This is a genomic window from Streptomyces sp. NPDC029014 (assembly GCF_055564695.1).
Genome location: NZ_JBVHVT010000040.1, coordinates 1 through 56,503, shown reverse-complemented (window position 1 = coordinate 56,503; position 56,503 = coordinate 1). Strand labels below are relative to the sequence as shown.

48 protein-coding genes and 1 pseudogene (1 of these 49 cut by a window edge) are annotated in these 56,503 nt (G+C 74.6%); 31 read left to right on the top strand and 18 right to left on the bottom strand.

Features of this window, described 5'->3' with window-relative positions; genetic code table 11:
• A protein-coding gene (locus ACZ4VL_RS22460) for a hypothetical protein (protein WP_468202651.1) crosses the window boundary here: on the bottom strand, positions 1-742 show its 5' end (the start). Its footprint begins 800 nt before the window's first position; 742 of the gene's 1,542 nt are visible here — the first part of the coding sequence; it begins with the start codon at positions 740-742; its stop codon lies off the left edge, out of view.
• 201 nt (positions 743-943) lie between these two features.
• Here ACZ4VL_RS22460 and ACZ4VL_RS22455 point away from each other — a divergent pair, with 201 nt between their 5' ends.
• Together ACZ4VL_RS22455 and ACZ4VL_RS22450 are read left to right on the top strand one after the other, a co-directional pair.
• Positions 944-1,099, top strand: a complete 156-nt coding sequence (locus ACZ4VL_RS22455) for a DUF6131 family protein (RefSeq protein WP_468202648.1) — start codon at positions 944-946, stop codon at positions 1,097-1,099.
• Between the two features lie 155 nt (positions 1,100-1,254).
• Entirely contained in the window at positions 1,255-1,623 is a 369-nt protein-coding gene (locus ACZ4VL_RS22450) for an SH3 domain-containing protein (protein WP_468202645.1), read from the top strand.
• 59 nt (positions 1,624-1,682) lie between these two features.
• On the opposite strand, the gene ACZ4VL_RS22445 is transcribed toward ACZ4VL_RS22450, so the two are convergent.
• Positions 1,683-2,108, bottom strand: a complete 426-nt coding sequence (locus ACZ4VL_RS22445; protein ID WP_385804023.1) for a subtilase-type protease inhibitor — start codon at positions 2,106-2,108, stop codon at positions 1,683-1,685.
• A 452-nt stretch (positions 2,109-2,560) separates the two neighbouring features.
• On the opposite strand from ACZ4VL_RS22445, the gene ACZ4VL_RS22440 reads away from it, so the two are divergent.
• A complete protein-coding gene (locus ACZ4VL_RS22440) occupies positions 2,561-3,055 on the top strand; it encodes a hypothetical protein (protein ID WP_468202641.1) in 495 nt (164 codons plus the stop codon).
• Positions 3,056-3,065: 10 nt separating this feature from the next.
• Here ACZ4VL_RS22440 and ACZ4VL_RS22435 read toward each other — a convergent pair whose 3' ends face one another.
• Positions 3,066-4,757: a serine/threonine-protein kinase gene (locus tag ACZ4VL_RS22435; protein ID WP_468202639.1), complete on the bottom strand. Its 1,692-nt coding sequence runs from the start codon at positions 4,755-4,757 to the stop codon at positions 3,066-3,068.
• Between the two features lie 188 nt (positions 4,758-4,945).
• Here ACZ4VL_RS22435 and ACZ4VL_RS22430 point away from each other — a divergent pair, with 188 nt between their 5' ends.
• The 4 genes from ACZ4VL_RS22430 to ACZ4VL_RS22415 all read left to right on the top strand — a co-directional run bounded on the left by ACZ4VL_RS22430 (position 4,946) and on the right by ACZ4VL_RS22415 (position 8,563).
• A complete protein-coding gene (locus ACZ4VL_RS22430) occupies positions 4,946-5,608 on the top strand; it encodes a hypothetical protein (RefSeq protein WP_468202636.1) in 663 nt (220 codons plus the stop codon).
• 71 nt (positions 5,609-5,679) lie between these two features.
• A complete protein-coding gene (locus ACZ4VL_RS22425; RefSeq protein WP_219667234.1) occupies positions 5,680-5,886 on the top strand; it encodes a ferredoxin in 207 nt (68 codons plus the stop codon).
• Positions 5,879-7,270, top strand: coding sequence for an NAD(P)/FAD-dependent oxidoreductase (locus ACZ4VL_RS22420; protein ID WP_468202633.1), 1,392 nt, complete (start codon positions 5,879-5,881; stop codon positions 7,268-7,270). The genes ACZ4VL_RS22425 and ACZ4VL_RS22420 overlap by 8 nt, the downstream gene beginning before the upstream one ends.
• A gap of 30 nt (positions 7,271-7,300) precedes the next feature.
• Positions 7,301-8,563 carry a cytochrome P450 gene (locus ACZ4VL_RS22415; RefSeq protein WP_468202631.1) on the top strand — a complete coding sequence of 421 codons (1,263 nt, stop codon included), beginning with the start codon at positions 7,301-7,303 and terminating at the stop codon, positions 8,561-8,563.
• A 41-nt stretch (positions 8,564-8,604) separates the two neighbouring features.
• On the opposite strand, the gene ACZ4VL_RS22410 is transcribed toward ACZ4VL_RS22415, so the two are convergent.
• Together ACZ4VL_RS22410 and ACZ4VL_RS22405 are read right to left on the bottom strand one after the other, a co-directional pair.
• Positions 8,605-9,720: an oxygenase MpaB family protein gene (locus ACZ4VL_RS22410; RefSeq protein WP_468202629.1), complete on the bottom strand. Its 1,116-nt coding sequence runs from the start codon at positions 9,718-9,720 to the stop codon at positions 8,605-8,607.
• A 200-nt stretch (positions 9,721-9,920) separates the two neighbouring features.
• Positions 9,921-10,763, bottom strand: a complete 843-nt coding sequence (locus tag ACZ4VL_RS22405) for an alpha/beta fold hydrolase (protein ID WP_468202628.1) — start codon at positions 10,761-10,763, stop codon at positions 9,921-9,923.
• 271 nt (positions 10,764-11,034) lie between these two features.
• Here ACZ4VL_RS22405 and ACZ4VL_RS22400 point away from each other — a divergent pair, with 271 nt between their 5' ends.
• From ACZ4VL_RS22400 to ACZ4VL_RS22385, 4 genes are all read left to right on the top strand, one after another.
• Positions 11,035-11,493: a GNAT family N-acetyltransferase gene (locus tag ACZ4VL_RS22400; protein WP_468202626.1), complete on the top strand. Its 459-nt coding sequence runs from the start codon at positions 11,035-11,037 to the stop codon at positions 11,491-11,493.
• Positions 11,494-12,421: 928 nt separating this feature from the next.
• Positions 12,422-12,604, top strand: coding sequence for a hypothetical protein (locus ACZ4VL_RS22395; RefSeq protein WP_468202624.1), 183 nt, complete (start codon positions 12,422-12,424; stop codon positions 12,602-12,604).
• Positions 12,605-12,658: 54 nt separating this feature from the next.
• Positions 12,659-12,940 (top strand): DUF6400 family protein, encoded by a 282-nt coding sequence (locus ACZ4VL_RS22390; protein WP_468202621.1) that lies wholly within the window; start codon positions 12,659-12,661, stop codon positions 12,938-12,940.
• Positions 12,927-13,169, top strand: a complete 243-nt coding sequence (locus tag ACZ4VL_RS22385) for a hypothetical protein (protein ID WP_468202618.1) — start codon at positions 12,927-12,929, stop codon at positions 13,167-13,169. Before ACZ4VL_RS22390 ends, ACZ4VL_RS22385 begins: the two co-directional genes overlap by 14 nt.
• Before the next feature lie 14 nt (positions 13,170-13,183).
• Here the strand turns inward: ACZ4VL_RS22385 and hemC are convergent, their stop codons facing one another.
• A complete protein-coding gene (gene hemC, locus ACZ4VL_RS22380) occupies positions 13,184-14,122 on the bottom strand; it encodes a hydroxymethylbilane synthase (protein ID WP_468202615.1) in 939 nt (312 codons plus the stop codon).
• Positions 14,123-14,293: 171 nt separating this feature from the next.
• Here hemC and ACZ4VL_RS22375 point away from each other — a divergent pair, with 171 nt between their 5' ends.
• The 6 genes and pseudogenes from ACZ4VL_RS22375 to ACZ4VL_RS22350 form a co-directional block, all read left to right on the top strand.
• Positions 14,294-15,736 (top strand): hypothetical protein, encoded by a 1,443-nt coding sequence (locus tag ACZ4VL_RS22375; protein ID WP_468202613.1) that lies wholly within the window; start codon positions 14,294-14,296, stop codon positions 15,734-15,736.
• Between the two features lie 149 nt (positions 15,737-15,885).
• Positions 15,886-17,160 carry an AAA family ATPase gene (locus tag ACZ4VL_RS22370; RefSeq protein ID WP_468202610.1) on the top strand — a complete coding sequence of 425 codons (1,275 nt, stop codon included), beginning with the start codon at positions 15,886-15,888 and terminating at the stop codon, positions 17,158-17,160.
• The gene (locus ACZ4VL_RS22365; protein WP_468202608.1) at positions 17,157-18,434 is read left to right on the top strand and encodes a vWA domain-containing protein; all 1,278 of its coding nucleotides are present in this window, start codon (positions 17,157-17,159) and stop codon (positions 18,432-18,434) included. The genes ACZ4VL_RS22370 and ACZ4VL_RS22365 overlap by 4 nt, the downstream gene beginning before the upstream one ends.
• Positions 18,435-18,560: 126 nt before the next feature.
• The gene (locus ACZ4VL_RS22360; protein ID WP_468202605.1) at positions 18,561-18,974 is read left to right on the top strand and encodes a rodlin; all 414 of its coding nucleotides are present in this window, start codon (positions 18,561-18,563) and stop codon (positions 18,972-18,974) included.
• A gap of 122 nt (positions 18,975-19,096) precedes the next feature.
• Positions 19,097-20,851, top strand: a complete 1,755-nt coding sequence (locus ACZ4VL_RS22355; RefSeq protein WP_468202602.1) for an FAD-dependent monooxygenase — start codon at positions 19,097-19,099, stop codon at positions 20,849-20,851.
• Between the two features lie 21 nt (positions 20,852-20,872).
• Positions 20,873-21,290 (top strand): annotated as a pseudogene (locus tag ACZ4VL_RS22350) (SDR family oxidoreductase); the annotation flags it as partial.
• Positions 21,291-21,297: 7 nt separating this feature from the next.
• On the opposite strand, the gene ACZ4VL_RS22345 reads toward ACZ4VL_RS22350, so the two are convergent.
• Together ACZ4VL_RS22345 and ACZ4VL_RS22340 are read right to left on the bottom strand one after the other, a co-directional pair.
• Entirely contained in the window at positions 21,298-22,200 is a 903-nt protein-coding gene (locus ACZ4VL_RS22345; RefSeq protein WP_468202700.1) for an aminoglycoside phosphotransferase family protein, read from the bottom strand.
• 147 nt (positions 22,201-22,347) lie between these two features.
• The gene (locus ACZ4VL_RS22340) at positions 22,348-22,662 is read right to left on the bottom strand and encodes a hypothetical protein (protein WP_468202599.1); all 315 of its coding nucleotides are present in this window, start codon (positions 22,660-22,662) and stop codon (positions 22,348-22,350) included.
• 623 nt (positions 22,663-23,285) lie between these two features.
• On the opposite strand from ACZ4VL_RS22340, the gene ACZ4VL_RS22335 reads away from it, so the two are divergent.
• From ACZ4VL_RS22335 to ACZ4VL_RS22295, 9 genes are all read left to right on the top strand, one after another.
• On the top strand, positions 23,286-23,903 hold the full coding sequence (locus tag ACZ4VL_RS22335; protein WP_468202596.1) for an acyltransferase: 618 nt from the start codon (positions 23,286-23,288) through the stop codon (positions 23,901-23,903).
• Between the two features lie 543 nt (positions 23,904-24,446).
• Positions 24,447-25,619 (top strand): hypothetical protein, encoded by a 1,173-nt coding sequence (locus ACZ4VL_RS22330; RefSeq protein ID WP_468202593.1) that lies wholly within the window; start codon positions 24,447-24,449, stop codon positions 25,617-25,619.
• Positions 25,616-26,389: a WecB/TagA/CpsF family glycosyltransferase gene (locus tag ACZ4VL_RS22325; protein ID WP_468202591.1), complete on the top strand. Its 774-nt coding sequence runs from the start codon at positions 25,616-25,618 to the stop codon at positions 26,387-26,389. Before ACZ4VL_RS22330 ends, ACZ4VL_RS22325 begins: the two co-directional genes overlap by 4 nt.
• Positions 26,389-27,645, top strand: coding sequence for a nucleotide sugar dehydrogenase (locus ACZ4VL_RS22320; RefSeq protein ID WP_468202588.1), 1,257 nt, complete (start codon positions 26,389-26,391; stop codon positions 27,643-27,645). The genes ACZ4VL_RS22325 and ACZ4VL_RS22320 overlap by 1 nt, the downstream gene beginning before the upstream one ends.
• 4 nt (positions 27,646-27,649) lie before the next feature.
• Positions 27,650-28,786 carry a non-hydrolyzing UDP-N-acetylglucosamine 2-epimerase gene (wecB, locus tag ACZ4VL_RS22315; RefSeq protein ID WP_468202586.1) on the top strand — a complete coding sequence of 379 codons (1,137 nt, stop codon included), beginning with the start codon at positions 27,650-27,652 and terminating at the stop codon, positions 28,784-28,786.
• 108 nt (positions 28,787-28,894) lie between these two features.
• Positions 28,895-29,746 (top strand): YveK family protein, encoded by an 852-nt coding sequence (locus ACZ4VL_RS22310; RefSeq protein WP_468202583.1) that lies wholly within the window; start codon positions 28,895-28,897, stop codon positions 29,744-29,746.
• On the top strand, positions 29,743-31,245 hold the full coding sequence (locus tag ACZ4VL_RS22305; protein ID WP_468202580.1) for an oligosaccharide flippase family protein: 1,503 nt from the start codon (positions 29,743-29,745) through the stop codon (positions 31,243-31,245). The genes ACZ4VL_RS22310 and ACZ4VL_RS22305 overlap by 4 nt, the downstream gene beginning before the upstream one ends.
• Before the next feature lie 5 nt (positions 31,246-31,250).
• On the top strand, positions 31,251-32,360 hold the full coding sequence (locus ACZ4VL_RS22300; RefSeq protein ID WP_468202577.1) for a right-handed parallel beta-helix repeat-containing protein: 1,110 nt from the start codon (positions 31,251-31,253) through the stop codon (positions 32,358-32,360).
• 15 nt (positions 32,361-32,375) lie between these two features.
• Positions 32,376-33,182, top strand: a complete 807-nt coding sequence (locus tag ACZ4VL_RS22295; RefSeq protein WP_468202574.1) for a glycosyltransferase family 2 protein — start codon at positions 32,376-32,378, stop codon at positions 33,180-33,182.
• Between the two features lie 10 nt (positions 33,183-33,192).
• Here ACZ4VL_RS22295 and ACZ4VL_RS22290 read toward each other — a convergent pair whose 3' ends face one another.
• Positions 33,193-34,152, bottom strand: coding sequence for a glycosyltransferase (locus ACZ4VL_RS22290; RefSeq protein ID WP_468202571.1), 960 nt, complete (start codon positions 34,150-34,152; stop codon positions 33,193-33,195).
• Positions 34,107-36,179 carry an O-antigen ligase family protein gene (locus ACZ4VL_RS22285; protein ID WP_468202568.1) on the bottom strand — a complete coding sequence of 691 codons (2,073 nt, stop codon included), beginning with the start codon at positions 36,177-36,179 and terminating at the stop codon, positions 34,107-34,109. Before ACZ4VL_RS22285 ends, ACZ4VL_RS22290 begins: the two co-directional genes overlap by 46 nt.
• An 80-nt stretch (positions 36,180-36,259) precedes the next feature.
• Between ACZ4VL_RS22285 and ACZ4VL_RS22280 the strand changes: the two genes are divergently transcribed.
• A complete protein-coding gene (locus tag ACZ4VL_RS22280) occupies positions 36,260-36,985 on the top strand; it encodes a hypothetical protein (protein ID WP_468202565.1) in 726 nt (241 codons plus the stop codon).
• 119 nt (positions 36,986-37,104) lie between these two features.
• Here ACZ4VL_RS22280 and ACZ4VL_RS22275 read toward each other — a convergent pair whose 3' ends face one another.
• The 7 genes from ACZ4VL_RS22275 to ACZ4VL_RS22245 all read right to left on the bottom strand — a co-directional run bounded on the left by ACZ4VL_RS22275 (position 37,105) and on the right by ACZ4VL_RS22245 (position 46,715).
• Positions 37,105-38,151, bottom strand: coding sequence for a glycosyltransferase family 2 protein (locus ACZ4VL_RS22275; RefSeq protein ID WP_468202563.1), 1,047 nt, complete (start codon positions 38,149-38,151; stop codon positions 37,105-37,107).
• The gene (locus tag ACZ4VL_RS22270; RefSeq protein ID WP_468202560.1) at positions 38,148-41,447 is read right to left on the bottom strand and encodes a DUF4082 domain-containing protein; all 3,300 of its coding nucleotides are present in this window, start codon (positions 41,445-41,447) and stop codon (positions 38,148-38,150) included. The genes ACZ4VL_RS22275 and ACZ4VL_RS22270 overlap by 4 nt, the downstream gene beginning before the upstream one ends.
• A 16-nt stretch (positions 41,448-41,463) precedes the next feature.
• Entirely contained in the window at positions 41,464-42,579 is a 1,116-nt protein-coding gene (locus tag ACZ4VL_RS22265) for a DegT/DnrJ/EryC1/StrS family aminotransferase (protein ID WP_468202557.1), read from the bottom strand.
• Complete coding sequence (locus tag ACZ4VL_RS22260) at positions 42,576-43,373, bottom strand: acetyltransferase (protein ID WP_468202554.1); 798 nt, start codon at positions 43,371-43,373, stop codon at positions 42,576-42,578. Before ACZ4VL_RS22260 ends, ACZ4VL_RS22265 begins: the two co-directional genes overlap by 4 nt.
• Entirely contained in the window at positions 43,370-44,521 is a 1,152-nt protein-coding gene (locus ACZ4VL_RS22255) for a DegT/DnrJ/EryC1/StrS family aminotransferase (protein ID WP_468202551.1), read from the bottom strand. The genes ACZ4VL_RS22260 and ACZ4VL_RS22255 overlap by 4 nt, the downstream gene beginning before the upstream one ends.
• Positions 44,518-45,516, bottom strand: a complete 999-nt coding sequence (locus ACZ4VL_RS22250; RefSeq protein ID WP_468202548.1) for an NAD-dependent epimerase/dehydratase family protein — start codon at positions 45,514-45,516, stop codon at positions 44,518-44,520. Before ACZ4VL_RS22250 ends, ACZ4VL_RS22255 begins: the two co-directional genes overlap by 4 nt.
• A gap of 98 nt (positions 45,517-45,614) precedes the next feature.
• Positions 45,615-46,715 carry a Gfo/Idh/MocA family protein gene (locus ACZ4VL_RS22245; protein ID WP_361085220.1) on the bottom strand — a complete coding sequence of 367 codons (1,101 nt, stop codon included), beginning with the start codon at positions 46,713-46,715 and terminating at the stop codon, positions 45,615-45,617.
• 415 nt (positions 46,716-47,130) lie between these two features.
• Between ACZ4VL_RS22245 and ACZ4VL_RS22240 the strand changes: the two genes are divergently transcribed.
• From ACZ4VL_RS22240 to ACZ4VL_RS22225, 4 genes are all read left to right on the top strand, one after another.
• Entirely contained in the window at positions 47,131-48,060 is a 930-nt protein-coding gene (locus ACZ4VL_RS22240; protein WP_468202545.1) for a glycosyltransferase family 2 protein, read from the top strand.
• 153 nt (positions 48,061-48,213) lie between these two features.
• Positions 48,214-49,572 carry an MFS transporter gene (locus tag ACZ4VL_RS22235; RefSeq protein ID WP_468202542.1) on the top strand — a complete coding sequence of 453 codons (1,359 nt, stop codon included), beginning with the start codon at positions 48,214-48,216 and terminating at the stop codon, positions 49,570-49,572.
• Between the two features lie 8 nt (positions 49,573-49,580).
• Entirely contained in the window at positions 49,581-50,594 is a 1,014-nt protein-coding gene (locus ACZ4VL_RS22230) for a TolB family protein (protein ID WP_468202540.1), read from the top strand.
• A 91-nt stretch (positions 50,595-50,685) separates the two neighbouring features.
• The gene (locus ACZ4VL_RS22225) at positions 50,686-51,234 is read left to right on the top strand and encodes a hypothetical protein (protein ID WP_468202537.1); all 549 of its coding nucleotides are present in this window, start codon (positions 50,686-50,688) and stop codon (positions 51,232-51,234) included.
• Between the two features lie 33 nt (positions 51,235-51,267).
• Here ACZ4VL_RS22225 and ACZ4VL_RS22220 read toward each other — a convergent pair whose 3' ends face one another.
• Positions 51,268-56,259, bottom strand: a complete 4,992-nt coding sequence (locus ACZ4VL_RS22220; protein WP_468202535.1) for a DNA-binding protein — start codon at positions 56,257-56,259, stop codon at positions 51,268-51,270.
• Positions 56,260-56,503 lie beyond the last annotated feature (244 nt).

Below are 56,503 nucleotides of genomic sequence, written 5' to 3'. Positions count from 1 at the left end.
TCAGGAGCCCCGTCTGCCGTTTGAGGGGGACGACCACGACGGGGGTGTCCCCCGAGCACGTGACGTAGGCGTCGGAGGCCTCGAAGCGCAGCCACCGCTTCTGCGCGGATATCTTCCGGCCGAGGTTGTGGCCGAACCAGCCGCCGATGCGGGCGTCGGCCACGTCCACGTCGAACGTGCAGCGCTGCTGGGAGCGGCCGCCCCCGCCGAGCGGGACCTCCTGGACGAGGCCGACCTCGTATCCGGTCAGCCAGCCGCGCCGCTCGACCAGGGTGGCGAACCGGTCCGCATCGGGCAGATACGTGATGTCCGCTATCTCACCGGTGACATCGCCCAGGTGCGGGGCGGCCTGCGCCTTGCCGACCACGTACGGGGACCGGGCCGCGAGGTCGGGCACCGCGTCGGTCACGATCTGCGTGCCCGCCATGTAGGCGCGGTCCTGCAGGTACGACCCGTAGACCAGCCACCCCACACCGAAGGCCAGTCCCGCGATGACGCCCAGGCACCCGAGGATCTTGACCCCCTCGCCCGCCGGGACGCCCCGGTTGTCCCGGCGCACGAGGCTGACCAGCCACGGCAGCAGGGCGAGCGCCACGACGGCCGCCACGGCCGGCGCCAGCCAGGCGAACGCCTTCCGTAGCTCCCACACCATGATCGTGCTGAAGTACGGGGCGTACAGCGGTGCGAGCACCACCAGCAGCCCGAGTACGGCAAGCATCGTGAAACGCACGGCCCGACCCATCAGCGCCCTCCCCAGCCTTCCCCCGACCCGGCCGTCACCATTGTGTCCCGCAGAACGGCCCGTGTCCCCTCCCCGCCCGAACGAATCTCCGGTGCGCGGACAAGCGGGACAGGACCCGGATATTCCGCGTCACGCAGGCATGCCCGGGCGGATCGGTGGTAGACGCAGGGCGTCCCGTTCGTAGGCCGCGAGGAGGTTCTCGTGATTGTGCTCGGAGTGATTCTGCTGATCATCGGCTTCGTCTTCGGGATATCGATCCTGTGGACGATCGGCCTGATCCTCGTACTGATTGGCGTGGTGCTGTGGGTGCTCGGCGCGGCCGGACATGCTGTGGCGGGCCGTAAACACTATTGGTGAGCCGCCCTGCCGCTGCCGCCCCTCCGCGGTGCGGCGCGCGGTCCTCCGTGCGGGTGGGTCCGGGCGTGTCCCGGGCCCACCCGCAGCCGTGGCGCGGATAGTCGGGGCAGGCGGGCGTCGCGGTCCGGTGTCCACGCGCGGGGCAGGAGTACGGGATGGGGAAGAACGCGGCAGCGGTGTCCGCACTGGTGGCGGGTGCGGTGCTGGGGGCCGGCGGCTGGACGGCGGCAGGCCCGGCGACTGCGGACGGGACGTCCGCTCCGGCGGCGTCCGGGAGCGTGGCCGCGCGGGCAGGGCACCCGCAGGGGATGGTGGTCTCCCGGGTGGACCTGAAGGTCCGCAGCAAGCCGACGGTGTACTCGGACGTGGTCGCGAAGCTGCGTCCGCAGCAGTACGTGCTGCTCGACTGCGAGAAGCGGGGCGGCTGGGTGGACGGCAACCCGGACTGGTACCGGCTCCAGGGCGTCAACGGCTGGGTCTCGGCCCGGTTCGTCCACAACCTCCAGCCGGTGCGCGCCTGCTGAGGCGCGGTCGGGTGGGGGGCGGTCCGGCCCGTGGCGGTCGGGCCGGCCGCGAGGTCGGGTCAGAAGACGAAGACCTGGCTGCCGTTGAGGGTGGCGTTCATGGCGCAGCTGTTGGAGAAGGTGCGCTTCCAGGAGACGTGGCTGCCCTCCCAGACGCCGTCGACGGTCACGGTGACGGGGTCGTAGTGCATCGGACACGCGCGGTCCGGGTTCGGGGTGGACAGCAGGCGGTCGAGGTTGCCGTCGGTGGACTTCAGGGCCGCGCACGCCGCCTTGGGGTCGGGGTGCGTGCCCTGGGCGCTCGGCGCGCAGCTGAGGGTGGAGGCGCGCAGGAACGTGGCGGTGGCGGCGTCGTCCCCCTTGGCGACGGCGAAGACCATGGCGGACGGGGCGTACAGGCTTGCGGGCTTGGCCTCCGCCAGACCCGTGGCGCCCGCCACGCAGAGGAGGGCGGCGGCGGAGACGGCAGCGAAGCGGTAACGCACGACAGGACCAACTTTCGATTCAAAGGTTGAGCGCGATACTTTCTTGCGATATCGCGTTCCGGCGTGGCCGAGTCTGCCGGACCCGAAGGCCGGTCGCATATGCACGGCCGATTTACGGACACCGCGTTCGGATATCGGATACCGACCGGACGTTCGGGCAGCTCACACGGGGTGCGACCGCTGCGTAGCCGGCCGTCGACGCGCGGTGACGGAGGGTCGAACGGGCCGAGTTGGGGCTCCTGACCTGCTGTTGGCTGCTCGCGGTTCACCGAACGGCCATCCAGCTTGACCGGATCAGTACGGTTCGAGGCGCCGGAAACCTCCTAAAAGGGGCGGCCCCGGGCCCCCGGCGACGGGCTGCGGGTGCGGACCGGGCTCCGATGGGGGAAGCTGGGCGGTGGCCGTGGCACAGCCGTCGCCGCGGCGGGACGCAAGGGCTAAGGAGGGGTCTCGTGGACACAGCGGGCACCCGACGACGCACCGGCAGGATCGCCGCCCGGGCTCGGACCGCGGCACTCCTCTGCGCGGCAACCGCATTCGCCGTCGCATCCGTACCGGCGGCCCACGCTGCCGGCCCGGGACCCGGCTCCGCCCCTGCTCCCGCGCAGGCGCCGGTCGTGGTCGTCGACTGCTTCGAGGAGCCGCAGGTGCGCCCGGAGGAGTACCTGCTGGCCTGCGGCGACGGCAACAACCGTCTCGTGGGGCTGCGTTGGCACACGTGGGGCCGGGACACCGCGACGGCCACCGGCACCGACATGGTCAACGACTGTCGACCGTACTGCGCGGCGGGCCGCTTCCGCTCCTACCCGGTGCAGGTGACCCTGAGCCACCCGCAGCCGTGGACCGACCAGCCCGGCACGCACCGCTTCACGAAGATGCGCCTGGTCTACCCCGAGGCCGCCCCCGAGCCGGTCCCGCACGACGTCAGCTACAAGCTCGTCTACTGACCCCTGCGGGTCAGGTGCGCTGCCAGACCTTGGCGTGGCCCTCGGCGTAGGTGTGGCCGTCCGGGATGTCGTCGACCCTCAGGACCAGGAGCTGGTCACTGTCGACGCGGACGCAGATCAGGTCGCCGTCGCCCCAGTCGGCGTTCTCGACGGACGTGCCGTAGTCGGAGTCCCGGTCCTCGTCCAGGCAGTCCCCGGGCGTGGGGTCGTCCGAGGAGTCGAGGACCAGGAGTTCGCCGGCGGACAGGACCCACGCGGTGGACAGGTTGAGGTCGTACGAGTCGCCCTTGCGCGCTTTGGAGGGGGCGGTGGCATCGATGCCGTAGCCGGTGGGCAGGTGGACGTCCGCCTCGGTTTCGACGGTCCAGTCGGCCAGGGGGTCGCTGTCGTCGCCGGTCCCGTCGTCCTCTTCGTCCGTGGAGTCCGCGGACGAAGAGGACGAACTCGAATCGTCGGACGGGTCGCTGTTCGCGTGGATCAGGAAGCCGCCGAGCACGGCCGCCGCGACCGCCGCGGCCACGGTCGCGAGGAGCAGCCCCCTCCGGCGCCGGCGCGGTCGGGTGGGCGGCGGTGGGGTGGCCGGGACGGTGGCGGTGTCGCGGTCCGCCGGCGGCGCGGTCAAAGGGGGCGCGGGGGCCGGGGGCGGGACGTCCCGCCGCGTCGGTTCCGGGCGTCCGGGCGGGGGCGCTGCGGCGTGCGGAGCGCGTGCCGGACCGTACACGCGCGGGTCCGGGGGCCGGGCCGGCGACGGGGACGGGGGCGAGGCCGGCGACGGGGGCGGGGGCGGCGGCGGGGGCGGGGCGGATTCGGTGGGCGGGGCGGCCGGCGGCAGGCGAGGGTCGGAGTCCGCGTCGAGGGCGGACGAGGCCCGGGCCAGCAGGCGGTGCGCCACCGCCGGGGGCAGCCATGCGGAGCCCTCCGGACCGCCGGCCGGCGCGATCGCGGCCAGGTCCGCCAGGATCAGCGCGGGCGTGGGCCGCTCGGCCGGGTCCTTGGCCAGGCAGCGCCGGATCAGGGCGAGCGGTACGGCGGCGATGCCGGCCAGTTCGGGCTCGGCGTGCACGACCCGGTACAGCAGGGCCGGGGTGGCGCCCGTACCGAAGGGGCTGGCGCCGGTCAGGGCGTACGCGAGCACCGCGCCGAAGGAGAACACGTCGGACGCCGTCCCCACCGGCGCGCCGCTCGCCTGTTCCGGGGACATGAAGCCGGGCGAGCCGACGGTCGTCCCGGTCCGGGTGAGGACGCTGGCCTCGGTGGCCCGCGAGATGCCGAAGTCGATCACGCGGGGGCCGTCGGGGCCGAGCAGGACGTTGGACGGTTTCAGGTCGCGGTGGACGAGCCCGGCCGCGTGGACGGCGGCCAGGGCCGCGGCCAGTCCGCGGGCGAGTGCGAGGGCTGCGGCCTCGGGGAACGGCCCGTGCGCGACCACCGCTTCGGCGAGTGACACGCCGGGGACGAACACCGTGCTCAGCCAGGGCGTCTCGGCGTCGACCCCGGCGTCCAGCACGGCTGCGGTGAACCTGCCGTCCACCGCTCGGGCGGCCGCCACCTCGCGGGCGAAGCGGCGTCGGAACTCCGGATCGCCCGCCAGTTCCGGATGCACGACCTTGACGGCCACACTGCGCCCGCCCGGGGTCCGGGCCAGGTAGACCCGGCCCATTCCGCCGCTGCCGAGCCGGGCCACCACGCGGTACGGGCCCACGCGTACCGGGTCACTGGGTAACAAGGCATCCATGCCGCCCCCGAATCGCCGCCCCTGTGGCCGAAATCGTATCGACGGGCCGGAGGGCCGCGCAGCGGTTTCGCCCGGCCCGACCGCCGCAGCAGCCTCCGTCACCCGGGCGGGCGGTCCCACTGGCAGCGCGGCGGCCGGGGCGGCTTGCTGGGGGGATGAGACAACACGTGCCGGGCACGTCCCGGGAGAGCGGTCTGAGCACACCGCGGGCGGCGGGGTTCGCCGGGGTGGCCTTCGCCGTGATGCTGGGAGCGGCGATCGTCCTCGTCCGGACGGCGCTGCCGTCGGGGGGCGGCGGGGAGGACCTCGTCCTCGACGAGGGCGAGCAGAGCGCGCTGAGCGCTGCGGTCCACATGGTCCCGTTCGCCGGCATCGCCTTCCTGTGGTTCATGGGGGCGCTGCGCGCGCACACGGGGGACGCCGAGGACCGGTTCCTCGCGACCGTGTTCCTGGGCAGCGGGCTGGTGTTCGTCGCCGCGCTCTTCGGCGCCACCGCGGCGGCGGGCACGGTGCTCGCCGAGGGCCAGCCGGAGTCCTTCGGCCGCCACTTCGCGTACACGCTGCTGACCACGTACGCCATGCGGATGGCCGCCGTCTTCGTCTTCGCGACCTCCGCCATCGGGCGCAGGCTCGGCGTCCTCCCGCGCCCGCTGAACGCGTTCGGGTACCTCGTCGGGCTGGCCCTGCTCGTGGTGGGCGCCTCGGCGCCCTGGTTGGAGCTGGTGTTCCCGGTCTGGGCCCTCGTCATCAGCCTGTACGTGCTGCTCGTCGCCCGGCGGGGGCCGCGGCGCGCACCTCACTCCAACGGCTCCGTCTGACGGGCCGTTCCCGGCCGCGCCCCCCACACTGGCCGGGAAGCCGAGGGGGCCACCGAAAGGACCGTACCTTGCTGAGGCTTGTCGTCGACCTGAACCGATGCCAGGGGTACGCGCAGTGCGCCTTCCTGGCACCCGACGTCTTCGCGATGCACGGGGACGAGGGACTCCTCTACGATCCGCAGGCGGAGGCCGCCCAGCGCGAGCGCGTGGCCCAGGCCGCCGCGGCCTGCCCCGTCCAGGCGATCCTCGTCGAGGATCTGGAGGCCTCCGATGCCTGAATCGGCGCTGGAGCAGCTCAAGAACAGCGGCCGGATCGTCGTCGTCGGGGCTTCGCTGGCGGGCCTGCGGGCCGCCGAGACCCTCCGCGAGAAGGGTTTCAAGGGCTCGCTGACCATGGTCGGTGACGAGCCGTACGAGCCGTACGACCGCCCGCCGCTGTCCAAACAGGTCCTCCTGGGCAAGTCCACCGCCGAGCGCACCGCGCTCCCCCGCCGCCGGGCCGTCGACGCCGAATGGCGCCTCGGTGTGGCGGCCAGCGGGCTGGACATGGCGGGGAAGCGGGTCAAGCTGGCCGACGGCGACGAGGTGCCGTACGACCGGCTCGTGATCGCCACCGGAGTGCGGGCCCGGCCCTGGCCGAACCCGACGGAGGCCGAACTCGACGGCGTGTTCGTCCTGCGCACCCGCGACGACGGGGCGGAGCTGGCCCGGCGGTTCGACGCGGAGCCGCGCCGGGTCCTGGTGATCGGTGCCGGGTTCACCGGGTCCGAGATCGCCTCGGCCTGCCGCGAGCGCGGGATCGAGGTCACCGTCGCCGAACGCGCTGCCGCCCCGCTGGTGGGTGCGCTCGGCGGGGTCATCGGCCAGGTGGCCATGGAACTGCAGCAGGAGCACGGGGTGGACCTGCGCACCGGGGTGATGGTGACCGGACTGGAGGGCGACTCCACCGGTCGGGTCCGTGCCGCGCACCTGTCCGACGGCGCCACGGTGGAGTGCGACGTGGTCGTCGTCTGCCTGGGCGCGCAGCGCAACACCGAGTGGCTGATGGGCTCCGGACTGGGCGCGGGTCCGCGCGGCATCGCCTGCGACGCGGGCTGCCGGGCCTTCGACATCATGGGCATCGTCACCGACGACATCTACGTGGCCGGGGACGTCGCCCGGTCCCCGCACCCGCTGTTCGGCTACCAGTTCCTGTCGCTGGAGCACTGGGGCAACGCCGTCTGCCAGGCGGAGACCGCGGCCCACAACATGATGAGCGAGAGCGCGGACCGGCGTCCGCACATCTGGGTCCCGGCTTTCTGGTCCTCGCAGTTCGGCGTGAACATCAAGTCCGTCGGCGTGCCGTCCATGGGCACCGAGATCATGATCACGCAGGGTTCGCGCGCCGAGCGCCGGTTCACCGGGGTGTACGGGTACCAGGGCCGGGTGATCGGTGCGGTCACCTTCGACAACGCGCGCTGGCTGGAGTTCTACGAGAAGCAGATCGAGCTGACCGCGCCGTTCCCGCCGCCGTTCCCGACCATGGACCGGCGCTCCGAGGGGAGCCGGCCGATGGACGCCGACTTCCCCGACCCGTCGGTTCCCACGCACGGACCGACCGTGACCCTCAGCGGGTATTCGCCGGCCGACCGGCGGATGACGTTCACCCCCGCCGGGCACTGACCGACCCGCGCGCCCTCCGGAGGAACCGTCATGAAACAAGGCATCCTGACCGACATCCTGGACTACGCCAACCGTTCCAACCCGTACCCGCTGTACGAGGAGCTGCGCAAGACGCCGGTCTTCTACGACGGCGAGGGGCCGTACGTGGTCAGCACGTACTACGAGATCCGCGGCCTGCTGCACGACCCGCGGCTCAGCTCCGACGCGCGCAACCGGACGTCGGGCGGCGCGGACCCGCTGGGCGAGGAGGACGAGGTCGGCGAGGGCGGGGCCCTGCCGCCGAGCTTCCTGAAGCTGGACCCGCCGGAACACGACCGGCTGCGCCGGCTGACCAACCGTCCGTTCGGACCGCCGCACGCGCCGCACCGGATCGAGAACATGCGCGGTGACCTGGACGCCACCGTCAAGGGGCTGATCGACGACATCGCGAACGGGACCTCCGGCAACGGCGGGGGAACCGAACGCATCGACCTCGTCGAACAGTTCTCCTACCCGTTCCCGGTGACCATGATCTGCCGGCTGCTCGGCGTGCCGCGCGAGGACGAGGCCCGGTTCCACGTGTGGGCCGACACCCTCGCGGCGAGCCTGGACCCGGATCCGGACGCGAACGCGGAGGAACGGGAGAAGGTCATCCACGACGCCCGGATGGAACTGGGCATGTACCTGGCCGGGCTGATCGAGGAGCGGCGCAAGCACCCGCAGGAGGACATGCTGTCCGAGCTGGCCACCGGCCACGGCGACCTGGCCATGTCCACCATGGAGCTGCTCAGCACGGCCGCGCTGCTGCTGATCGCCGGCCACGAGACCACCGTCAACCTGATCACCAACGGGATGCTGACGCTGCTGCGCAACCCGGACATGCTGCGGCGGCTGCGTGCCGAACCCGGGCTGGCGGTGCCGATGGTGGAGGAGCTGCTGCGGTTCGAGCCGCCGGTCCAGATGCTGCCGCAACGCACCCCGCTCGTCGACATCGAGGTGCGCGGGGTGACCATCCCCAAGGGGTCGCCGGTGTGGCTGATGCTGGCCGCCGGCAACCGGGACCCCCAGCGGTTCGAGGACCCGGACCGTTTCGACCCGGACCGCAGGGACGTCCAGCACCTCGGGCTGGGCAGCGGCATCCACAGCTGTTTCGGGGCCCCGATGGCCCGACTGGAGGCGCAGAAGGCGCTGAGCGAGCTGGCCCGGCGGCTGGAGAACCCGCGGCTGCTGGAGGACCCGCCGCCGTACCGGCAGAACGCGGTGCTGCGCGGGCCCCGCCACCTGTGGGTCGCCTGCGACGCGATCCGGCCCTGAGGGACGCGGCGGGGAGCGGTCGGCCGGATCGACCGGGCGGGTCAGGAGGACGTGGGGGTGAGGCCGGTCGGGACCTGCCATGCGTAGCGGCGGCCCTTGTTCGTCAGGCGGAGCCCCTGCTTGAAGACGGCCAGCCCCAGTTCGTCGGAGGCCTTGGCGGCCAGCGGCACCATGTCCCCGGACTTGCCGTAGCCGAAGCCCAGCGGCGACTGCGCGTCCAGCGCGAGCTTGCTGAAGTCCGCGGGAGGCACGGACACGACGTCGGCGGCCTGGTCGCCGGCCAGGTGCCGGATCAGGGTCGGACCGACCCCGGCGAACACCGGCCCCGGCAGGCACTCCTTGACGAAGTCCAGGACGCCCTTGGTCAGGGCCGTACCCGCCTGCGAGGGGCGCTGTTGCCGGCGCACGACGGCGTCCAGCAGAGCGGATCCGTCCTCGAAGCGGACCGGGTTGAGCCGCTCGTCGACGCCGAGGAAGTGTCCGATGACCCGCCAGATGTGGAAGTAGGCGTCCCGGTCCTTGACCGGGAGGTCCACTCCGAGCCGGGACAGCCCCTTCGGGATGATCACCGAGAAGCTCATGAGCGTGCCGGCCAGGTCCTCCTGGTTGACCGGCAGGCCCCAGGCGGTGTCCCAGTCCTCCAGCCGGGAGACGTGGTAGCGCATGGTGGCGTGCAGCAGCCGGATCTTCTGCGCCGAGCGCAGTCCGTGCCCGTGCGGGCCGAGGCCTCCGGCGTCGAGCACGTCGACCACGAACTGGGCGGTCTCCATCAGCCTGCGGAACACGCCCGCGGTGAGCCGGGTGGAGCGGTCGAGGACCTGCGCCCCGTACGCCCAGCCGTAGCAGACGGGGAGCGAGGCGCACAGCAGGGTGCTGCAGATGTGGCCCTGGTAGCGGCCGAGCAGGTCGTGGCCGCGGTCGATGAGCGCGGGGTCGGCCCAGGCGGGCAGGACGGCGCTCTCCTCGAAGAACTGCTCCAGCTTCGGCGGGAGGCCGGACGGGACGGTGTCGGAATTCCTGCCCAGGCCGAGGAGGGCGGTACGGACCTCGTCCTCCCGGCCGAGGGCGTAGATCTCCTCGATCGCGGCGTCCGCGAGCGGATCGCCCGCCTTCCGCATCGGGGTGAGCAGTTCGTCGGTCCACTGGCCGGTCGGCATGCACGTCTCCCAGGACTTGGCTCGGCTGGCGCGACGGCCTCCCGCACCGGGCCGGCAAGGTGCCGCCCGATACGGGAACCGCCCGCTGACGTGCATGGTTGTAGCCCGGGGCAGGAGCGCCGGGACACGGCCCCGCGGGTGCGGTCCGTCGTCCGGCCCAAGCCGAATCGATCCACCGGTGGCCCGTACGGGTGACCGGCTCAGCCCTGCCGGCCGCCGGTGTGTTCGAGGATCAGCCCGGCGAGCTGCGGTACCACCGACTCCGGCAGGGCGTGGCCCAGCCCGGGGACGGTGGCCACGCGGGCGCGGCCGAGCAGGCCGGCCAGGTGCCGTGCGTGGGCGGTCCCGGCAATGGGGTCGCGGGGCCCGTCGACGACCAGGGACGGCACGGTGACGCCCGCGAGCTCCGACGCCCGGTCGAGGCCTTCCGTACCGGCCCGGGCATGGGCGACCGGTGAGTCGTGGCGCCCGGAGTGCTCGATGATCCGCTCCTCCGACCTGCGGAACTCCTCGGGGTCGAAGGGGATCTCCCCGCCGCCCAGCACCCGCCAGTGCTCCACCCGCCAGTCGAGCTCGGCCTCGCGGTCGCGCGGGTCCGCCATGGTGTTCCACAGGGCCGCGAGTTCGGGGTCGGGCTCGACCCCGGCCGGGCCGCCGTCCAGGGGCATGGTCCCGATGAAGGTGGCGGTGCGGATCCGGTCCGGGTGGTCGAGCAGCAGCAGCTGGGTGAGCAGGCCGCCCATGGACATGCCGACCACGTGCGCCGCGTCGACGCCGAGGGCGTCCAGAACGGCGATCGCGTCGTCGGCCAGGTCGGTGATCCGGTACGGGCGCTCGTCGAAGCACCAGGTGGAGGCTCCGGTGTCGCGGTGGTCGTAGCGGATGACGCGGTGCCGGCGGGCGAGAGCCGCCACGAGGGAGTCCGGCCAGGCCAGGCCGGAGGCGTTCGCTCCCATGACGAGCAGCAGGGGTGGGGCGGCGGGATCGCCGGACTCCTCGGCCCAGAGGGTGGTCCCGGGGGCAACTGTGATCTTGTGCTCCATCGCGCAACCATCGCCGACACGGCGGGTGTTGTCCATCGCGAAACCCGGACCCCGGCGCGTTCCGGCCCGGGCGAGCACGGTGAGCGGCTCCGGCGCATTGTCCGGCGCGGCACATCGGCGGCCGACCGTTTCGACACCCCGGCGGCACCCCGGGCCGGGCACCTCCCGGATGATCGTCTCCTGGCACCGGCACCACGGGCACCGGCGGGGACACCGCACCGGGCCCGGGCAGGTGCGTCCGTCGTCCGTCGAGAACCGGGAGTGTGAAGCCATGTCGGCCGGAATCAAGGTCCGTGCGGTCCGCGCGGAGGACTTCGCGCAGTGGCGCGCCCTCTACCGCGGGTACGCCGACTTCTACCGCGTCGAGCAGACCGAGGAGATGGCCGGGCGGGTGTGGTCGTGGCTGAACGACCCCGGCCACGAGGTGCAGGCCCTCGTCGCCGAGGACGCCGGGGGCCGGCTTGTCGGCCTCGCGCACTACCGCCCGTTCGCCCGCCCCCTGTCGGCCACGGTCGGCTGCTTCCTCGACGACCTCTTCGTCGACCCGGCCGGGCGCGGCTCGGGCGCGGCGGACCTGCTGCTCGCCCGGCTGCGCGAGATCGCGGCCGAACGCGGCTGGAGCGTGGTCCGCTGGATCACCGCCGACGACAACTACCGGGCGCGCGGCAAGTACGACCAGGTGGCCACGCGCACGCCGTGGATCACGTACGACATGACCCCCGGCATCTGACGGCAGCCTCCGTACGCGGCTGACGACGGCCGCGATCACTCCCGCCCGACCCGGCGGCTGCGGGGAATCCCGGGCGGAGGCGTCCCCGCCCCACCTCCGGAAGCAGCACCGATGCGGTGCTTCGCACGCCCGGGCCGGCACGGGAAGGCCGCCCCGTTCCCCCTCCGCCGACCTGTCCACCCCCGGGGTGGTCCTCAGGACGCCGCACGTCGGGGACAGCTCGCCGGAGCCCTGCTCCGTCGGCGGCCCTCCGGCATGGCACGGGTCGCGCTGTTCCTGCGGGCGCGCAGACAGCGGGCTGCTGGACCGGTAGCGGCTGCGTTCGGGCCATCGGCCCGCTGGCCGTCGTCCCCGCGGGCTCCCAGCGGCTGCTCTGCGTCGCCGGGCCGCTGCTGACCACCGCGCCCGCCGCGGCGCCCGGGCTGGCGAGCCCGCCCGGCGGCCTCGTCGGCCTCGGCTCCCCCTTGCGCCGGCCTGCGCCTGCGCCCGTCCCGCGCGGGGCGGGCCGGCACCGCTGCCGACCGGGGACCTGGTCGGCTGTGCCTGGCGCTCAGCCGTACCGGGGCGGCGGTCGGCTCGAAGAACGTGTGGGCCGTCCCTGCGGCGGGAGCCTTGCCCGGCCCGCCCTGTCGGGGCGGGTCCCCGCCGCCTTCTCGGCGGCCTGGGGTTCGGTCGGGGTGCCCGGCACGGGGCGCCTCTGGCGACGCCACGGCTCTCCGTGGGCGCGGTCGGCGCGGGGTGGATCCCGTTGGACTGGGCCGGCGATCCTCCCCGGGTGTTGTCGCCGTGGTCGCGGTCGGCGTGCTTGGGCTGTCCTCACGCCGGCCCGTCCCTGGGCCGGCCCGTCCCTGGGCCGGCGCAGGCCTACCGCGCCGACGAGGTCGACGCGTGGCTCGTCCGGGCTTCGCCGGGAGCCCGGCCCGGATCCGTGGCGCCCGCCGCCGGGGGCGCCGCCACCCTGCTGCGCCTGGCCCTGAGGGGCGGGGCAGGGGCCGGCGCGGCCCGGCGCACCGCGCTGGGCCCGCCCGGCTGCCGGCCGGCCAGGCCCGCGGCCGGCGCGGCCACCGCGCGCCCGGGCGGGGCGCCGGGCCGGGCCGGGGCCGGGCTGTGAATCCGCACACCCTCCCTTGACCTGGGAAAGAAGGCTTACCTAAGTTCCTGAGGTATGGCCCCCCACGACTCGCCCCACGACCCCGCCGGCATACCTGACGGCGCGGGGACGACCGGCTTCGACATCGACCTCGCCGCGCACGAGATGCTGCGGCGCGCCCAGATCCTCGACGCGCTCGGGCCCGACTGGGACCCCGTCGAGGTCATGCGCGGCGAGGAGGAGGCGTACGACCTGCTGTACTCCGGCCTCGACGCCGAGCAGCAGCGGGTGTACGACGACCTCGTCGCCGCCGGGGTGCTCCCCCGGCGCGAAGGCGGCGGCAGTGCTGCCGCTTGACCCGCAGGCCGACCCCGGCCGGCGGGCCTGGGTGGCCTGCCCGAACTGCGACGACGCCCGCGGCTGCGAGCCGTGCGAGACCCGGCGGACGTGCTCGCGGCACTGGCGGTACCTGCTGACGAACACCGGCAGCCTGCTGCACCTGCAGTGCCCCGGATGCACCCACGTCTGGGTGCACGAGAGCGGCTTCGGCGCCACCCGGTCCGTGTTCAACCGGCTCACCGGCTGACCGTCGGCCGACCGTCAGTGGGGGATCCCGTCGATCAGCTCGCGCGCGCCCTGGCGGAGCAGCGCGACGGCGACGGACGTGCCGAGTGTGGCCGGATCGAGCGGTCCGGCCCCTTCGTGCGCCCGTAGGACCCGCTTGCCGTCCGGGGTGAACACCTTCGCGTACAGCGCGAGCTCGCCGTCGCGCTCGGTGGACGCGTATCCGGCGATCGGCGCGTTGCAGTGGCCCTGGAGCACGTGCAGCAGCATGCGCTCGGCCGTGGCCTCGCGGTGCGTGGCCGGGTCGCCGAGGCCGCTCACCGCCTCGATGAGCGCGGTGTCGTCCTCCCGGCACTGGAGGGCGAGGATGCCGGCGCCGATCGGCGGGCACATCCGCTGCGGTGACAGGACCTCGCTGATCGCGTCCGCGCGGCCGATCCGCTCCAGTCCCGAGACGGCGAGGAGGAGGGCGTCGGCCTCGCCCGCCGCGAGCTTGTCGAGCCGGCGGTTGGCGTTGCCGCGGATCGGTACGCAGGTCAGGTGCGGGTGGCCCGCGGCCAGTTGGGCGGTGCGGCGGACGGAGGACGTGCCGATGCGCGCGCCGTCCGGCAGCTCGTCGAGGGTGAGCCCGGCGGGATGCACGAGCGCGTCGCGGATGTCGTCGCGCTTCAGGAACGCGGCGAACGCGGTACCCGCGGGCAGGGGGCGGTCCGCGGGGATGTCCTTCACGCAGTGGACGGCGAGATCGGCTTCCCCGGCCAGCAGCGCGGCGTCCACCTCCTTCGTGAAGGCGCCCTTGCCGTCCACGGCGGCGAGGCTCCCCATCCACTTGTCCCCGGTCGTCCGGACGGCGACGACCTCGGTGGCGGTGTTCGGGTGGAGCACGGCGAGTTCCCGGCGGACGCGCTCCACCTGGGCGAGGGCCATGGGCGAGTCGCGGGAGACGATGCGGATCAGCTCAGGGGCGGCGGACATGGCGGCCACCCTAGCCCGTCGGGAGGGGCCGGCTCCGCCGATCGGGCGTCAACCTCCGTACGGAACCGGGAAATTGCCTGGCGGGGTGGGGACGGGGCCCGTTAGGCTCACCGCGATGACCACACACTCTGCTGACAGATCGGGGGTCCCGTCCACGCAAGGTGAGTGCTGATGCCCACTCACACCGTGCACGGGGACTCCCGTACTTCCTTCTGGCTGCGCGTGCGCGAGTACGCCGTGCCGCCGTCCATGATCGAGACCGCGACCACCCGCCGCCTTGCCGGGGACTGGGCCGGGGCCTGCGCCGCCGCCGGTGTCGACGTCGATCTCCAGCTGCAGGCCGTGGCGCGTGCCCGGGGGCGGGAGCTCGCCTCCCGGATCCGGGCCGACCTGCGCCGGCTGGCCCCCGACCTGCTGCGCTGGCACCTGCCGCGGATCGCCCCCGACGGGCTGCTGCGTCCGGGGCTGACCCTGCCCCTGGCCCGGTACGCGACCGACGGGCAGACCGGCGAACGGCCCGTGCACCTCGTGGTGCGGACCGCGCCCGCCTGGGCGGACGCCGGACAGCGGATCAGCCTCGCCCTGTGGGACGCGGACGGCTCCGGAGCCGCCTTCGGGCCCGCAGCCGGCGCCGGCGGGCATCCGCATCCCCGGCCCAGCCGGCGGTTCCGGCTCGACCTGCACCGGCACCTGTGGGACGCGCAGCACGCCGGTGAGCTGCGGGTCCGCTCCGGAGCCGACCGGCCACCGCCCGGCGCCGGAGCCGCGGCCGATGCGGCGACGGCCCCCGTCCCACCGGGGACCGGGCCGGAGGACCTGCGGTGCGCCGTCGACCGGTGGGCCGCCGAGGCCCGGATCCTGCTCCGCGCCGAACGGCGGACCGGCGGCGCCGTCGCCGTACGGCTCGGGGGCCGGAAACGGCTGGTCCTGGACGTGGATCCGGATCCCGGGCAGGCCGCGCTGCGCGTGTCCGCGGCGGTGCCGGAGCGCGGCGCGCCCGCGCTGCCGGTCCTGCCCGACGCGGCGACCTGGACGCTGCCCGACCTGGACCTGCTCCGGGCCGGGGCCATCGACGCCGGACGGCTGCACCCGCTCGTCGCCCCGGCGCTCGTACCGGCCGGTGCACCTCCGCCCGCCCGGCCCTCTCCGGCGGCGGACGGCCGGGCAGGACAGCCGCGCCTCGTGGACTGCCGCGGAGCCCGGCACCGGATCGCCCTGGTCGACGGGGTCCTGGCCCCGCTCGACCACGACCCGGCCCAGATCCGGCGCGAGGAGCTGCTCGTCGCGCTGGGCGGCCCGCCGCTGCCCTGCCTCCAGGCCATCGACGAGGCGCACCGCCGCCCGGACTGCCTCACCGGTGTCCGCGAACGCCTGGACCACGGCGACACCGCCGGCGCGCTCGCCGTCGTCGAAGCCCTGCTGGGTCCCGACGCCGTCCTGCGCAGCGGGCCGCTGCGCGACGCCCTCGAAGCCGCCGCACTGCAGCGCATCACGTACGGGCTGTTCCGGGCCGGCCTCGTCGGACCCGCACCCGGGCGTCCGCAGCCGGCGCGCCCCCGAAGCCGCAGCGGCAGCCGCGGCCGGAGCCGCCCCCGGCACGCCTCCTTCTCCTGACCGCCGCCCGACTCGTACCGCACTCCTCCCGCACTCCTCCCGCGCTCCTCCTGCGCTCCTTCTGACCCGAGCCCTCCCGCACCGCTGCGCTCCTCCGGAACCCGGACGCCCGCCCGCGTACGCGTACTCGAACCACAGGTGACCCCGACATGACCTCGCACTCCTCCTCCGCCGTGCCCGCAGCCCCCTCCGGCACCGATCGCCCCTCCCGGCTCGACGTCGCCGCCGAGCTGCTCGCCCTGCTGCGCGACACCACCACCGAGCCCCGGCCCGACCCCCAACTGGAGGCCCTCACCCTGGCCGTGACCGCCGACCTGCCGGTCCTGCTGTGGGGTGAGCCCGGCATCGGCAAGACCGCGGCCCTCACCCAGCTCGCCGAATCCCTGGACCTGCCGCTGACCACGGTGATCGCCAGCGTGCACGAGCCCTCCGACTTCTCCGGGCTGCCCGTCATCGGCGACGACCCCGCCCGCGACGGCGTCCCCATGGCGCCGCCGGACTGGGCGGTCCGGCTCGTCCGCGCCGGCCGGGGACTGCTGTTCCTGGACGAGCTCTCCACCGCACCGCCGGCCGTCCAGGCCGCCCTGCTCCGCCTCGTGCTCGAACGGCGGGTCGGCGCCCTCCGGCTGCCGCCCGGGGTCCGCATCGTGGCCGCCGCGAACCCGCGGGCCTCGGCCGCCGACGGCTGGGAGCTGAGCCCGCCGCTCGCCAACCGGTTCGTGCACCTCCAGTGGGCCCACGACCACGACGTCGTCGTACGCGGCCTCGGCGGGACCTGGCCCCGCGCCACCCTGCCCCGGCTCGACCCGCAGAAGCTGCCGGACGCCGTGGACGTCGCCCGGCGCGCCGTGTGCGGGCTCCTCGCCGCCCGCCCCGCGCTCGTCCACCGGCTGCCGGGCAACGAGACCCGCCGCGGCAGCGCCTGGCCGTCGCCCCGCAGCTGGGAGATGAGCCTGCACCTGATCGCGTTCGCGACCGCGGCCGGCTCCTCCCGGGAGGTGCTCTCCCTGCTCGTCAGGGGCGCCGTCGGGGACGGCCCGGGGCTGGAGCTGCTGGCGGTCATGGACCGGATGGACCTCCCCGACCCCGAGGCGCTGCTCGCCGACCCGGCGGGGGCCGTCCTTCCCGACCGGGGGGACCTGCGGCAGGCAGCGCTCGACGGGGTGGTGGAGGCGGTCCGCAAACGCCCCGAGAAGGCCCGCTGGGACGCGGCCTGGGCCCTGCTCGTCCGGGCGATGGAGACCGGGGCCCCGGACCTGGTCGTCGTCCCCGCGACCGGCCTCGCCTCCCTGCGCCGCACCGACTGGGACGTCCCGGAGGAGATCGAGCGGCTCGCCGGGGCGGTGTCCCTGTCCCGCCGTGCCGACCGCGCGGCGGCCCGGGTCGCCGCGGGCTCCGGCGCGGGGGCGGGGGCGGCCCGATGACCGTGACACGAGGGGCTCCAGGTGCACCGGGTGCACCGGGCGGGGGCGACTCACCCGGCGGACTCGACCGCGACAAGCTGTTCGCGGCCCGGCTGCAGGCCGCCCGGGCCCGGCCCTACCTGGCGACGGCCCTGTTCGCCCTGCACACCGTGGAGTCCCGGCGGGTGCCGACGATGGCCGTCGACCGGCACTGGCGCTGCTACGTCTCGCCGGCGTTCGTGGACCGTACGCCGGTGGAGGAGCTGGCCGGCGTCTGGGTGCACGAGGTGTCCCACCTGCTGCGCGACCACCACGGACGCAGCGACCGGGTCGCCCGCGAGCGCGGGCTGACCGGACCGGGCGAACGGCTGCGGATGAACATCGCCGCGGACTGCGAGATCAACGACGACGTGTTCGGCGACGGGCTGGCCCGGCCGGCGGGCGCCGTGGACCCGGAGTTCCTCGGCCTGGACGACGGCCACCTCATGGAGGACTACCTGCGCTGGTTCCAGCTGGGCCGGCTGACCCAGGACCTGGCCTGGCTGGACTGCGGCAGCGGCGCCGACGGCCTGGAACGCGAGTGGGACCTGGGCCCGGACGGCGCGCACGGCCTCGACCGGCACGAACAGGACGCGGTGCGCTTCCGGGTCGCCCAGGGCATCAAGGGCCGCCCCGGCAACGCCCCGGAGGGATGGCGGCGCTGGGCGGAGGAGGCGTTCCACCCGCCGCAGCAGTGGCGGGAGTTGCTGGGCGCGGCGGTCCGTTCGGCAGCCTCCGCCGCCGGCGCCGGCGACGACTACACGTACGGCCGGCCGGCGCGCCGCTCGGCCGCCCTGCCCGGCGCCGTCCTGCCGAGCCTGCGGCGCAGACCGCCCCGGGTCAGCGTGGTCATCGACACCTCCGGGTCGGTCAGCGACGCCGAACTGGGCAGTGCGCTCCTCGAGGTCGCCGCGATCTCCCGCGCTGTCGGGGGCCGCCGCGACCTGGTCACCGTCGTGCCCTGCGATGCGGCCGCCCGGATCGCGCACCCGCTGTGCCGGGCCGAGGGGATCCCGCTCGTGGGCGGCGGGGGCACCGACCTGCGGACGGGCTTCGCCCGGGCGCTGCGGACCCGGCCCCGACCGGACGTGGTCGTGGTCCTGACGGACGGGCAGACCCCCTGGCCGGACAGCCGGCCGCCGTGCCGGACGGTAGTGGGCCTGTTCCCGCGCGGTTCGGGGGCGTGGAGCGAGGACGACCCTGACTACGTGCCGGACGCGCCGCCCGACTGGGCGCAGGTGGTGGAGATCGGCTAGGCCAGCGGCCGTGCGGCGCACGTCGCGGATCACTCCTGCGGGTGGTGGAGCGGAACTTCTGGCCGTTGCCGCTGTTCCACTCCACGTACGAGCAACACCCTCCCCCTACGACGAACAGGGAACACCATGTTCAAGAAGGCCGCGAACACGGTCGCCGTCGCCGCTACGATCCTCGGCGCCGGCGCCGCCCTGGCCTCCCCTGCCATGGCCATCGGCAACGACAACGGCATCAACACCGTCAACGGCAACGACTCGGCCCAGATCTACGGCAACCAGAAGACCGAGGGTGCCATGAGCCCGCAGGCCTCCCTCATCCAGGGCTCCGCGAACAAGCCGTGCATCGCCCTGCCGGTGAAGGTGAACGCCCAGTCGCTGCTCGCGGTCCTCGCCAACGTCGGCGTCCAGGACATCAACGTCGCGTCCAACCCGATGAACCAGCAGTGCACCGAGAACTCCACCCAGGCCAAGGGCGACGAGACCCTCTCGCACATCCTGGACAACATCCCGGTCCTCTCCGGCAACCTCTCCGCCGGTAGCTGACCCCCGACGCAACGCCTGACTCCACGGGCGCCCCCGCCACCGCCGGCGGGGGCGCCCCTGGCCGTGGTCCGGGCGGCCCTCAGGTCGCCCGCCGGGGTGGGGGGACCGACCATGGAGGGGCAATGCAGTCCGGGGGCCCTCGACGGGAGAGACCAGTGACGGACACGGACGTGCTGGTCGTGGGCGCCGGGCCGGTCGGCCTGACAGCGGCCGCGGAGCTGCGCCGGCTGGGCGCGGGCTGCCGGATCGTCGACCGGCTGCCGCAGCGGCTGCCGTACGCCAAGGCAGTCGGGATCCAGCCGCGGACCCTGGAGGTCTGGGACCGGATGGGCCTGGTCCGCGCCGCCCTGGAGGCCGCCGTGCCGCTGCGGGGGCAGCTGGTCTACGCGGACGGCGTCGAGCAGGGGCGCTTCGAGCTCCGGCTCCCTCCGGACGTGCCGTACGGGTTCGCCGCGCTCCCCCAGTACGAGACCGAGCGCCTCCTGGAGGACCACCTGGCCCGCTTCGGGACGGGCATCGAACGCGGCGTCGAGCTGGTGTCGTTCACGCAGGACGCGGACGGGGTCCTGAGCCGGATCCGCACGGCGGCAGGCGGCGAACAGGAGGTCCGGTCGCGCTACCTCGTCGGCTGCGACGGCGCGCACAGCACGGTCCGCAAGACGCTCGGACTCCGCTTCGAAGGGGGCGCGTTCCCGGAGGAGTACATGCTCGGGGACGTGGAGGTGGACTGGGGCCTGCCCGCGGGCTACGGCGTACGGGCCATGCACCACGCCGCGGACGGGACCGTCGACGACCTCCTGGTCTGCATCCCGCTGCCCGGGAACCGCCGCTACCGCATGTCGATGCGGGTCCCGCCCGAGCTGTCCGCCGCCGACGGGACCGGCGGCGCGAGTGGCGGCGTGGGCGGCGGTGCGGGGGGAGGGCAGGCCGCGGGGGACGGTGTCGCCCACGGCCTGGAGGGCGGGCGGCAGCCCGGGATCGAGCACATCCAGGCGGTCCTCGACCGGCTCGCCCCCGAGCCGACCACGGCGTCGGCCCTGCGCTGGTCGTCGGTCTTCCGCATCAGCCACCGCCTGGTGGACAGGTACGCCGACGGTCGGGTGTTCGTCGCCGGCGACGCCGCCCACATCCACCCGCCGACGGGCGCCCAGGGGATGAACACCGGTGTCCAGGACGCCCACAACCTGGCCTGGAAGCTGGCCCTCGCGCTGCGGGGCGGTGCCCACCCCGGGCTGCTGGACAGCTACCACGCCGAGCGGCGCCCGGTCGGCGAGGAGGTCGTCGGCCGTACCGTCCGGCACTCCTCCGAGGGTGTCCAGGCCGACCCGGAGGACCCCGCCACCCTCATGCTCCGCGAGGCGCAGCTGCTGGTCGCGTACCCCGACAGTCCCGTCGTGGGACCGGGCTCCGCGGCGGGCGGCGGCCCGCGCCCGGGCGAACGGGCCCCGGACTGCGGCGGGCTGGTGAGCGGCGTCGCCACCGTTCCGCTGCGGCTGTACGACGTGCTGCGCGACCGGGGGCACGTGCTGGTCCTGTACGCCGACTCGGCCCGGGAGTTGGGCGGGTGCGCCGCACTCGCCGCCGCGGCCCGGCGGTCGGCCGGCGGGGAGGGCGCGGACGCGCCCGCCGCCTTCGTCGTCCTCGCCCCGCCCGGAGCCGACGCACCCGGAGCCGACGCCGCCGGCGCCGTGGACGGCGTGCCGCTGCCGGTCTACCTCGACGGCCGCGGCGAGTTCCGCCGGATCTACGGGACCGCCGGCCCGGCGGCCTTCCTCGTACGCCCGGACGGCTACCTGGGTACGTGCGTCGCCCCGGCCACCGCGCCGGAGGCGGCCGCGGAGCTCGACGCCCATCTGGCGCGCGTCTACCGCCCGTGACCCGCCGCCGACCAGGCTCCCGCTGCCCTGGCCCTCGCCCCGACCCCGCTGGCCGAGACGGACGTGACGGTGTTCGACAGCGTGTTGGCGGTCAACACCCGCTCGGTCTTCCTGAGCACCCGGTACGCGGCCCGGCGGATGCGCGACGGCGGCAGGATCGTGAACGTCTCCTCCCCGACACCGTGCGGCCCGCCCCCGGCATCGGGCCGTACGCCGCCGGCAAGGGCGCCGTCGAGCAACTGACGGCCGTGGCGGCCCGGGAGCTCGGGCCGCGCGGCACCACCGTCAACGCCGTCTCCCCTGGTGCCACCGACCCGTCGCCGGGACGACCCCGCTCGGCCGGCTGGGGCAGCCGGCCGACGTGGCCGACGTCATCGCGTTCCTCGTCGGCCCGGACGGCCGCTGGACCACCGGCCAGAACCGGCGGGCAACGGGCGGCCACAGCACTAGACCGCCGCGTTGGCCATCGGGTCGGCGAGGACCTCCCGGACCACGCGGCGGGCGGTGGCCGTCATGACGGGGTTCGTGTCCCGGTAGTAGTCCAGTTCCATGAGGGCCACCGAGAGGGCCCAGCCACGGCCGCGTGCCCAGGCGGCCTCGTCGACGTCCGCGGCGGCCCGGAAGGCGTCCCGAGCCCCGGCGGGGAGGACGTACCACGCCGGGAGCAGGTCGACGGCGGGGTCGCCGAGGCCCGCACAGCCGAAGTCGATGACGGCGCCGAGCCGGTCCCCGGCCAGCAGCAGGTTCCCCGGCTGCAGGTCCGCGTGGATCCAGACGGGCGGGTGGGGCCACTGCGGCGCCCGCAGCGCGGCCTCCCAGGCGGCGGCCACCGCGGCGGGGTCGGCGTCGACGTCGGCAGGGGTCCGCAGGCCCGCGATCGCGGCGCGGACGGCGGCGTCCCGCGCGGCCAGGGTTTCACTGCGGTACGAGGCGGGCCCGCCCGCGGGGTCGATCAGGCGCAGCGCGGCGACGAACCCGCCCAGGTCCCGGGCGAGCGGGCCGGGTGCGGCAGTACGGCCGGCGGCGGGGACCTGGCCGTCGAGCCAGCGGTACACGGCCCACGGGAAGGGGTAGCCCTCGCCCGGAACGCCCCGGCCCAGCGGCACCGGGACGGGGACCGGCAGCGCCGCGGCGAGCCGGGGCAGCCAGGTGCACTCCCGCTCGATGTCCTCGGCGGCGCCCGCGGTACGGGGCAGGCGCACGACCATCCGCTCGCCGAGCCGGTACATCGCGTGCGTCGTGCCGTGCCGGTCGACCGGTTCGACGGGCAGGCCCGCCCACTGCGGGAACTGTGCGGCGATCAGGCGACGGACGAGCGGGCCGTCGGTGTCCGGCTCGTCGGCGTGCATCTTGGCGATGGGCACGGGTCCCTTTCCGGTGGTGGGGCGTTGCGGGTACCGGCCCATCCGAACGCGTCACCGCCCTGCCCGTCAACGCGGTTTCCGCCCGTCCACACCCGTCGACGCCATTGCCGCCGGGCCGCAGTCGGCGGCCCGTCAGTCCGCGTCCTTGTCGTCGGAGTCCCAGACGAGGTGTGCGGCACGCACCACCCGGGTGTGCTGGCCGCCCATCCGGCCGGTGCAGCGCACCAGGTAGGAGCCGTCGGACTGGCGGTAGACGAGCCGGCGGCGCTCCTGGAGGAAGGTGCCCACGACCATGGTGCGTGCGGCCTGCTCCAGGGCCTGTTCGGCTTCCTCGCGGGTGCCTTCGAACGCGTTGAGGGTCTCCAACTGCCCGCCGTTGTCCGCGTGGTTCTCCGAGAGCTTCTCCGCGGTGATGATCCAGCGGTGGCGCTGCGTGCGGTCGTCCATGTGGTCCCCCGGCCCTGCCGTTGCCGGCGCCGGCCGCTGCCGGTGCCGTTGACGCGCAGCGTACCCGGTTGCCCTCCGGTCACCGGCTGCCGGATTCCGCGGGCGGGGCGGCGGTGTGGTCCGCCCCCCGCGCCCCGGACGGTGAGCTCCACGGCGGTGCCGCCGGCGCGGACGCGGGCGACGAGGCCGGTGAGGCGCGCCGGTCCGGGCATCGGGCGGGCGGGCGCGGCTGACCCCCGGTCCTCGCGCAGCAGGGCGAGCATGCGGCGCATCTCCTCCAGGGGCCACTTCCCGGGTCAGTTCGGTGGTCCTGCGGGAGAGGGGGCCGAACCGCCACAGGACCGCGGGGAAGGCCACGGTCGAGGGGCGGCCGCCCCTGGGCGGTCGCGTCCTGCCCCAGCAGCAGGGCCGGCCCCGTCGTCGCGAGCCCGATGAGGAGGTCGGCGCCGGGTACGGGAAGCGGGCGGAGCTGTATCGCCGCAGCCCGCGCGGCGGGCCGCAAGTCCGGGGCGGGAACAGTCGGTTGATGTACCGGGCGGGGCGGGTCGGCGGTGCATATGCTCCCTCCGTGCGCCGGTCACGGCGCGCGTCCTAATGCCTCGCGAGCGTAAGGGGACCGCCCCGTGAGTGTCCGAATTCAACCCTCCTCCCAGGTCGACGAGACGGCCGAACTCGGGGACGGGACCACCATCTGGGATCTGGCGCAGGTACGGGAGGAGGCCCGGCTCGGCCGCGACTGCATCGTGGGGCGCGGGGCGTACGTGGGGCCCGGCGTGCGGATCGGGGACCGGGTCAAGCTGCAGAACCACGCGCTCGTGTACGAGCCCGCCGAACTCGGCGACGGGGTGTTCATCGGCCCGGCCGTCGTACTCACCAACGACTTCTACCCGCGGGCCGTCGACCCGGACGGCAAGCTCAAGCGCGGCGACGACTGGGAGGCCGCCGGGGTGGTCGTGGCCGAAGGGGCGTCGCTGGGCGCCCGGTCGGTGTGCGTGGCCGGGGTGCGCGTCGGGCGGTGGGCGCTGGTCGCGGCCGGGGCGGTGGTGTCCCGGGACGTCCCCGACTTCGCGCTCGTGGCCGGGGTGCCGGCGCGCCGGATCGGCTGGGTGGGGCGGGCCGGGGTCCGCCTGGTGGCGCGCGAGGGCGAACCCGGGGTGTGGGAGTGCCCTCGCACCGGCGCCCTGTACGAGGAGGCGGACGGGGTGCTGACCGAGCGGGACGGCCGGCCGGGGCAGGCCTGACGTCCGATCCTGCCGCGGGCCTGACGCCGGGCCCGGCTCCGGGCCCGGCTCCGGGCCCTCGATCCCCGCGGCCCGTGGGCGTGCGCCGGGCGGGAAGCCGTTCCGGAACGGCCCGCTGACGGGTCGTCGGAATTTGGGCCACCGGCATTTCCTCAAAACCGCAATCAACGAACACCCTTGGGCATACCTTGTCCCTGTACACGGGTTCTGAGCAGGCAACAGGCTTTGTTCAGTGGGGGGTTGTACACGACGGGGGCATCGCGGACGAAGTGGCGGCAGGCGCGCTGACGCGCCTGTACGGCGCTGCCGTCCGCGCGTGCTCCGGTCCGGGGCATCGCTGGGGGGATCCAGTGGGCGGCCCCGGACGGCCCGTGCCTCGGGGGCGATCACACCGTCACCGCCGGCGCGCGCGCCGTCATGCGCGCTCCCTCCCCGGAACGGCTATTCAGAGGGGGTAGGTGTGTTGGAGCCGTACAGTCCGGCCCTGCAACAGGGGTCCGGCCGAGGGGCGCGGGGCACCCGGGAAGCCGGGGTGGGGACCCGGTGACCGCCGCACGATTAGGAGCACTGGCACAGGAGGACCCGTCGCTGCACGCGCTCGCCGAGCGCCTGCTCGCGCTCGCCGAGGCGGGCCTGCCGCAGATGTACCTGCCGGGCCCGGAGACCTTCGTCTTCACCCGGGTGGGAACGGTCGCACCCGACGGCACCCGCCGCGTGGAGCGGCGCGGGACCAGCACCCGCTACGCAGCCATCACCGCCCTCGGCGCGCAGTACCTGCCCGAGGACCGGCAGCAGGCCGTGTTCGGCGGGCACACCGCCGCCGCCTTCACGAACCTGCTGGTGGAACGGCTGCCGGGGGTCGACAACCTGGGCGACGCGGCGCTTGTCGCGTGGGCCGCCGCCGAGACCGGCCACCCCAAACTGGGGGACGCCCTCGCCCGGGTCGCCGCACTGGACGACCCCGACCGGCCGCAGTACACCGTGGAGGCGGCCTGGGTGCTCTCCGCCCTCGTCGCCGCCCGGGCGACGGTCGACGTGGAGGACCGCCTGGTGGCCGCCCGCGACCGGCTGCTGGGGGCCAGGGCGACGACCGACAGCCCGCTGTTTCCGCACGCCACCGCCCCCGGGCTGGTCCCCGGCTACCGCTCGCACGTCGCGTGCTTCGCCGACCAGACCTACCCGATCCAGGCACTGGCCCGGCTGCACGCGAGCGGCCCGGACCCGGAGGCCCTGCGGGCCGCCAACATGTGCGCCGCCCGGATCTGCACCCTGCAGGGGGACGGCGGCCAGTGGTGGTGGCACTACGACGCCCGCACCGGCGGCATGGTGGAGGGCTACCCGGTGTACAGCGTGCACCAGCACGCCATGGCCCCGACCGCCCTGTTCGACCTGGCGGACGCCGGCGGCACCGACTTCGGCGCGGCCGTCCGCCGCGGCCTCGGCTGGATGACCGCCGTACCCGAGATCAGCGGGCCCGACGGCACACCCCGCGAGCCGATGATCCGAGAGGACTTCGGCGTCACCTGGCGCAAGGTCTACCGCGGTGACCCCGCCAAGGCCGTCCGGGCCGCCCGCGGGCTGACCACCCGGCTGGCCCCGCAGGCGCGGCTGGCCCCGCTCGACCGGCTGTTCCGGCCGCTCTCGGTGGACCGCGAGTGCAGGCCGTACGAGTTCGGCTGGCTGCTGCACGCCTGGCTGGGGGGAGTTCCGAGATGAACCGACGCCAGTCCCTCTTCGGGGTCACGCTCGACGCCCTGACCATGGACGAGACCGTGCAGCGCTGCCTCGACGCGGTACGCCGCGGCGAGCAGATCGAGATCGGCATGGTCAACGCCGCCAAACTGGTCGCGATGCGGCGGGACCCCCGCCTCGCCGCGGCGGTCTCGGGCTGCGACCTCGTCCTGGCCGACGGGCAGGCGGTGGTGTGGGCCGGCCGGATCCTCGGCGTACGGCTGCCCGAACGGGTCGCGGGCATCGACCTGTTCATGCGGCTGCTCGCCGCCGCCGAGGCCGCGGACATCCCGGTCTACCTGCTCGGCGCCCGGCAGGACGTGCTGGGGACGATGCTCGACCGGATCGCCGAGCGGTTCCCCGAGCTGCGCGTGGCCGGCAGCCGCAACGGCTACTTCGACGACTCCGAGCAGCCCGACATCGCCGACGCCGTCGCCGACAGCGGGGCGCAGCTGCTGTTCCTCGGCATGACCTCGCCCAAGAAGGAGATGTTCACCGCCGGCTACGGCAAGCGCACCGGCGCCCACGTGGTGCACGGCGTCGGCGGCTCCTTCGACATCCTGGCCGGCATCACCAAGCGGGCCCCGCTGGTCTGGCAGCGCATGGGGCTCGAATGGTTCTACCGCACCCTCCAGGAGCCGCGGCGCCTGGGCAAGCGCTACCTCACCACCAATGCCGCCTTCCTGGCCATGACGGCCCGGGAGCTCATCCGCCGCACACCGTCTGCTGCCGGTTCCGCGAACAGGAGTTACTGATGCGCGTAGTCGTCGTGGGACAGGGATACGTCGGCCTGCCGCTGGCCGTCAGGGCCGCCGAGGTCGGGCACCAGGTGATCGGGTACGACGTCGACACGCGGCGGGTGAAGAGCCTCGCCGCCGGTGAGTCCTACGTGGAGGACGTCTCCTCCGAGCGGATCAACCGGGCGCTGGCCAAGGGCACGTACCGGCCCAGCGACCTGGCGCGCGACTGCGGCGGCTTCGACGTCGCCGTCGTCACCGTCCCGACCCCGCTGCACGAAGGCGCCCCCGACCTCAGCTACATCGAGGAGTCGGCGCACACCCTGGCCCGCTTCCTGCGGCCCGGCGCCACCGTCGTCCTGGAGTCCACCACCTACCCGGGCACCACCGAGGAACTGTTCGGACCCATCCTGGAGAACGGCTCGGGCCTCACCGCCGGCGCCGACTTCCACCTCGGCTACAGCCCGGAGCGCATCGACCCGGGCAACGCCGTCTGGGGCTTCCAGCAGACCCCCAAGGTCGTGTCCGGCGTGGACGCCGCCTCGCTGAAGGCCGTGGAGGAGTTCTACGGGGGCCTCGTCGACAAGACGGTGCCGGTCCGCTCCCCGAAGGAGGCCGAGCTGGCGAAGCTGCTGGAGAACACCTTCCGGCACGTGAACATCGCCCTCGTCAACGAGATCGCCATGTTCGCCCGCCACCTCGACATCGACGTGTGGCAGGCCATCGAGGCGGCCTCCAGCAAGCCGTTCGGCTTCATGAAGTTCACCCCCGGCCCGGGGGTCGGCGGCCACTGCCTGCCCATCGACCCGTCGTACCTGTCCTGGCGGGTGCAGCGCGAGCTGGGCCAGAGCTTCCGCTTCGTCGAGCTGGCCAACGACATCAACAACCACATGCCCGAGTACGTGACGCGCCGCGTCATGGACGCCCTCAACGCCCGGCGCCGCTCGGTCAACGGCTCCCGGATCCTGCTCCTGGGGCTCGCGTACAAGAAGAACACCGGCGACGCCCGGGAATCGCCGGCGGTGCGCATCTCCCAGCTGCTCCTCGACATGGGGGCCAAGGTCCGCGCGGCCGACCCCCACGTGGTGGAGAGCATCAAGGTCGACGCCCGGCTCGTCCGGGTGGAGCCGACCCGCCGGGAGCTGGCCGCCGCCGACGTGGTCGTCCTGCTCACCGACCACGACTCCTTCGACTACGCGATGGTCACCGAGCACGCCTCCTTCGTGCTCGACTGCCGCAACCGGCTGTCCGGGCCCACGGTGGAGGTGCTCTGACACCATGGCGGTGAACAGGATCGTCTGCGTGGCCGGAGCACGGCCCAACTACATGAAGATCAAACCGGTGATGGACGCGCTGGAGCGCCGGGGCGCCGAGGTGGTCCTCGTCCACACCGGCCAGCACTACGACGAGTCCATGAACGACGTCTTCTTCCGCGACCTCGGCATCCGGCCCCCCGACCGGTACCTGGGCGCCGGGTCCGGAACCCACGCCCAGCAGACCGGCCGGGTGATGGCGGCCTTCGAGCCGCTGCTCGAAGAGCTGGCCCCGGACGCGGTGGTGGTCGTCGGCGACATCAACTCCACCCTGGCCTGCGCCCTGGTCACGGCGAAGGCGGGCCCGCTGCTCGCCCATGTCGAGGCGGGCCTGCGCAGCCGGGACTGGAGCATGCCGGAGGAGGTCAACCGGGTCGCCACCGACCGGGTCAGCGACCACCTGCTGGCCCCCTCGCCCGACGCGGTCGCGAACCTGCGGTCGGAGGGGTACCGGGAGGACCAGATCCACCTCGTCGGGAACGTCATGATCGACACCCTGCTCGCCAACCTGGAACGGGCCCGGGCCTCGGACGTCCTCGACCGGTACCGGCTCACCCGCGGCGGCTACGGCCTGGTCACCCTGCACAGGCCGGCCAACGTGGACGACCCCGACGCCCTGCGCGGCCTGCTCAAGGCCCTGGGCGAGATCGCCGGACGCTGCCCGCTGCTGCTGCCCGTGCACCCGCGGGCCGCGCAGCGGCTGGCCGCGATCGGCGTCCCGGGCGGTATCCGGCTGGTCCCGGCCGCCGGATACCTGGACTTCATCGCGCTCCAGGACGGGGCGCGGGTGGTGCTCACCGACTCCGGGGGCGTCCAGGAGGAGACCACCGCCCTGGGCGTGCCGTGCGTGACCCTGCGGGAGAACACCGAGCGCCCCGTCACCGTCGAGGAGGGCACCAACGTCCTCGCGGGCACCGACCCGGACCGCATCACGGCCACCGTGAACCGGGTGCTCGACGACCCGCCCGCGCCCCGCTGCCCCGCGCTGTGGGACGGGCGGGCCAGCGAGCGCATCGCCCGGGTCCTGCTGGAGGGCGGGACGGCACGGGAGCGGCTGCGGCCCACCGACCTCGCCCGGGGCGGGGCGTCCGGGGCGGCGTAGCACCGGGCCGGATCCACGCACGACCGCACCACGAAGCAAAGAACCGTACACATCGCAATGACAGGGCGGCGGCGCGTCCGACACGGCGCCGCCGCGAGGGGGAAGACCATGGATCTCGCGGAGATCTGGCGGGTCATGCGCAGGCGCTGGTACGTCCTGCTGCCCGGACTGCTGATCACGGCCGCGCTCACGACGGGCGTCTACCTGCTGGTCCCGGTGGAGTACCGGTCCCAGAGCACGGTGACCCTGCTGAACTCCAAGAAGGCCACGGTGGCCTTCGACGGCAACCCCTTCCTGAGCACCCAGGCCTCGCTCACCGGGATGGCCGACGGCCTGGCCCGCAACCTCAACTCCGACGACTCCAAGGCCGACCTCAAGGCACAGGGGCTCACCGGCACGTACGAGGCGAAGATCGCCGACAACGCGCAGGGGCCGTTCATGTGGCTGATCGTCTCCGGCACCGACCCGGCCGCGGTCCTGAAGTCGGACCAGCTCCTGACCGCCTACGCGGAGAAGCGGCTCCAGGAGTTCCAGGCCCAGCAGCAGGTGACCCCGGAGGCCATGATCCGCATGGCCACGATCGTCCCGCCGCAGAAGCCGGAGCCGCAGACCAAGACCCGGCTCCAGTACCTCGTGATGGCGGGGGCGCTGGGCTTCGTGCTCAGCCTGGTGGCGACCTTCTTCGTGGAGGCCCGCCGCCGCCGTACGCCCGCCAGGCCGGGCCGGCGCCGGGCCGCCGTACCCGGGGCCGAGGCCGGAACCGGGGCCGAGGCCGGAACCGGAGCCGAGCCCGGCACCGGAACCGAGCCCGGCACCGGAACCGGGGCCGAGCCCGGAACCGGAACCGGGGCCGGAACCGGGGCAGAGGCCGGAACCGGAACCGGGGCCGGAACCGGGGCAGAGGCCGGAACCGGGGCCGGCGCCCCCGAGGCCGTGTCCAGCAGTGCGGGGTCGACGTGACCGGCCCCGCGACCGGCACACCCGCCGGGCCGCAGGCCGCGGAACAGCCCGAGGCACCGTCGCTGGGCCGCAAGGTGGGCTCCGCCGCCCGGTGGAGCCTGGTCAACACCGTCGTCATGCGGCTCGGGAACTTCGCCACCGGCATCATCCTCGCCCGCTACTTCCTCGGCCCCGAGGCCTGGGGCGTCTACGGGATCGCCCAGACGGTCCTGCTGGTGCTGCTCTCCGCGAACGAGCTCGGGGTCTCGCTGGCCATCGTGCGCTGGGAGGGCGACCCGCGCCGGTTCGCCCCGACCGTCCTCACCCTGAGCGCCGCCTCCAGCTGCCTGCTGTACGCGGCCCTGTTCGCGGCGGCCCCCGCGGTGGCCCGGGTGCTCGGCTCGCCCGAGGCCTCCGGGGTGCTACGGGTGATGTGCGTGTGCGTGGTCCTCGACGGGCTGTCGCAGGTCCCGGCCGGTTTCCTCACCCGCGAGTTCGCGCAGGGTCGGCGGATGGCCGTCGACTCCGTCAACTTCGTCCTCAGCACCGCGGTGACCCTGCTGCTCGCCGTCCAGGGCTGGGGGGCCATGAGCTTCGCCTGGGGCTCTGTCGCCGGCAACGCGGCCGCGCTCCTCGGCTGCTGCCTCGCCGCACCCGGCACCCTGCGGTTCGGCTGGGACGCCGGCCAGGCCCGGGCCCTGCTGGGCTTCGGCCTCCCGCTCGCCGGGGCCAGCATGCTCGCCCTCGGCGTCGTCAACGTCGACACCATGGTCGTCGGCTCCTCCCTGGACCAACTCGCCCTGGGCTTCTACGTCCTCGCCTTCAACATCTCCGGCTGGCCGGTGCGCATCATCTCCGAGGCGGCCCGCCGGGTGTCCTTCGCCGGGTTCTCCCGGCTGGCCGACACCCCGGGCGCGCTGGCGAGCGGGTTCGGCCGCGCCCTGGGCGTCGTGATGACCGGCACCGTCCCGCTGTGCGTGCTGCTCGCTGCGCTGGCCGCGCCCGTCGTCGAACTCGTCTACGGCGAACGGTGGCTGCCCGCGGCCGCCGCCCTGCCCTGGCTGATGGCGCTGGGCCTGGTCCGGATCGCCTGCGAACTGGCCTACGACTGCCTGGTCGCCGTCGGCCGGCGCCGCTCCCTCATCGGGGTGCAGGCCCTCTGGCTGGTCGTCCTGCTCCCCGCCCTGGTGATCGGCGCCCGGTCCGACGGGATCGTCGGCGTCGCACAGGGGCACGTCCTGGTCGCCGGCGCCGTCGTCGTGCCGGTCTTCCTCGTCACCCTGCACCGCGCCGGGATCCGACTGGGCACCGTGGCGCGGGCCTGCGCCTGGCCCTTCCTCGGCGGAGCCGTCATGACGGCCGTGGTCCTGGGCCTGGAACGGCTCCTCGGCGACGGCGTCCCCGCACTCCTCGCGACGGGCGTGGCCGGCACCCTGGGCTACGCCCTGTGCGTACTGCCCAGCCTGGGCTTCCTGCGCGGCGCACCGGCCGCCGGACCAACCGCGGCGGCGAAGGGATGACGACCGTGGCACACCACCGCAAGCGCCTCGCGGCCTGGCTGCTGGCCGGACTCGTCCTGGTCACCGTCATCACCCTCTACCAGGCGCAGCAGACCGGGAGGGGCGAGCCCGCGGCCGCCCCCTGCCCGCAGGGCGCCCCCGACTGCCCCGGGCCCGGCAGCACCGGTCCGCCGCCGGTGACGACGCCCTCGCCGTCACCGGACCCGAGCACCGGCGAGACCGCGAGCTCCACCTCGGCCCCGCCCTCCGCCGCTCCCCCGCCCGGCAGCAGCGGCCCGCCCACGCCGTCGCCCGGCTGCCCGTCCCCGGGCGCGTGCGGGTTCCCCGACGAGTCCACCACCGGGCCGCGGAGCGGGCTGGAGCGGCACGACACGGGCGACATGTCCATCAAGACCGACGGCACGGTCATCAAGGGCTGGGACATCCGCGGCTCCCTGGACATCTACGCCAACGACGTCACCGTCATCGACAGCAGGATCACCTCGACCAACTGGTGGGGCATCAACCTGCGCCCCGGCTTCAGCGGCCTGAAGGTCCTGCACACCACCATCACCGCGATCCCGGGGAAGGGCCCCGACAACGGCGGCGTCAACTACGCGGTGTCCAACATGGGCGGCAGCTCGATCGAGGTCGGCTGGTGCGACATCTCGGTGTTCGGAAACGCCCTGTCCATGGGCCAGGGCGACCTGCACGACAACTACGTGCACGACATCGTCGCCTTCCGCAACAAGACCGGCGAGTGGCAGCACACCGACGCCGTCATCAGCGGCGGCGGCAACAAGGGCCGGCTCACCGTCCGCCACAACACCCTGCTGAACCCGGTCCGGGTGGACCAGGGCGCCACCGCCGCCGTAGGGCTGTTCGCCGACACCGGCGTCGTCTCCTCCGTGGTCGTCGAGCGCAACTGGCTGGCGGGCGGGGCCTACTCCCTCTACGGGGGCGGGCCGGGCGCCACCGGCATCAAGGTCACCGACAACGTGTTCTCCACCGAGTACCACGCCACGGCCGGGGCGTACGGCACGGCCACCGCCTGGAACGCGGGCGGCGCCGGGAACGTGTGGAGCGGCAACCGCATGGCCGACGGCAGGCCCGTCCCGCCCCCGGCCTCGCCCTGACGACGAGAGGACAAGATGCGGCGCATCGCCCGGGCCCCGTGGGAGCTGCTGAAGCGGGCCTTCGGCTGGCTGGTGCTGTTCGAGGCCAGGAACAAGGTCGTACTGGCCCCGTCCGCGGTGCGGCTGCGCCGCTTCGAGGACGCCGAGACCCGCCGGCTCGCCGCCCTGCTGGGCCGGCCCCCGAGCGCCCTGGTCGCCACCGTGATCGCCACCCACCGGCGGCCGGAGGCGCTGCGCGCGGCGGTCCGCTCCGCCCTCGGACAGACGGTGGCCGACCAGGTGGTGATCGTCGTCGACGACGGCGCGGGCCTGCCCGAACTCCCGCCCGACCCCAGGCTGTTCGCGGTGTCCCTGGCCCGCAACACCGGCACGGCCGGCGTCGTCCGAAACGTGGGGATCCGGCTGACCCGCTCGCGGTACGTGGCCTTCCTGGACGACGACAACCTGTGGGAGCCCGACCACCTGGAGCAGGCGCTGGCGGTGCTGGAGCCGCCCGGCGGGCCGGACGCCGTGTACACCGCCCTGCGCCGGGTGCTTCCCGACGGCTCGGAGCGGGACGTGCTGTCGGTGCCCTTCGACCGGCGCCGGGCCGCCCGCGAGGCCTTCCTCGACACCAACGCGTTCGTGGCCCGCCGCACCCGGTCGCTGCACTTCAGCCGCCTGCGACGCACCCCGGAGGTCCTGCCGCGGGAGGACTGGGAGCTCGTACGCCGGTACGCGCGCCGCCACGAGGTCCGGCACCTGCCCCGACCGACCGTCCGCTACCTGGTCAACCCGGGGAGCTTCTACACCGCCTGGAACGGCCAGCCGCCCCCCGGGTGACCCGGCCGGGTCAGGGCCCGGGGGTGGCGCGGAGGGCCGACGGGGTGGCCAGCGCGCGGGCCGCGGCGAGGCTCGCGGGGCGGCCCAGGACGGCCCGCGAGGTCTCCCGCAGCAGGACGGCCGCGCGGAACGCGGCGGTGGCGGCCGCGCCGTGGCGGCGGCCGTAGAGGCGTACCCGGTTGAGGGTCAGCAGCGTCCACAGTCGGGGCGAGACCTGGGAGTCACCGCCGAGGTGGACGGCCAAGGCGGCGGGCTCCAGGCGGGTGGCGAAGCCGTGGTCGCGGGCCCGCAGGCAGTACTCGGTCTCCTCGGAGTACAGGAAGAACGACTCGTCCCACGGCCCGCAGGCGTCCAGGCAGGGACGGGACAGGGCCATCAGCGCGCCGGTCGCCCAGTCGGCGACGGTGGCCCTGCGGTATGCGGCCGGGTCGGTGACCAGTTCGCTGAGCAGGGGGAACCGGCCGGCGCGGCGGTTGCCGATCACGGCCTCGCCCAGGGCGCGGGTCACCGCCGACTCCCGGCGCAGCGAGTGGTGGAGGGCGCCGTCCTCCTCGTACAGCAGGGGGACGCTGATCCCGACCCGGCGGCCGCCGGACAGCGGGGCGTCGAGGGCGTCGACGAGGCGGGCGGCGCAGCCGGTCCGCATCCGGACGTCCGGATTGCACACCAGGGCGGCGCGGAAGCCGCCGTCCCAGCCGGCCGCGGCCGCGAGGGCGGCGTTCACCCCGGCCGCGTAGCCGGCGTTGCGGCCGGTCTGCACGACCGTGGCGTCGGGGGCGAGGGAGCGGACCAGGTCCGCGGTGCCGTCGGCGGAGTCGTTGTCGGCGACGACGAGGCGCCAGTCGAGCCCGGCCATGCCCTCGGGCAGGGAGGCGAGGAACGCGGGCAGCACCCGGGCGCTGTTCCAGGTGACGACGAGGACGGCTACGGGACCGGTACCCGGGTCGGGGTGGTGGGGACGGGAGGACATGGGGACTCCGCGGTTCGGGGCTTCGGCGCCGAGCGCCGGATGAAGCCGAGGTAACTGCCTCCGGCGGCGATCGTCAGGAAGAACATCCCGGCGAACATCGGGAAGCTGAGGCTGTCGAAGGTGGCGCTGATGACGAGGGAGACCACGGCCGAGGCGAAGAACGCCTGCCCGAGTTCCCGGTCGGAGTCGGTGCGGGCCAGGCGGCGGATGGCTCCGCCCTGGTGGATGCCGGTGAGGAACAGCACCAGCAGGACGGCGACACCGACCAGGCCCATCTCCGCGAGGGTGAGCATGTACTGGTTGTCGGTGAAGAAGTACAGGTTCGGGGTGAACGTGCCGAAGCCGCGGCCGAACAGCGGGCGTTGTTCCAGGTAGGGGACGATCGCCCCGTACTTGACGGTGCGTGCCTGCGTGCTGCTGTCGCCGTTGGAGAGGAACGAGGCGAACAGGGCGGTGATGGTGCCGATCAGACCGGGGATGATCACCTTGAAGGCGGCCACCGACGCGCCCAGCAGGCCGATCGCCGCCCACCGCCGCTCCGGCTTCCAGCGCGGCACCATCACCAGCACCACCAGCAGGGCCCCGATGATGGAGGTCCGGGACACGGTGAGCGGCAGCGCGCCGCCCATCAGCACCACGGGCGCCCAGCGCCGCCAGCGGGCGAGGTGCCGGCGGACCGGGTCGAAGGCCTGCTGGACGGCGAACGGCAGCAGGATGGCGAGCATCCCGCCGAACTCCAGCGGCTGGGCGGTGGTGGAGCGGGGCCGGGTGAACGAGCCGCGGTCCAGGGTGGCGATCTGCGGGACACTGGACTGCAGGCCCGGGATGCTGATCTTGTCGGCGATGTTCGTCGCGGTGAAGAAGTCGTAGAAGCCGATCGCGGCCACCACCGCCCCCATCACCACCATCCGGCGCAGCAGCACGTCCAGCCGGGGCCGGTCGTGGATGCCGGCGGTCACCAGCACGACCAGGGACACCCACACCAGGAGCCCGATCAGGCCCCGGTCGGCGCCGAGGACCTCCTTGTGCGAGCTGCCGCGGGTCGCGTTGGCGAGGTACGAGCCCAGTACCGCGAGGGCGAGGACGAGCATCACGATCCGGGGCAGCCGGGTCCCGGGGACCGGCCGGATCCGGCCGGTCAGCCAGGTCGCCAGGTACCAGAGCAGGCAGAGCAGGGCGAAGGCGTTGGCCGGGGTGCCGACCCCGCCGAGGCCGGGCAGCGTCAGGTTCGACGGGATGAACAGGGCCAGCGCCAGGTAGCCGGTGAGCAGGGCGGCGGCGTCGAGGCTGCGTCCGCGGCGGCGCTCGTGGAGCCGCTCCCGGGCGGCGCGCAGGGCGGCCCGCCGGGACCTCCGGGGGGCGGGGTGGCCCGTCTCCCCGGCTGCCGCCCGTGCCGCGTCGGCGGCGGCGCGCCTGCGGCGGCGGGCCGCGAGGGCGCCGTCGGTGACGAAGGACAGGGTGAACCCGGCGGTGGTGCCCAGGATCATCACGCCGAGCACCTGCTGGTAGCGGCTCTTGAGCAGCGGCACCGGGGTCTGCGGCAGTACGACGGGCGCGGTCTGGACGAAGTAGGCGGGCTGTACGCCGGCCGCCGTCTGGAGGGCGTTGAGCTGCTCCCCGGCGAAGGAGGTCAGGACGTTGGTCTCCTGGAGCACCTTCGCCCGGTCGGTGCCGGTGACCGACAGCGTGAGCATCGGCCCGGAGGTGTTGGCGGCGAAGCCGACCGCGTACGGGTCGGTGACGCCCAGGCCCTGGAGGGCGCGGGCGGCGTCCGCGCCGGACAGGGTGCGGATCAGCACGTCGGCGGTGACCACCAGCGAACCGCCGGCGTTCGAGATGGGGTTGCCGAAGGTAGGGGCGAGTTCGGCGACCGCGGTGGAGTCCAGCAGGGCCACCGAGCTCTCCGACTGGTACTCCACCGGCACCGAGCGGTACAGGTGCAGCCCGGCGACCAGGCCGAGCAGGGTCAGGGAGGCCATCACGTACCAGCGGCGGCGCAGGACGGCGCCCATGTCGCGGATGCTCATGCGCGCCCCCGCGAGCTGCCGGATTCGATGGCGGGGCGCGGGATGTGCTGCAAGGATCGTGCAGGACGGAAGGAATCCCCGTGTCGCCTGGTGAGTTGGTCCGTGCGCTGCGTCGGCGCTGGTACGTCCTGGTGGTGGCGGCGGCGCTCGCCGCGGCCGGAGCGCTTCAGGTGCTCCGCCCCACCCCGGTCCATGTGAGTGCGGCGATCGTCGTGCTCAAACCCCCGGTCACGGGGAGGTACCCGAACCAGCTGGCCAACCTGCAGCCGCCGCTGGCCGCCGTCTCGTACGCCGTGGTGCAGCAGTTGGAGTCGCCCGAGGGGCGGGCCGAGCTGCGCGCGAAGGGGGTGACGGCCGACTACCGGCTGCTGCCGCGGAACAGCGGCACCAGCGTCACGCCGCGCTATCTGATCCCCTCGCTCCAGGTGCAGGCCGAGCACACCGATCCGGAGACCGCGAACGCCGCGGTGCGCGCGGTGATCGAGGCGTACGCGCGGCGCGTGGCCGCGCTGCAGGACGCGGAGGGCGTCCCCACCGGGTCGCGGATGAGCGTGGACCAGCTGGTGCCGCCGTCCGCGGTCGCGCAGCAGGGCACCAGGAGCCGGGCGCTGGTCGGCATCGCGGCGCTGGCCGTGGTCGCCGGGGTGCCGGCGGCCCTGTGGGCCGACCGGCTGCTGGTACGCCGGAACCGGCGCCGGCGCGAGGGCGCCGACGCCGGAACCGGGGGCGGTGCGGGGACCCCCGCCGGGTCCGGCGGCCGGCTCCCGGGCGGGGAGCGGCTGACGGGGGCCGTGGCCGCCGGCTGAACCTTCGGGGTACCGCGGGCGGGACCGCCGCGCGAGGCGGCGGTCCCGGTCGTACGGTGGGAGCGGATCGTACGGGCGGTGCAGGTGTTGCTGGTCGTACGGGTCGTGCCGGTGGTCCATCAGATCCCTCGCCGCTTCCAGGACTCCCACCACAGCCACTCGCGTCCCCGGTCGGCGACCGCGGACAGCACGAGCGGCTGGAGGTACGGCATGGTCCGCGCCCCGATCCGGCGCCGCCGGACCAGCGCCCGGTACTCGGGCAGTGCCGTGTACCGGGGCAGGCATTCGGCGGCGAAGGCCTCCAGGTCCTCCACCGGGACCACACCGGTCCGACCCCGGTCGTACGCCCGGTAGGCGCGCCGCAGCGCGTACCGGGCGAGCCGGGTCCGGGCCAGCCGGGACAGCCGGTCCTTGTCGGGCAGCAGGTCCCCGCACTTGTCGAGCACCGAGTCGAAGGCGACGAGGCGCTGGCGGAGGTCGTCGAGCTGGCCGCCGAAGTCGGTGGTGGACATGTTGTTGCCGTGGACCCGGTAGAAGGCCTGGTCGGCGCCGCGGACGTAGCCCACGTCGGCGTGCGAGGCGAGCCGCATCCACATCTCGATGTCGCCGGCGTGCGGCAGCTTCGGGTCGTAGCCGCCGACCTTGCGCTGGAGGCTGGTGCGGACGACCACCTCGGGCGAGGTGATGCACCCGGTGCCCTCCCGGAAGCGCCGCTCCAGCCACCACTGGCCGGGGTAGACCACCGAACCGGTGCTGCGGGTCCGGGCCTGCGGGAGCGGGCCGCCGTGCTGGAAGCGCAGCGGCCGCCCGTACGCGAACCCGGCCTCGGGGTGGGCGTCGAGCAGGGCCGCCGCCCGTACGAGGGCGCCGGGGACGAGCCGGTCGTCCGCCGAGAGCAGGGCGACGTAGTCCCCGTCGGCCCACTCCAGCAGGCCCTCGTTGTAGGTGGCGATGTGGCCCCGGTTCTGCTCGTGCACGCGGACCTCGATGCGCGGGTCGCCGGCCGCGAGGGCCCGCGCGACCTCGCCGGACCCGTCGGGCGAGGCGTCGTCGATGATCAGCACGCGGACCTCGACGCCCTGCTGTTCGTCCAGGACGCTGCGGACGCAGTCGGCCAGGAAGTGGCCGTAGTTGTAGCAGGGGATCACCACGCTGACCGTGCTCACTGGCTGCTCACCTCCGAGGACAGACCGGCCTGTGCGGCGGGCGGCGGGGTCGTCGTGAAGACCGGGCCGACCCAGTAGTTCACCGATCCGAAGGTGTTGGTCGGGAAGGTGGTGGAGGCGCCGTACTTGTAGAGGCCGTTGGCGCCGCCGCTGCCGTCGGCCGGGGCGACCAGCGGGTACGAGCGGTGGGCGGCCGTGAAGTAGCCGCCGTCGACCGAGTAGTTGCCGTTCGGCGCGTGGTAGGAGACCACGTACGTGGTGCCGGCCGTGACGGCCACCGGGGTGGTGAGGTTCAGCTGCTGCCAGCCGGAGAGGGTCTCGCTGCCGAAGGTGCCGGTGGCGAGCAGCTGCCCGGAGGAGGACCACAGGCTGCCGGTGTGGGTACCGGTGTTCTTCGGGCCCTTGTAGAAGGTGATGCCGGTGACGTAGCCGTTCACCGCGGTCTGGAACCGGGTGCCCAGTTCCACGGAGTTGGCGTCGTCGACGACGTTGGCGGTGCTCGGGGCCGTGGTGCTGTTCCACAGGGTGCAGGGGCAGTTGACCTGGGGTGGGTTGGGGCTGGTCGTGAAGTTCCAGGTGACCGGTTCGGACATGGTGTTGCCCCACAGGTCGGACGCCTTCACGGAGGCCGTGTAGGTGGAGTTGAGGGCGAGTTCGCCGGCCGGGGTGAAGGTGACGCTGTTGGAGGCGCCGAAGACCTTGCTGCCGGGTACGGCCGCCCCGCCCGCGTCCTTGACGGTGAACTCCAGGCCCTCGGAGTCCACGGCGGTGGTGAAGGTGGCCGTGACCCCGGCCGTGATCGCCGTGCCGGTCGCCGCGGACTGGGGTGAGGTGGTGGTGACCGCGGGCGGGGTGGTGCTGGCCGTGGAGGTGTCCAGGACCGCGTCCACCCAGTAGTTGCTGCCGTTCGCGGCGGTGGACGGGAAGCCGCCGGTCGCGCTGTACCGGTAGACGCCGTTGCCGCCGTCGGTGCCGCTGCGCAGGGCGGTCAGCGGGGCCAGTCCGGCCTCGGCGGCCGCGAAGGTGTTGTCGAAGGAGTACCCGCCCTTCGGGGCGAAGTAGGAGGCGACGTAGGTGGTGTTGGGCTTGATCGGCACGGGGGTGGCGAAGTTGAGCTGCTGCCAGCCGGAGGCCGTCTCGTTGGTGAAGGTGCCGGTGGCCAGGCGTTGCCCGGAGGCGGACCACAGGCTGCCGGTGTGGGTGCCGACGTTGGCCGGAGACTTGTAGAAGCGGATGCCGGTGATGGAGCCGGGCACCGAGGAGCGGATCTTCACTCCGAGTTCGACGGCGCTGCCGTCGCCGGCGTTGACCGTGCCGGGCACGGCAGCGGCCGGCCAGACGGTGCAGGGGCACTGCTGGGGCCCCACGGTGAGCGGGACGGTGGTGGTGGCCCCGGTGTTGACGCTGTCGTCGACCGCGCGCACCTTGAGCTGCGCCGAGCCGGGAGCGGTCGGGGTCCAGGTGTAGCTCCAGGTCCCGATGCCGGTGGTCGCCTTCCACGTGGTGCCGCCGTCGGTGGAGACCTCCACGCGGGCCACCACGCCGCCGCTGTCCGCGGCGGTGCCGGTGACGGTCACGGGGCGCAGGGCGGGCACGGTGGCGCCCGCCGCGGGGCTGGTCACGGTGACGGTCGGGCCGGTGGTGTCTGCGGAGGCGGTGGCCGCGACCAGGTCGGACTGGAGGCTCCTGGGCTGGACGCCCATGTCGGCGAACACGTTCACCGTGGCCTGCTGCATCCGCTTGTCCTCGGTGACCACGACGGCGTCCGGGTCGGACGTCGGCATGTTGGTCAGGCCCCAGGACCACTGGACGGTGCCCGCGCCGAAGACGAGGGCGCGGGAGGTGGGGTCGCGGAAGGCGACGAGGCTGTGGGTGGCGGTGCCGTTGCCGTAGGTGTTGCCGTAGTCCAGGCGGAGCTTCCCGTCCTCGATGTCGACCGTGGTGGAGGACATCTGGATCTGGCCCGGCGGGCGGCCCGCGTCCTCCACGTCGCTGTCCCACTCGTAGCCGAGGGTTCCGGTGGGGAAGGTGGCGGTCTGGGAGGGGGTCAGGTTCGCGACGGTGGTGTTGCGCCACAGACGCATCTTCGCGAACCGTCCGGGCACGGTGATGGCGTCGCTGCGGTAGCCGTTGACGCTGAACAGCGTGCCGGTGAGCTGGTTCTGCGGCTGGTAGGGCCGGCCGTTGGTGGCGCTGGCCGGGTCCATGAAGGTACCGGTCCAGATGCCGCTCGGGTCGGGGACGCCGTTCGGCTGCGGGAAGGAGAGCTTGGTCTCCTTGTAGCAGACCAGGGTGCGGTCGGCGGTGTTGGTGCCGTCGATGCTCGGGGCGAGCCGGGTCTTCCAGAAGATCTCGTTGCCGCTGAAGTACGTCTGGTGCTGGCCGGCCTTGCGGGCGTTGAGGGCGTTGGTGAACTGGTCCTGGGTCCAGTACTCGTCGTGCCCGGAGGACATGAAGACCTTGTGGTTGCGGAGCAGGGTGGCGCCGCGCTTCGACATGTCGATGCCGGACATGTAGCTGACGTCGTAGCCGTTGCGCTCCAGCCACGAGATCATCTGGTACTCGGATCCGTAGATCCCGTTCTCCCCGCCGATGTCCATGGGCCGGTTGTAGCTGACCTCGTAGGCCCGGCCGTCGGGGGCGGGGCCGTGGCCGTCGTAGAGGTCCTGGCCGCCGTAGTTGTTGTACGCCTGCCAGGTCTGGTCGCTGGTCTGGACGACGACGTCGGAGTGGCTGGCGTCGTTGCGGACGACGAACGGGTAGGGCATGACGCCGTTGCCGTCCGCCTGGTCGAAGTTGGCGATGTACACGCCGGAGACCGCGTCGGCGGGCACCGTCCACGTGACGGTGGTGGGCCAGTTGCCGCAGTCGACCAGGCCGGTGGAGGCCTTGGTGGTGCAGCTCTGCGGCTGCCCGCCCGCGGCGAAGTTCGCCGGGTGGGTCTGGGCCGCCTGTGCTGCGGTGGACATCAGGCGGGCGCCGTCGCCCCCGTAGTGGCCCAGCCGGTAGACCGAGACCCGGTACGGGGTCGGCGACTGGACCTTGAACTGCACGGTGTCGCCGGCCTGGACGCTCATCTGGGCGCTGAAGCCCTTGATGTCGCCGTAGGCGCTGGGCGAGAACCAGTCGGACATCGGTGTGCCCGGTTTGGAGTTCTCGCACACGATGGCGTTCGTGGTGGGACCGCAGGGGTCCGCCGCCCCCGCCACCGCGGACGGCGGCAGTACCGTGACCATCAGGGCTGCGACCACGGTGAAGAGGCAGTACCGGAGCCGCCTTGTCCGTCGTCTTGTCATCTGTTCCTCTTTTGCGTCAGCGCAGGGCGTTGGTGAACGCTTCCACGACCCGCTGCTGTTGGGCGGCGGTGATCTGTGGGAAGAGCGGGAGCGAGAGCATCCGGTCCGCGGCCTGCTCGGCGTGCGGGAAGTCCCCGCGGCCGTGCCCGAGGTGGGCGAAGGCCGGGGTGAGGTGGACGGGGGCCGGGTAGTGCACGCCGGCGCCGATGCCCTCGGCGTTGAGCTTGCCGACGACCTCGTCCCGGTCGGCCCCGCTGATGCGGACGACGTACAGGTGCCAGACGTGGACGTTGCCCTCCGCGGTGGCGGGCAGGGTCACACGGCCGGCGGCGGCCAGGTCGCCGAGCAGTTCGCCGTAGCGGGCGGCGGCGGCGCGGCGGGCGGCGTTCGCGTCGGCGAGCCGGGACAGTTTGGCCCGCAGCACCACGGCCTGGAGGCCGTCGAGGCGGCTGTTGAACCCGGCGACGTCGTGCCGGTACTTGGCGGTGCCGCCGTGGTTGGCCAGGGCCCGGACCAGGCCGGCCGCCTCCTCGTCGTCGGTGACGACCGCCCCGGCGTCCCCGTACGCGCCGAGGTTCTTGCCCGGGTAGAAGCTGGTCGCGGCGATCGTTCCGCTGCCGGCCGGGCGGCCGTCCCGGGTGGCGCCCTGGCTCTGGGCGGCGTCCTCGACGATGCGGGCCCGGGTGGGCAGGTGTGCGGCGAGTTCCGCGGCGGGGGCGCACTGTCCGTAGAGGTGGACGGGGACCACGGCGCGGGTCCTCGGGCCGACCGCGTCGAGGGCGGCCTGCGGGTCGATCAGCAGGGTGTCGGGGACGCAGTCCACGAGGACCGGGCGGGCGCCGATCCGGTTCACGGCGCCGGCGGTGGCGATGAAGGTGTTGGCGGGCAGCACCACCTCGTCCCCGACGCCGACGCCGACGGCCCGCAGGGCGAGTTCGAGGGCGTCGGTGCCGTTGGCGACGCCGACGCAGTGTGCGACGCCGGCGAAGTCGGCGTACTCGCGCTCGAAGGCGCGGACCTCTTCGCCACCGATGAAGGCGGTGTCGGCGAGCACACGGTCGAACCCGGCGCGTAATTCGTCCGCGATCTCGGCGTGCGCGGCCTTGAGGTCGACGAGCGGTATCTGGTTCATCGGGCTGTGCTCCCCATCCGTGTCCCCGGCCGGTGGCCGGTCTCCTTGCCGTCGGCCCAAGCCCGGTCGGCCCGTGCCCCGTCGGCCCGCAGTTCGTCGAGGGCCGGGGCCCCCGCCTCGCGCAGCCGGCGGGCCGGGCTGCCGGCCCAGACCTCCCCGGGCGGCACGTCGGCGAGGACCGTGCTCCCCATACCGGTCAGCGACCAGGCGCCGACCGTGGTGTACTCCCGGACCAGGGCGCCCGCGCCGACGTACGCCCCCCGGCCCAGCCACACGCCGCCGCCGAGGCGGACCCCGGAAGCGAGCGTGGCGAAGTCCCCGACCGTGTCGTCGTGGGTGAGGACCGCGTGCGGCATGACCGCCACGTGCGCGCCCACGCGTACGGCGGCGGTCAGCGCGCAGTGCGCGAGCAGCACCGTGCCGGGGCCGAGCACCGAGGAGGCCGAGACGGCGGCCGTGGGGTGGACCACGGTCGCGTAGCGGTCCTCGGGCAGGTCGAGGCGGCGCACCAGGCGGGCCCGTACCCCATAGTCGTGCGGGCTGCCCACGCAGACCACGACCCTGGTGGCGGCGGGCAGCCGGTGCACCAGGTCGCAGTCGCCCAGGACGGGTACGCCGTCGACCTCCCGCCCGTGCAGGGCCGGGTCGTCGTCCAGGTGCCCGGCCAGCCGCCAGCGGGGGGCGCGGCCGTGCGCCACGTCGGCGGCGGCCGCGTCCCGCACCGCCTGGGCGGTCTCGCGGGCGAAGCCGCCCGCGCCGACGATCAGCAGGTCCTCGGTGGCGGGCCCGGTCATCCGCCGGCCTGCCCGCGCAGCACGGCCACGACCCGGTCCTGCTGCTCGTGCGTCATCGTGTGGAACAGGGGCAGGATCAGCGAGTCCCGGGTGATCCGTTCGGTGACGGGCAGCGGCGCCGCGGCGTGTCCGGCGTACGCGGGCTCCAGGTGCGCGGCCATGATCCCGCGGCGGGCCGAGATACCGGACTCGGCGAGCACGGCGAGCAGTTGGTCCCGGCCGACCGGGAAGTCCTCGCCGAGCTGGACCCAGTACGACTGGAAGTTGCCCTCGCCGTACTCGGGGTCCCGGACGGCGCGCAGCCCCGGGATGCCGTCGAGGAGGCCGGCGTACCGGGCGGCGAGGGCCCGCCGGCGGGCCACGATCTCTTCGAGCCTGCCCAGTTGCACCAGGCCGACCGCGGCCTGGATGTCGGTCATCCGGTAGTTGTAGCCGACCTCCAGGTAGCTCTCGGCGATCGGTGTGCTGCTGGCGTGCCGCTGCGCGGCGGACACGTTCATGCCGTGCTCGCGCAGCCGGCGCAGCCGCTCGGCCCAGGCGGCGTCGTCCGTGGTGACCATGCCGCCCTCGCCGGTGGTGATCACCTTGCGGGGGTGGAAGGACCAGGCGGCGATCAGGGCGCCGTGGCCGACGGACTTGCCGCCGACGGTCGCGCCGATGCCGCAGGCGGCGTCCTCCAGGAGGGCGACGCCCCAGTCGGTGCAGGCGGCGCGCAGGGCGTGCACGTCGGCGGGGACGCCGCCCTGGTGGACGGCGAGGACGGCCCGGGTCCTCGGGGTGCGGACGGCGTCGACGGTGGCCGGGGTGAGGTTGCCGGTGGCCTCGTCGACGTCGGCGAAGACGGGGTGCGCTCCGACGTAGCGGACGGCGTTGGCGGTGGCGATGAAGGAGAGGGAGGGGACGACGACCTCGTCGCCGGGGCCGAGGTCGAGCGCGATCAGGGCCAGGTGGAGGGCGGTGGTGCACGAGCTGACGGCGATGCCGTGCTCGGCGCCGACGCGGTCGGCGAAGGCCCGCTCGAACTCGGCGACGCGGGGGCCCTGGGCGACCCAGCCGGAGAGCACCGCGTCGGCGGCGGCGCGGGCCTCCTCCTCGCCGAGCCAGGGGATCATGACGGGGATGCGGGCGGGGGTGTCCGGGGCGCTCATCGGGCTGCCTCCTGGCCTGCGGCGGGGTCGGCGGCGCGCTCGGCCCGCCACCAGTCGACGAGGTCCCGCAGGCCGTCGGGCAGGTCGATGCGGGGGGTGAAGCCGAGGCGTTCGACGGCCCGCGTGGTGTCGGCGAGCCGGCGGGTGACGCCGTTGACGGCGCGGGCGGGCCCGTGTTCGGGTTCCAGTCCCTCGGCGTCCATGGCCCGGAGCAGGCCGAGGGCCAGCTCGCGCAGGCTGGTCTCGGTGCCGCTCGCGACGTTGAACACCTCGTCGGTCAGGTCCGATTCGGCGGCCAGCAGGTTGGCCCGGGCGATGTCCCGGACGTGGACGAAGTCCATGGTCTGGGTGCCGTCGCCGAGGATCAGCGGGGGTTCGCCGGCGGCGATCCGCTCCATCCACCGGATCAGGACCTCGGTGTAGAGGCCGTGGATGTCCATCCGGGGCCCGTACACGTTGAAGTACCGCAGGGCCACGTAGTCCAGGCCGTACATGGCGTGGAAGCTGCGCAGCATGCCCTCGTTGAAGGCCTTGGCCGCCCCGTAGAAGGTGTCGTTGTTGTACGGGTGGTGGCGTTCGGTGGTGGGGAAGGACTCGGCCAGCCCGTACACCGAGGCCGAGGAGGAGGCGATCACCTTTCCCGCTCCTGCGGCGACGGCCGCCTCCAGTACGTTGAACGTGCCGTCGACCATCACCTCGTTGGCCAGTCGCGGCTCTTCCGCGCACTGGGTGATGCGGATGGCGGCCAGGTGGAACACCAGGTCGGCGCCCTCGGTCGCCTTGTGCACGGCGGCCGTGTCGCGGATGTCGCCCTCGATGACGTCCACCACGCCGCTCTGCAGGGCGCGGGCCAGGTTGGCCCGGCGGCCCCGTACGAAGTTGTCGAGGACGACGACCTCGCGGGCCCCGCCCTCCACCAGCAGGTCGACGACGTGCGAGCCGATGGTGCCCGCTCCGCCGGTGACCAGGATCCTCTTGTCTCGAACCTTGCTCAACGCCTTGCCCCCACTGAAGTCTGTCGTGCTTGCTGCGTGCCGGGCCCGCCGCGGGTGTGCGTCGCGGCGGGCCGTGGCGTGACGGTGCGGTCGAACGGTCAGCGTCCGGTGCGCAGTCCGACGACCGCGCCGCGGAATTCCAGGCTGCGGGAGGCCGCCTCCAGGATGTCGAGCACCTGGAGGCCGGCCCAGCCGTCGGTGAGCGGCCGGCGGCCCGTGCGGACGGCGGCGGCGAACTCCTCGACCATGCTGCGCAGGGCCTCCTTCTCGCCGATCGCGGGCGCCACCATGTCGCCGCTGCGGTAGGAGACGAGCATGTCGCGGCGCTGGGCCTCGCCGATCTCCTGCGGGGCGGTCAGCTCCACTCCGCGGTCGTAGACGGCGATGCGCTGGGCGGGGTTCAGGTCGTCCCAGACCAGGGTGCGCTTGGAGCCGCCGACCATGGTGGTGCGGACCTTCACCGGGGAGAGCCAGTTGACGTGGACGTGCGCTATGGCACCGGTGTTGAGCTGGAGGGTCAGGTAGGACACGCAGGACTGGCCGGCGCCGATCGGGTCGGCGCCGTGCGCGGCGACGGCCACGGGCCGGACCTTGTCGGGGAGGATGAAGTCGAGGACGGAGAGGTCGTGCGGGGCGAGGTCCCACAGGACGTCCACGTCCTTCTGGACCAGTCCCAGGTTGATCCTGACCGAGTCGAAGAACTGGATCTCGCCGAGTTCGCCGGAGCGGACCATCTCGCGGATGCGGACCGCCGCCGGGGTGTAGCAGTAGGTGTGGTCGCACATGAGGGTGAGGCCGCGCTTCTCGGCCTCGGTGACCAGTCGCAGTCCGTCCTCGTAGGTGGCGGCGAGGGGCTTCTCCACGAGGACGTGCTTCCCGGCGCGCAGGGCGGCCAGGGCGACGTCGAGGTGGGTGCCGGCCGGGGTCGCGACGGCGACCGCCTCGACGGCCGGGTCGGCGAGGACCGCCCGGAGGTCGGAGGTGGCCTGGACCGTGGAGTACCCGCCGAGGACCCGGCGGGCCCGGTCGACGTCCAGGTCGCACAGCCAGCGGAGCCGGAACTCGGGGCTGGCCTGGAAGTTGCGGACGAGGTTGGGGCCCCAGTAGCCCGCGCCGACGACGGCGACACCTAACGGCTTCTTCAGCCCCCCGCCTGCTGCTGCGGTGTCCTGCCCCGCGTCCTTCGCGGTGTCTTTCACAGTGTTCCCCTTCTCCGTTCCGCGCACGCCCGCGGGCGTGACGACAACCCATGGCGGGGACGCGTGCGAAGGAAGGGGGTGCCGTCGGCGGCGGGCCGGGCGCCTGCGCGACCCGTGCATGACCCGCCCAACGGTGATGGCCCCCCACGACCGATGCCCTACGTGTTCCACGTACTTCCGCCCCCCGGCCGGCCCCGGCACCCCACGCGCCGCTCCGGCCCACGGACGGGCAGCCAGTTTCCCCCCGGCCGCCGCACCCGCCTCTTCCCCAACTGCCCTGCTCCGGCGGGACATCAGCGCTGCCGAAGCACGCCGAATCCGGTCGGCTCCGTTCAATCTAGACCACCATCCCTACGGCCGGGGCGAGTTGGGGGAAACAGCAGGAGCGGAGGTTCGGCGCGTGCATACTTCCGGGGTGACCAGCATCGTGATACCGGCCCACAACGAGGGCCGGGTCATCGGCCGCCTGCTCGACGCGCTCCTGGCCGAGGGCCCGGAACCGGGCCGTCCGGCGCCCGACATCGTCGTGGTGTGCAACGGCTGTACGGACGACACCGCCGCGGTGGCGGGCGCCCGCGGCGACCGCGTCCGGGTGGTGGAGATCCCGACCCCTTCCAAACACGCGGCACTTCGCGCCGGGGACGAGCACGCGCGGGGCTTCCCCCGGCTGTACGTGGACGCCGACGTCGTCCTCGACGCGGCCGGGGCAAGGGCCCTGGCCGAGGCCTTCGCCGCCGGTCCGGAGCTGCTGGCCGCGGCCCCCGGCCGGGACATCCCGCTGTCCGGCTGCGCCTGGCCGGTCCGCGCGTACTACCGGGTCTGGCAGCGGCTCCCGGCCGTCCGCGAGGGGCTGTTCGGGCGCGGGGTGATCGCGGTGTCGGAGCGGGGGCACGCCCGGCTCGCCGCCCTGCCGCCGCTGATGGCAGACGACCTGGCCGCCTCGCTCGCCTTCGCGCCCGGGGAGCGCCGGGTGGTCGAGGAGGTGCGGGTGGTCGTGCGGCCGCCGCGCACCTGGGCCGACCTGATCCGGCGGAAGGTACGGGCGTCCACCTCGTCCGCCGAACTGGAGGACTTTCAGGCGCAGTCGGGGACGGGTGCCGGCATGCGATCAGGATCGGGGACGGGATCGGGGTCGGGGTCGGGGTCGGGCGCAACGCAGCCGGCGCCGTCCGCGCGCACGGGGGGTGGCGACCTGGGGGCGCTGCTGCTGGCCCAACCGGCGCTGCTCCCCGGCATCGTGGTCTTCGTCGTGGCGGCCCTCGCCGCCCGCCGGGGGTCCCGCAAGGCCATCCGGACCGGGGACTTCTCCACCTGGCTGCGCGACGAGAGCAGCCGGCAGGACTGACCCCCGCCGGGCGGATCACGGCCGAATCCCTTCGTAAGCCGCCCGGTTGGCCCGTACACCCACTAGGGTTCCCCTCGCGCGGACGAACGTACGTACCCGCGCACGGCCGCGTCCGCGCGGCCCGGACCGTCGGCATCGGGAGCGAACGAGCGCATGTACCTGGCGGACCGCTCCGCGCCCGGCGGCACCGAGGGCGCACCGGGCGGCGGGACCGTCCGGTCCCGCGCCGTCGCCCCGGCCGTGCTCGCGCTGGGCACGGTGAGCCTGATCACCGACGTCTCCTCCGAGATGGTCAGCGCGGTCCTGCCGCTCTACCTGGTCGCCGGACTGGGCCTGAGCCCGCTCGGCTTCGGCGCGCTGGACGGGCTGTACAACGGGGTCAGCGCACTGGTGCAGTTACTGGGCGGCCACCTCGCCGACCGGGTCCGCAACCACAAGCTGATCGCCGGCATCGGCTACGGCCTGTCCGCCCTGTGCAAACCGCTGCTGCTGCTCGCGCACAGCCTCGGCCCGGTGGGCGTGGTCCTCGCACTCGAACGCACCGGCAAGGGGCTGCGCACCGCCCCGCGCGACGCGCTGATCTCCCTGTCCACCCCGCCCGGGGCACAGGGCCGGGCCTTCGGCGTGCACCGCGCCATGGACACCACCGGGGCCCTGCTCGGCCCGCTCGCGGCCTTCCTCATCCTGGGCGCGGCGGTCGACGGGTACGACGCCGTCTTCGGGGTCAGCGGCTGCGTGGCCGTCCTCGGGGTGGTGGTGCTGGTGCTGTTCGTCCCGTCCGGCGGCGCGCCGACCGGCCCCGGACGGCACGCATCCGGATCCGCCGGCGCCGGTACGTCCGCCACCGCTGCACCCGGCACCGGTACGTCCGGCACCGGGCCCGCGAAGCCGGCGGCGGTCGGCCTGCGCGAGGCCCTGGCCCTGCTGCGGCTCCCCCGGCTGCGGGCCCTCGCGGCCTGCGCCGCCCTGCTGGGGCTGACCACCGTCAGCGACGCCTTCCTGTACCTGCTGCTCCAGGACCGCACCGGCATCGGCGAGCGCTGGTTCCCGCTGCTCCCCCTGGGCACCGCCGCGGTGTTCCTGTTGCTGGCCGTGCCCGCCGGCGTCCTCGCCGACCGGATCGGGCGCCGCGCGGTGTTCCTGACCGGGCACGCCCTGCTGCTCGCCGGGTACGGGCTGCTGCTGTGGACGCCCGCCTGGCCGGCCCTGCCGTTCCTGGTCCTCGCGCTGCACGGCATGTTCTACGCAGCCACCGACGGGGTGCTGCCCGCCGCCGTCGGCGCGGCCGTGCCCGCCCGGCTGCGGGCCACCGGGCTCGCCGTCGTCGGCACCGGCCAGGCACTGGCCCGCTTCGGCTGCTCGCTCGCCCTCGGCGGCGCGTGGACGCTGTGGGGTCCGGGCCCCGCGCTCGCCGCCGCCGCGGCCGGCCTGTGCTGCTGCGCGGCCGTCGCCGGCTTCGTACTCCGCCCGACGGGACCGGACGGTGCTCCCGCCCCGGCCCGACGCTCCTGAGGAACCCGATGACGCGCTCCCGCCGCCTGCTCGTACTCGTCCTGGCCGTGCTGCTCCTCGGGGGGCTCGCCGCCGTGCTGGTGGTGCGCGCCGCCGCCCGCACCGAGCGGACCCGGGAGGGCGACCCCACGGTCGCCGAGGGCCGGGTCACCCTGGACCGGCCGGACGGCCTGGCGTTCCTCAACGGCGCGCCGGGCCCGCACCGCGGGTCCGTCGTCTCGGTCGCGGCCAAGGCGCCGGAGGGCGGGCGGACCGCCTCGGGCCTGAACTGCAAGCGGTTCCACGCCGCCGCCGGCACCGGGGTGTGCCTGGCCTCCACGCCGGGCGCACTAGCCCAGGACAACCGGGCGGTCATCGTCGACGCGGAGCTGCGGCCGGTGCGCAGCTTCCCCCTCGCGGGCACGCCCTCCCGGGCCCGGGTGTCCCCCAGCGGTCGGTTCGCCGCGTGGACCGTCTTCGTGTCCGGGGAGTCGTACGGGTCGGCGTTCTTCTCCACCCGTACGGCGATCGCGGACACCCGCAGCGGAACGCTGGAGGCGGACCTGGAGAAGTTCGCCGTCGTCGTCGACGGCAAGCCGTACACCGCGGCGGACGTGAACTTCTGGGGCGTCACCTTCGCCAAGGACGACGACACCTTCTACGCCACGCTCGGCACGGCCGGCCAGACGTACCTGGTGAAGGGCTCGATCGGGCAGCGCAGCGTCACCGCCCTGGCCAAGAACGTCGAGTGCCCGTCGCTGTCGCCCGACGAGACGCGGATCGCGTACAAGAAGCGGGTGCAGGGCGGGGCGCAGCTGTGGCGCGAGCACGTCATGGACCTGCGGACCCTGCGCGAGCACCCGCTCGCGGAGAAGCACAGCGTGGACGACCAGGCCCTGTGGCTCGACGACCGCACCGTGGCCTACGCCCTGCCCGCGGACGGGGCGGCGGACACCTCGGACCTGTGGACGGTCCCGGCGGACGGCTCGGGCGCACCCCGCCTCCTCGCCCCGGCCGCCTCCTCCCCGACCCGCCTCGGCTGACGGCGGCCGTGGCCGGATCCGCTCCCCCGCGGGCTCGTCGGGTGGTAGGTGTGCTGGTCGCTCGGTGTCGTCCGCAGGACGGGGGGAAGTGATGGCGGAAGGGGAGCCCGGGGCCGGCGGCGTGGGCCGCGCCGACGGCAGTGCCCAGATGCGGCACCTGACCACGGAAGTGGAGAAGATCGCCGCCGAGGCCAGGACCGGCGCGCAGCGGGCGCAGCGCCGCAGCAAACTCTGGAACGCCACCCACCTCGTCCTGGGCTTCCCGGCGGCGGTCCTCGCCGTGTTCTCCGGGGCGGCGGGGCTCGCCTCGGCCGACGCCCGGGTGCCCGCCGCCGTGCTGGCGCTGCTGGCCGCCGGGTTCTCCGCCGGGGCCGCGTTCCTGCGCGCCGAGGCACGCCAGATGGCCAATCTGCGTCGGCGGTACGCCTGGCAGGAGGTGGAGGTCCGGGCGAACCTGGCGCTGGCGCGGGAGGCGTACCTGGGCGAGGACGACCTGTACGCGGCACTGTCGCAGCTGCTCGAACTGCGCAGGGCCGTTCCGTCGAGTGCGATCGTCCTGGCCGAACTGGCCGCCCCGGCGGCGCCGGCGGTACTCCCGTCGGCCGTCCCGCCGCCGGCGGGGCCGCCGCCCGGGGGGTGAATCCGGCCCCTGGCGCCGCCGGGCGGGCCGGGGTCAGCGGCGGCGGCCGCGTCGTGTCTTCAGCTCGCCGAACCGGGGTGCGTCGCCTTCGCGGACGCGCTGCCAGGCGCGCCGGTAGAGGTCCGCGACCGGTTCGACCGGCACCAGGACGCCGAGGAGCGGCGCCCGCCCGGCGAGCAGCTCGTACATCGGGGCCTTCCACTCCTCCAGCGGCAGCCAGGGCGAGGCCGGCTCCACCCAGCCGCCGGGGAGGAACAGGGTGCGCCCGGCCCGGGTGCGGGCGGCCGTCACCACCAGGTCGGTGGCGGCCAGTTCGGCGCGGGCCGCCTTCAGCCGGGCCGGCTTCCAGCCCGTCCACCGGGCCGTGTTCCGGTCCGTGGGATCCGCCATCGCCAGCAGCATCAGGTACAGCACCGCCGCATCCCCGCCCAGCCCGTGCGCGGCCCGCACCTCGGCCACCAGTTCCGGCACCGACCGGCCCGGATCCTGCGGCCACCACGTACCGTCCTCGTCCACCACACCCGCCGCCGGCGCGCCCGGGTCGGCGAGCAGCGCCGCGAACCGCGGGTCGTGGACGCAGCGCAGGGCGGTCTCCACGGGGTACGGCCGCTGGTCGGTGCGGCGCAGCAGCGGCAGGTACGGGTCGCTGCCGGTGGAGTCCAGCAGGGTCGGGCGCAGCGCCGGCCGGGACGCGCCCTCGGTGCGGGGCAGGACCACCGCCCCGTACTCCTCGAAGTGCTCGGCCGTGCGGGTCGGGGCGCCGGCGGCCGTGCGGAACTCGGCCGCGCTCGTGTACGCGCCGACCTCCAGGAGTAGTTCCGGGGCCGCGAGCCGTTCCCGTACGGCGGTGAGCGCCGCCGGCAGGAGGGCCCGGACCGGGTCGCCGGCCGGCAGCCGGTGGGCCAGCCAGGCGACCATGGCCACCGCTCCGGTCAGCACGTCCGCGGAGAACGCCTCGGCGTCGGGGGCCGCGTGCACCGCCCGGCCTTCCTTCACCTCCCAGGGCGCGTCGGTGCTCAGCTGCGGGGCGGCGGCCGGATCGAGCACCGCGGGCAGGGAGCGCAGGGCGGGCCAGCGGGAGACGACCTCCCGGTGGGACTCGGCGGTCAGCCGTTCGGGGACCGGGACGCGGCGGCCGACCCGCTGGTTCCACACCGCGGCGGCCGCGGCCGCGTCGGGGCCGTCGGTCCACAGCCGGGCCGGGTCGGCGGGCAGCAGGGCCGCGACGAGGGAGCGGCGCAGTTCGGCGCCCAGCCGCCTGAGGTCGTCGCGGGCCACGGCGGCGTCGCCGGCCTTGACGCCGATCGCGTCCCGCTGCCCGGCGGTCAGGAAGCTGCGCTCGTGGTGGTCGACGGCGGGCAGACCGGCGACGACCAGCCGGGCCAGGGTGGCGGACACGCCGGTGAGCCGGGCGAACTCCTCGGCGGCCGCGGGCAGCCAGGGCGCGGGGCCCCGCTCCGCGGCCCCGTCGAGGAAGCGGGTGAGCCAGTCGGGGTCGCGTGCCGGGTCGCCGAGGGGGCTGTGGCGGCACGGGGTGTAGGGCTCGGGCACGGTGAACCGGCCGGCGGGGTCGTACTGCACGGCGGCGAGCTCGTAGCCGTCGGCCTTCGCCGTGCAGTCGCGGCCGGTGGCGAGGAAGGCTCCGCCGCCGAGGGGCAGGACGCTGCTGTGGTACGGGTGGCGAGCGGTGACCGGCTTGTTCAGGAGTTCGCGCTGGGCCAGGTGGACCCGGGCGAGCCGCCACCGGCCGGCGGCCGCAGAGGCCATGCCCAGCCCGTCGACGCGGCGCAGCAGGGCGAGGAGGGCCTGCCGCTGCTCGTCGGTGGTGGCCGCGGCGACGGCCCGGTAGGCGAGGGCGGCCGGCTGCTCCAGCAGCTGGGTCCAGGGCAGGGCGGTGAACGGCAGGCCGGGCATCTCGGTGTGCAGCCGGCCGGGTTCGGCCTCCGCCCCGGTGTCCTGCGCCACCTCGGCGAGGGCGGACAGGACGCGGAACAGGCCGTCGGTCCGGCCACTGCCCCAGCCGTACTGACGGGCTCCGGTCAGGCCGGACAACGCCTCGTCCACCAGGTCGTCCCAGGGACCGGGCGGGGTGCTCCGGTCCGTCTCGTCCGGCGCGGCGGCGGCCGCGGCGATGCGCGCGGTGACGGCGTCCAGGGTGGCCCGCTGGTCGAGGGCGAAGCCGATCCAGTCGGCGACGCCCCGGACCAGTACGGGGTCGGTGACCTGCGGCAGCGCCTCCCGTACCAGGGCGGTCAGTGCGTCGGCGGCCCCGGTGGCGTCCGCGGGGCCTGCCGTCCTGCGGGCTGCGGCGGCCGCGGCGAGCAGCGCGGCCGCCGTGTCCCGGTCCGCCGTGCGCAGCGCCGCCGAGCCCTGCGGGTCGCGCGGGCGCAGGCAGAACCAGTGGGTGGCGGGCGGCAGCTCGTCCGTGCTGACGCCGGCGGCGGCGTACGGGGAGCGGGGGTGCGACTCGGTGGTGGCCATGCCCTCCGGGTCGGTGAGCCGGAAGCGGCCCCCGTGCGCGGACAGGGCGCGCGGGCGGTCGTCGCCGGGGAAGGTGACCGCGGCGAGCGGGAGTCCCTCGGGGAGGGTGACGGTCCGTCCGGCGGTGTCGCGGGCCCGGTGCCCCTGACCGGGGACGTCGACGACGCGCAGGCCGAGGAGGCCGTCGACGGGTGCGCCGAGCACCGAGTCCTCCACGGTGGGCGCGGGCCGCAGCCAGCTGCTGCCCGCGCACAGGGTGCTGCCCTCGGGGAGGCCGTGCAGGGGTTCGGCGAGGAAGCCGGGCAGGGAGCGCCGGCCCACTGCGTTCGCGGCGGGGTCGTACGCGGCCCAGCCGGCGGGCTCGTCCGTGCCGTCGTCCCAGACCCAGTAGGCGTGTCCGTCGGACAGGGTGGCGCGTTCCTCCGGGAGAGCGGTGTCGCCGCGGTGCAGGATGCCCGCGCCGGTGGTGAGACCGCCGTCGGCCAGGGGAAGGGCGGTGTACTGGAGGCTGAGGCGCCAGGGGTTCTCGCCCGGGTCCAGGGTGAAGATCCGGTCGGGGGCGGTGTGCCAGTAGCCCTGCACTTCTCCGCCGCCGTACCAGGGACGCCAGCAGACGAGCAGCGCGCCGTCGACGTAGTGGAAGCCGACGGAGCGCCGGGCGGTGCCGGGGGTCCGCAGGTCGTGGACGAGGACGGTGGAGTGCGCGTCGATGACGCGGACCTGTCGTTCGCCCGCCACGATCAGGTGGGGCCAGGCGCTGACCACGGTGAGGTCCGGCTCGTTGTGGCGCGGTGCCAATGCGGCGACCGCCTCCTCCCAGGCGGGCCAGACCAGTTCCTGGAACAGCCCCCCGTTCAGGGTGCGGGCCAGCAGGGCCTCGACGTCGGTGGCGCCGGCCGCGGCCACCTCCTCCTCGGCGAGGGCCAGTGCCCGGGCGGGGAGCCAGGTGAGGCGCTGGACCGCCTGCGGCAGGCCGGGCAGTCCGGTGTCCGCGCAGGCCCGGGCCAGCGCGCGCACCCATGCGGTGAGCATCGGGCGGCCGCCGGGTGACGCGGCCAGGTGGTGGACGATGTCCTGGGTGGTGCTGTTGTCGTGGCAGGCGTCCAGGGAGCGGTCGAAGGCGGGCCGGAACCGCTCGTCGGCGGCGACGCCCAGCAGGTCGCAGCGTTCCTCCGCCGCGGCCCAGCCGGCCAGGTCGAGCTGGTCCCGGTCCCCCGGGTCCTCGACGGGGATGCCGAGGGAGAGCAGCCGGTCGAGCAGGGCGAGGTCCTGGACGCCGATCTTCAGGGCGGCGTCTTCCCGGTGCGGCGCGGCGAGTTCGGTGCGCAGCCGGTCGGCGCAGCGCTCCACGAGGCGGATCAGGGGCGGGAGTGCGGGCCGGGTGCCCCAGCCGGAGTGTCGGGCGGCGTGGAACCGTTCCAGCCAGCCGGCGGCGCCGTCGGCGCAGTGCTCCTCGGGGGTGGGCGTCTCGCAGGCCAGTGCGGCGGTGGCGCCCGAATCCTCCAGGATGTCCAGCCACAGGGCGGACAGTTCGCCGTTCCCGTCCTCCTCGCAGGCGGGCACGAGGGACAGCAGGCCGGCGCGGACGGCGGGCTGCCGGCGGCCGAGGGCGATCAGCGCGGCCTCGTGGGTCTTCCACCAGGCGGTGTTCGCACGGGATACGGCGGGCAGGGGCAGCAGTTCGGCGAGGTACTCCTGCTCGGCGGTGGCCGGGTCGAGGCCGGCCGCGCGGGCGAGCCGGCGCAGGGTGACGGAGGCCTGGGCGGACGGGGTCATACCGCCGGCGGTGCGGCGTATGCACAGGCGGCGGAAGCGCGCGTACGCCTCCGGGGCGGGCAGGCGCGCCTCCAGGTCCTTGCCGTGGCCGGTGAGCACCCGTACCGGGAGGGCTCCGGCCAGCGCGAATTCGAGGAGGACGGCGTCGAGGCGGTCCTCGTCGACGGGGAGGCCGTGGCTGGTCTCGCTCTTGCGGGCGCGGGCGAGCAGCTGCGCCGCGAACGCGGGCTTGCCGTTGGCGAGGAAGACGCGCGCGGCCTCCTCGCAGACGACCGGCAGGAAGTGCGGCAGGGAGCCGGCCAGCCGCTCGGCCAATTCGTGGCCGGCGGCCAGGGCTGCCTTGGGCGCGGTCCCGGCCCGGCGGGCGATCCGCTCCAGTTCGGGGACGAGGGCCAGGGCGTGGTGCCCGTCCTGCGGGTGGTGGACCAGCAGCCATTCCGGGAAGCCGAGCTCCCGGCGGCGGCCGAGGCCGACGACGGCCGGTTCGCCGTCGGGCTGCAGGCCGAGGAAGCCGGCGGCGCGGTCCTCGGCGGCGCCCAGTTCGGCGGCGGAGAGGCGCACCACGACCCGGTCGTCGTCGGCGAGCCCGGGGTGGCGGTAGGCGCGGGCGGTGAGCTCCACGGCCTCGGGCCCGGCGCCTCCGGTGCCGTACGGGAGTACCGCGCCGGCCTTGAGGAGCAGTTCGGCCTCGCTCGCGCGGCCGGGCGGGTCCGCCGCGGTGCTGCGGGTGGCGCCGGTGGTGGTTGTGCTGGTGGTGTCGGTGGTCATGTGGTGCCGCCCCCTTCGGTGGTGTGGCCGAAGTACGGTGCGGCGGCCCCCGCGTGCCGCGCGTCACCCCCCGGGGTCGCGGTACGGAGTGGACCTTAGCGGCCCCCACCGACAGCGAAGGGGGGGGGGGGGGGGGGGGGGGGGGGGGGGGGATTCCGCCCCCCTCCCGGGAAGGCGGGGGGGTTGGGTGCGGGGGGGGGGGGGGAAAAGGAAAAAGAAAACCCACGCGCGTGCGATCCCCAAG

What these genes read in the sequence shown, in the direction of transcription:
- ACZ4VL_RS22450 (WP_468202645.1), top strand. Translation starts at nt 1,255, where the DNA reads ATGGGGAAGAACGCGGCAGCGGTGTCCGCACTGGTGGCGGGTGCGGTG.
- ACZ4VL_RS22430 (WP_468202636.1), top strand. Translation starts at nt 4,946, where the DNA reads ATGAGACAACACGTGCCGGGCACGTCCCGGGAGAGCGGTCTGAGCACA.
- ACZ4VL_RS22420 (WP_468202633.1), top strand. Translation starts at nt 5,879, where the DNA reads ATGCCTGAATCGGCGCTGGAGCAGCTCAAGAACAGCGGCCGGATCGTC.
- ACZ4VL_RS22415 (WP_468202631.1), top strand. Translation starts at nt 7,301, where the DNA reads ATGAAACAAGGCATCCTGACCGACATCCTGGACTACGCCAACCGTTCC.
- ACZ4VL_RS22410 (WP_468202629.1), bottom strand. Translation starts at nt 9,720, where the DNA reads ATGCCGACCGGCCAGTGGACCGACGAACTGCTCACCCCGATGCGGAAG.
- ACZ4VL_RS22405 (WP_468202628.1), bottom strand. Translation starts at nt 10,763, where the DNA reads ATGGAGCACAAGATCACAGTTGCCCCCGGGACCACCCTCTGGGCCGAG.
- ACZ4VL_RS22400 (WP_468202626.1), top strand. Translation starts at nt 11,035, where the DNA reads ATGTCGGCCGGAATCAAGGTCCGTGCGGTCCGCGCGGAGGACTTCGCG.
- ACZ4VL_RS22390 (WP_468202621.1), top strand. Translation starts at nt 12,659, where the DNA reads ATGGCCCCCCACGACTCGCCCCACGACCCCGCCGGCATACCTGACGGC.
- hemC (WP_468202615.1), bottom strand. Translation starts at nt 14,122, where the DNA reads ATGTCCGCCGCCCCTGAGCTGATCCGCATCGTCTCCCGCGACTCGCCC.
- ACZ4VL_RS22375 (WP_468202613.1), top strand. Translation starts at nt 14,294, where the DNA reads ATGCCCACTCACACCGTGCACGGGGACTCCCGTACTTCCTTCTGGCTG.
- ACZ4VL_RS22370 (WP_468202610.1), top strand. Translation starts at nt 15,886, where the DNA reads ATGACCTCGCACTCCTCCTCCGCCGTGCCCGCAGCCCCCTCCGGCACC.
- ACZ4VL_RS22365 (WP_468202608.1), top strand. Translation starts at nt 17,157, where the DNA reads ATGACCGTGACACGAGGGGCTCCAGGTGCACCGGGTGCACCGGGCGGG.
- ACZ4VL_RS22360 (WP_468202605.1), top strand. Translation starts at nt 18,561, where the DNA reads ATGTTCAAGAAGGCCGCGAACACGGTCGCCGTCGCCGCTACGATCCTC.
- ACZ4VL_RS22355 (WP_468202602.1), top strand. Translation starts at nt 19,097, where the DNA reads ATGCAGTCCGGGGGCCCTCGACGGGAGAGACCAGTGACGGACACGGAC.
- ACZ4VL_RS22345 (WP_468202700.1), bottom strand. Translation starts at nt 22,200, where the DNA reads ATGCACGCCGACGAGCCGGACACCGACGGCCCGCTCGTCCGTCGCCTG.
- ACZ4VL_RS22340 (WP_468202599.1), bottom strand. Translation starts at nt 22,662, where the DNA reads ATGGACGACCGCACGCAGCGCCACCGCTGGATCATCACCGCGGAGAAG.
- ACZ4VL_RS22325 (WP_468202591.1), top strand. Translation starts at nt 25,616, where the DNA reads ATGAACCGACGCCAGTCCCTCTTCGGGGTCACGCTCGACGCCCTGACC.
- ACZ4VL_RS22320 (WP_468202588.1), top strand. Translation starts at nt 26,389, where the DNA reads ATGCGCGTAGTCGTCGTGGGACAGGGATACGTCGGCCTGCCGCTGGCC.
- wecB (WP_468202586.1), top strand. Translation starts at nt 27,650, where the DNA reads ATGGCGGTGAACAGGATCGTCTGCGTGGCCGGAGCACGGCCCAACTAC.
- ACZ4VL_RS22310 (WP_468202583.1), top strand. Translation starts at nt 28,895, where the DNA reads ATGGATCTCGCGGAGATCTGGCGGGTCATGCGCAGGCGCTGGTACGTC.
- ACZ4VL_RS22295 (WP_468202574.1), top strand. Translation starts at nt 32,376, where the DNA reads ATGCGGCGCATCGCCCGGGCCCCGTGGGAGCTGCTGAAGCGGGCCTTC.
- ACZ4VL_RS22290 (WP_468202571.1), bottom strand. Translation starts at nt 34,152, where the DNA reads ATGTCCTCCCGTCCCCACCACCCCGACCCGGGTACCGGTCCCGTAGCC.
- ACZ4VL_RS22285 (WP_468202568.1), bottom strand. Translation starts at nt 36,179, where the DNA reads ATGAGCATCCGCGACATGGGCGCCGTCCTGCGCCGCCGCTGGTACGTG.
- ACZ4VL_RS22270 (WP_468202560.1), bottom strand. Translation starts at nt 41,447, where the DNA reads ATGACAAGACGACGGACAAGGCGGCTCCGGTACTGCCTCTTCACCGTG.
- ACZ4VL_RS22265 (WP_468202557.1), bottom strand. Translation starts at nt 42,579, where the DNA reads ATGAACCAGATACCGCTCGTCGACCTCAAGGCCGCGCACGCCGAGATC.
- ACZ4VL_RS22260 (WP_468202554.1), bottom strand. Translation starts at nt 43,373, where the DNA reads ATGACCGGGCCCGCCACCGAGGACCTGCTGATCGTCGGCGCGGGCGGC.
- ACZ4VL_RS22255 (WP_468202551.1), bottom strand. Translation starts at nt 44,521, where the DNA reads ATGAGCGCCCCGGACACCCCCGCCCGCATCCCCGTCATGATCCCCTGG.
- ACZ4VL_RS22235 (WP_468202542.1), top strand. Translation starts at nt 48,214, where the DNA reads ATGTACCTGGCGGACCGCTCCGCGCCCGGCGGCACCGAGGGCGCACCG.
- ACZ4VL_RS22230 (WP_468202540.1), top strand. Translation starts at nt 49,581, where the DNA reads ATGACGCGCTCCCGCCGCCTGCTCGTACTCGTCCTGGCCGTGCTGCTC.
- ACZ4VL_RS22225 (WP_468202537.1), top strand. Translation starts at nt 50,686, where the DNA reads ATGGCGGAAGGGGAGCCCGGGGCCGGCGGCGTGGGCCGCGCCGACGGC.
- ACZ4VL_RS22220 (WP_468202535.1), bottom strand. Translation starts at nt 56,259, where the DNA reads ATGACCACCGACACCACCAGCACAACCACCACCGGCGCCACCCGCAGC.